Below are 53,917 nucleotides of genomic sequence, written 5' to 3'. Positions count from 1 at the left end.
CCGGCTGCAAATGGGACGAGCAGGGAGCGACAACCCGCGCGCAGTACATCGCAGACCGTGTTGTAACCCGCCTGCGAGACTGACAGGCGGGCGCCGGTCAGCAGGCTGGCGAAATCCTCGCGGAACCGGAAGATGGACAGGCCCGGCGTGGCATCGCGTGCGATTGCGTCAAACTCGTCTTTCGGCAGGTTCGGGCCGGTGATCAAACACCATTTCCAAGCGTTGTTGGCATTCCGCGCCGCTGCGATGGTGGAGCTGACAAGGCTCTTTCCGGCAGCCCCGCCGCCAACCGACACCAGAACGTCGAAGCGCTCGGAGGCTGCGGGCGATGGCGGCGCGGCAACGAGCCCTGTGTAGGTGACCTCGGCCCTGATCGCCCCAGCCAATGGAAATGTCTTGTCGATGGTTGCGAAAGCCGGATCGCCGTGGACCATAACAAGGTCGAAATGCCTGTTGATGAGATCGACCGTTTCCTCGTTTCGGCCCGGCTTGACGCGCTCCTGGAGGATATCGCGGACGGACGTCACCAGCGGCGGTCTGGGCGACGTCGCGTCGATGACCTCGATCAGCGGCAAGAGTTCGAAACGCATCTGCCGGCGTCCAAATGGAAACGCCTCGACAATGACGATATCAGGCCTGCAATCCCGGAATGCCTGCAGCAGCATCTCTGAACGCCATTTCTTGAAATCATCGTCGATCGGGTTGCCTTGCAGGTCGACAAGTCCCGAAAATCCTTCATCACCGGAGGTGACAGGTGGCAGGGTTACAGATTTTACCCCCAGTCCTGGAAACCCGGCGATCGGCGCTCCACCGGTCACGACGGTTACGTCAAACCCGTCATCGACCAGAGCCGCCGCAATGCGGCTGGCGCGCGCGAGATGGCCGATGCCGAGCAGGTGCTGGACATAGAAGAAAGCGCGCAGCCGCTTCATTCGGCGGCCCGCCACTCCCGCTCGAACAGTTCCTTGAGCTGTCCAATGCTTGCCATATGATCGAAATTGCCGCGCACGCGCCGCTCTGCGGCGTCGCCGAGGCGGACGCGCAGCACGGGATCGCGGATCAGGCGCTCCAGCGCCTGTGCCAGGGCAATCGGGTTTTCCGTCGGAACCAGCAAGCCGGTTTCATCCGGCGATAAAAGCTCCGGCACGCCGGAAGTATCGGTCGACACGCAGGCAAGGCGCTGGCTAGCCGCCTCCACCAGAACATTCGGCAGACCGTCGCGGTCGCCATTTGCGGTGATCCTGCAGGCCAGGGCGAAGATGTCGGCACGGCGGTAGTGCTCAAGCACCTCCTCCTGCGCAAGCGCGCCTTTCCAAGAGACGCGACCATCCACGCCGAGCTTTTGCGCCAGCGCCTTGAACCGTTCCAGTTCTTCGCCGCCGCCGATATGCTCGAAACGCCACGCCAAATCGCCGGGCAACAGGGCAAGGGCCTCCAGCAACGTGTCGTAACCTTTCTTTTCAACGGCGCGCCCGACACTCAGAACGACAACCGGTTCGTCCGGCGCCGAGCCGTCATGCTGCTTTCGCGCCTCGCCGAAACTGCCGAAGCGATCAAGGTCGAGCCCATGATAGCTCAGATGCACAGACGAGTTGCCGTTAGCGAGTTTTTTCAGACGGTCGAAGCCGGTTTTCGTGCAAGTGACCGTCCAGCGCGCCGAGGAAAGCTTGCCGGCCAGATCCCAGTCCGCCGAAGTCCAGATGTCCTTGGCATGGGCCGAGCAGGTCCAGGGCAGGCCACGAAGCTGGCTGGCATAGCGCGTCACCGATGCAGGCGTGTGCGCGAAATGGGCATGCAGCCAGCCCGCGTTTTCCGGCCATTCGGCCGCCAGCACGAGCGCTTGCCCGAAGCGGCGCGCGCGATTGCGCGTAAAGTCGCGGGGCATATCGGCAGCCAGCGATCCGAGCGCGCGCCAGAAGCCCGGACGCAGCAGATAGGCAAACAGCGAGCGAAGCACGCGCAGCGGCTCTTCATGCAGATATTCCGGCAGATAATGGACGGGCGCTTTGATCTCGTCATGCACGGGGTGGCGTTTTTCGTCGGTCGGCCGCCTGAGCGCGACAAGTATCAGGTCGAACCCCGCACGCTCAAGACCGAGCAATTCCTGCGCGATGAAGGTTTCGGACAGCCGCGGATAACCCTTCAGAACCACGACGATCTTGCGATGTTGCAACTCAGGTCATTCCTTCAATGACTGAAAGGTGATGGCCGGCCCGCCGGTCGAGCAGTTCCGCGACGATTTCGGAAATATGAGGCAGCCCTTCCAGCGTCAGATGCGGATTGCTCTGCGATGGGCGGGGCCGGTCCGGCAGCACCTTCAGTGCATCGGCAAACCGCCGGGAATCCTCGGCTTCTTCCGGCAAAAACATCTCGATGAGGCCGAGTTCGGCCGCGCGCCGTGCGCGGATCAGTTGTTCCTTGCGGGGCTCGACGCGCGGCACGATCAGCGCCGGCTTGTCGAAAGACAGTATCTCGCAATAGGTGTTGTAGCCGCCCATCGCCACTACCGCCTTGGCGCCGGCAATCAGGTCTTCCATGCGGTTGTCGAACTCGATGATCCTGATATAGGGGATCTTGGACCCCTTCTTGAGCAGCTTGTTGCGCTTGCGCGCCGGCATGTAAGGCCCAAGCACGATCAGGGCCCTATGCTGCAATTGCGGATCCTGCTGATAGGCATCGATGACGTCGTGAATCAGATCGGCGCCGTCACCGCCGCCACCGGTGGTAACGAGGATATAGTCGCCCTCGGGCCGATGGCCGGGCAACTCGTTCCGCTGCAGGCTCCGTTGCAGGAAACCGACGAACCTCATCTTTGCCCTGACAGCCGGCGGCACATCCAAGCCGGTCAACGGATCGTAGAAATCCGGCGGGCCATAGGCCCAGACCTTGTCGTAGAACAGGCCTATCTTGCGCATCACGTCCCGGCGTGCCCACTCTGCTTCGAGCAGATGCGGCGCATCCATCACCTCGCGCAGGCCAAGCACCAGCGTGGTGCCCCGCGTCTTGAGGTAGGACAGCGTGTCCTCAATCTCACCGCGCAGGCCGAGCGGTTCCTTGTCGACGATGAAGATATCCGGCCGGAAGGTCTCGGCCGTGTGGCGGATGATCGACTGGCGCATCCTTAGCGTCTCATGCAGATCGATGTCCTTTTCCAGCGAGGTGTATTCGCCGTTGCGCAGCTTGATGACGCTGGGGATCTTCACGAAGTCGACACGGGCACGGTAGTCGAAGGCGCCAGCGATAGTCGCACCCGAAATGATAAGCACCTGAAGTCCGCGGAAATCCTCGACCAGCGAATGCGCGATAGTTCGGCAGCGCTGCAAGTGGCCGAGCCCGAACGTGTCGTGGCTGTACATGAGAATTCGAGCGTTTTCTGCGTGCTGGGTCATTGTTGAACGTCTCTTAGAATTCTCGCTTTGAGGACCGTGAGCGACCCGCCGGCTTCGAAACCATCCTGGTTTTGAAACATGAGGCCGCGATTTTGAATTTGCATTACTTCTGTGGAATGCCTGTCAGATAGGGCTTTCTGATTGCCTGAGTCCGAAACTGGATGGAGGGGCGAATATCGCCTCGGCGGGAGCGGGCCGAGACTCCCCGTTGTTGTTTTGGGATGAATCGAAGGGGAAAGCGGTGTCCAAAAGATCGGCAGAAGTCATCCCTCTTGATTCCAAAGCTGCGGTCTCTCCGAACTCGACGGTTTCGGAGCGGTGAAAGCGAATTCCGCGATCCTGCCCATATAGTCAATTGCTTGATCGGTATACGAAAGGACAGGGTCGCCGGGCGTCGCACGGCACATGTTGTTGCAGAACTCGTTTCGCGCGCCATCGCTCTCGGTCTTGGGAGACCAAAGGTGCTGCCCGTCAATCTCTTGACGGGCGGTCTGATTATGATTCACCGACCAGAACTGAGCCATCTATCGCCCAAGCTAGCCTGAATTTCGCCAGGAATCGAGTGGATGCCAGCGCTCACAACACACCGCCCGCAGCGGGTGTGTGCAGCACCGGTTGCTTGTCGATCGCTATGGCCTCTGGCTAATGCCTTAGCTGGGGCGGTGACGGTACTTTTTGAGACGACCTGAGCGGGCCATCGAACGTCGCGAGGTGCAAAAACCGCTCGATTGGTCCCGACAGTTGGCGAAACCTCAAAATATTTTTGCGACGACTTTAACCTTTAGAATCAAGAGCGTAATTTTTTGACGGCGTTGAAGTCGCCGCGATCGGGGAAAAAATGCGGCATTTCTCTCCTCCCAGTCCGCCCATTGCTGCAAGCCGACGGCATCAATCGCGTCCTGCTCGGCTTAGGCAGGCTGCGAAAGCGAGCGAGGTCTTCGGGCTCCATGGTGTAGACGGCAAGAAAGCGGGGTATGCGGCGGTTTTTCCTTCGTGCTGTCAGAAGCATGCTGGCTGCTTAGACTCTTGGAGGGCCCAAGTCACTGCGCAGTACCACTCTCTAAATGCCCGCCCGCTATCGGGGACGCCGCGCTCCTCAAGGTCCCGCAGTCCGCTGGTCAGTACCTTCGCCGAAGGTTATTGATTTTCTCGGCCGGGTTCTCCTTTCGTGGTGCCGAGGCGGTTAAGCAGATTGAGCGTGATCCTGCCGACATCGTTCATGGCGCCTGCGGCTGGCAGCGCGCCGCACCAGGCAACCGAGCTTGCCGAAAAGATCAAGCCGCCTGCTGCGAGCTTTCGCAGGGTCATTTCGGCGCAGCGGCGGGCGATGCGTTGCGTATCGCCGCCCTCATACCAGCGCGTCGGATCCTGGAAGAAGCTGTCCGGAAATCCCGTCGCCCGCGCGATCACGACGGTGTCAGCGGAAGTGCCGAGGGCTGGATCTGTCGCATCCACTTCGTAGCCCGCGGCACCACCCAGCACGATGCCGTCCGTGCCGAAGGTCGCATTTTCAACGCCTTCGAACAGCCATGCGAATCCTGCTTCACGGCTTTCCTCAGTGCGCGTGAAGGGGCGCGCGCCTTCGAATCCCATCAGTGAGATCGCGCCACCGATCAGCGAGAATTCGCCTCGGCCGCGCGAGCGGAGATAGCCGCCTGGTTCGTTGGTGATCGACAGCGCCTGTTCGGCGACCGGGCCCTCCCAGGTGCGGCCTGCCTCCAGCGGCGAGCGCCGCAGCTCCATCAGGTCGTCCTTGAAAGCCACAGTGGCAGCGAAGCCGTTTCCGCCGAGATAGGCGATGCTGCCGCCTTCGGCCACAAACTGCCGCAGCGCCTGCTCCATCTCGATCGACATATATTCGGGGTGACTGCCGGTGACGACGGCTTGATGTCGACGCAGACCGTCTATGCCGCATTCGTGCAAGTCGTGATCGGTCAGGACGTCAAACATGATTCCATTTCCGTGGCAGAATCGGAGGAAGTGCAGATCGACCGGCAAATTGTGTGGGCAGCCGCAGAGCGGATAGTCGTAATCGTCCCTGAGCGTCACTTTCGGCTTTTTGTAGGAACAGATGGAAACACCGCTAAGGTCGGAATGGTAGTCGTAAAGAGATTTCAGATTGTTGGCGATCGCGAAGCGATGTCCCCGGTCGTCGCCTTTCCATTCATAAAGATGATCCGGGAGATATTCGTCGGCATAAGCGAGATAGGTGGCCGTCGGCACGAGATACAACAGCGGCGACGAGACCTGTGACGAGGTGACGAAGAACACCACGCGTTCGTCGCCACCCTCCCATTCGACCTGGAACGCGTAGACGCCTGGGTGTGCGTTTTCAGGGATCGTCACGCGGTGTGATGCCGGCCACTCAAGCGGGCCGATGTCGTCGTCGTGGCAATGGATAGCGTCGTAGTGCGACGGCACCAAGCGAGGCTCGAAGCTCGATCCGTCCCAGCGTGCCGAAGTCACGCAGAAGGCTGGCTGATTGATCACATCTAGGAGCAGCGGATCTGCTCCGCCCGACGACAGGATCGGTTGCGTTGGTAACAGCGTCGGGAAATCCCAGGCAACAGTCCCCTGTGGGGTGTCGAGCCGGATCGCAGCAAATTTCGCGTTGAGGGTAGGTTCGTGGTTGGTGGCACTTGCGCCGAAATGGATGCCGTGCCCTTGGAGGTTCCACGCCGGGCTGCCAAAACCTTCACGGAGTTCGTAAGGCGCGAGAAGATCATGGGATTTGATGCGCAGACGCGATTGTTCCTGCCGCAGATCCAACTCGACAGTGAGCCACACACCGGTTGGCGCCTTCTTCTCGACAAGGGTTTCGTCACCGATTTCCACGACTAATGCGCCGTCGCGGAGGCGCAGCCCGACGGCGCCTGCCTCCAGGATCGTGCGCGCACCTTCGTTGCGCGTGAGGAACAGCTCAAAACGTATACCGTGGAGGGCTTGTACTTTGGCCAGTTCGCCGGGCCGCACGAACAGGAACGACCCCTGGTCGAAATGCCGACGCCGTGCTTCACCTATTGTTTCGATGGCCCAGGTGAGAAATTCCGGAGCCGGCTTGTCGAGCCGGCAAATTCGTGTGGCCTTTATCGGCCGATCGCATGACAGGCTGAGCTTGATCCGCTGGCCTGCTTTGGCACTCCAGGGGGTGGTATAGCCAACCACGCTCATCGCGTCGTGGTCTACTGCGCGCTTCATATATCCCTCCCGATGAACTCCAGATGGGCTGGGGCGAACCGCGTAGACCGGTCCGATGTCGGCCAATGCGCTGCCGCTCTGACAAGCAGAGTTTCGCATGGCGCACTACAGCCATGATGTACATGCTTGTATAGATAAGCTGCATTCGGATAGTCTCGACGTGATCGGTCCAAGCGCGACATTACCAAGGAGGATGACATGCGCAACGCATCTCTCTTCGATCTGTCAGGCAGGAAGGCGCTTGTAACCGGCGCAAGCCGTGGCATCGGGCGCAGCATCGCCGAGGCGCTCAGCGCGGCCGGCGCCGACGTCGCCGTCACGGCGCGCAGCGTGACCTCGCTCGAGAAGACGATGGCCGCTATCCGCACCGCCGGCGGGGTCGCGCACGCCGTCGCCCTGGACGTCACTGACGTCGACCGGTGCCGGGCGGCGACAGCCGAGGCCGGCAGCCTGCTCGGAGGTCTCGATATTCTCGTCAACAATGCAGGTACGGAAGAGGTCCGGCCTTCACTCGATGTCGACGAGGCCTTGTGGGACAGGATTGTCGATACGAATCTCAAAGGCGCCTTCTTCTGCGCCCAGGCCGCTGCGCGGCAGATGAGAGACGCCGGACGGCCCGGCGTCATTATCAATCTCTGTTCGTTAACTTCCGAGGTTGGGGTTCCCACGGCGGTGCCGTACGGCTCGTCGAAATCAGGCCTCCTCGGCATGACGCGGGCGCTTGCGGCGGAGTGGGCCGATCTTGGGATCCGGGTCAACGCCATTGCGCCTGGCTATTTCAGGACAGCGATGACAGACGTGTTCTACAGCAACCAGGCATGGCAGCAATCGATGCTCGCCAAGATTCCGCAGCGCCGTTTTGGTGATCTCCCGGACCTGCACGGAATCGCGGTGTTCCTCGCTTCGGATGCGGCAGCCTACATAACCGGCCAGTCCATTCCCGTGGATGGAGGCTTTCTCGCATCGATTTGAAGGCTTCAGGGGCTGGAGATGTGTCCCAGAAGTGATCGACAAGCGCTAACCGTAATTGCGTCCTAGAAAAGGAGCCGCCATGTCTGACGTCAGCTTCCACCGCCTGTCATCCCTCAGTGTCGATCAGCGGTCCAGTTTACTGAAACGCGCAGAAGGAGATCTGTCTTCCTTCATCGAAAAGGTCCGTCCAATCATCAAGGCCGTCAAGGATGAAGGTGACACGGCCTTGCTCCGGTTTGCGCGCGAACTCGACAAAGCCGATGTTGCCGACGGTGGGCTGAAAGTTTCGGAAGCGGAGTTCGACGCGGCATTCGACAAGGTCGACAAGGATGTCGTGGAGAGTATCCGGTTCGGCATTGAGAACATAAGGCATTTCCACGAGGAGCAGCGCCCGGAAACGATGTGGCTCAAGGAAGTTCGGCCGGGCGCCTATGCGGGTGACCGATACACACCGATTGCTTCCGTTGCGCTTTATGTTCCGCGCGGCAAAGGCGCCTTCCCCTCGGTGACGATGATGACCTCGGTTCCGGCGGTGATTGCCGGGGTTCCCCAGATCGCGATCGTGACGCCTGCGACTTCGGATGGTTCCGTCGACGCCGCGACGCTGGTTGCTGCCCGCATTGCCGGCGTGGAGACCGTGTACAAGTGCGGCGGCGCCCATGCGGTCGCCGCCGTCGCCTATGGAACCGAGACCGTGAAGCCTGCCGTGAAGATCGTCGGGCCGGGGAGCCCGTGGGTGGTGGCGGCAAAGAGCGTGTTGTCCCCGATCATCAACACAGGCCTGCCTGCCGGCCCGTCCGAAGCGATCATCTTTGCCGATGACAGCGTCGACGGCGGCCTGGCCGCTCTTGACCTGTTGATAGAGGCCGAGCACGGCCCGGATTCGTCGGCCTATCTGGTGACGCATAGCCGCAAGGTCGCCGAAGCCGCGTTGATTGCGATACCGGAACACTGGTCCCGAATGAGCGAACAGCGTGTGGAGTTCTCGCGCGCGGTGCTGACTGGAAAGCGCGGCGGCATCGTGCTGACCGAGTCGCTGGAGGACAGCTACCGTTTCATCAACGATTATGTCCCGGAGCACCTCGAGATTCTGTCAACGGAGCCATTTGCGCACCTTGGACGTATCACAGAAGCCGCCGAGATCCTCATGGGACCGCACACGCCGGTGACCCTCGCTAACTTCGTCCTGGGACCCAATGCGGTGCTGCCGACCAGCCGGTGGGCGCGAACCTTTGGACCGCTTTCGGTGACGGATTTCGTCAAGAGATCGTCGGTCGGCTATGTGACCTCGGCGGCCTATCCGGAACTCGCGTTGCATGCCCGCAGGCTCGCCCGCTACGAAGGGTTCAGCTCGCATGAGAACGCGGTTTCGGAGATCCGCGATCGCTATCTCGCCGGCTGAGCGGAAACGATGACGATGAGGGCGGCGCGACTCCATGGACCCGGCGACCTGCGCGTCGAGGATATCGCCGCGCCAGCCGCTCCCGAGCCAGGCTGGGTGAAGCTGAGGGTCGATGCCGCAGGCGTTTGCGGTTCCGATCTTCACAACTTTCGCACGGGCCAATGGATAAGCCGGGCGCCCTCGACGGCTGGCCATGAGCTGACAGGCACGGTGATCGCTATCGGCGAGGGCGTGGACATCGTCGCTGTTGGCGACCGCGTGGTCGCCGATTCCCGTTTCTGGTGTGGAGAATGCGCGCAATGCCATGCAGGCAGGCGGCACCTTTGCACGTCGCTGGGCTTTGTCGGCGAGATATGCGACGGCGGATTTGCCGAACAGGCGGTCCTGCCCGCACGCCTGCTGCACGTCGTCGATGCCGCGCTTGACGAACGGGTCGCTGCGATGGCCGAGCCGCTGGCTGTAGCGTTGCACGCAGTGCGGCGTCTGCCGAAAACGGCCGGCTCCGTTCTTGTGGTCGGCTGCGGGACTATTGGCGGGCTTGCCGCACTGCTGCTTTCCCGGACATTCGCAGGTACCGTGCTCGTCGCCGATCGCAACCCTGGCCGATGCGCCCGGGTGGCGCGGGTGACCGGCGCCAGCATCGTCGACTTGAACCGGGACGCCATTGCCGCCGCCACCGCGGATGCCCCCCTGCTTGCTGCCGTCGAAGCGACCGGCAGCATCGCAGCACTCAGCCAGTTGCTCGGCGTTCTCGATGCCGGTGGCACCGTTGCGATGGTCGGCATATTCCATGGGCGCCTCGACATCGATCCCAACATCCTGGTTGAACGCGAAATCGCATTGCTGGGATGCCACGCCTTTGCCGATGAGCTTCCCGACGCCATTCGGATGCTCGGCGAATTGACCGAGCCCATGGTCGAACTGATCGACCGCGAGATCGGCCTGGATGATGTTCCCGCAGCCTATGAGCGGCTGTTGGCGGGGCAGGGCGATGGTTTGAAAACAATCATCCGGATGCGGTCTTCCGGGCGCGTGTGATTTCCGAACGTTGCCGGAAAGGATTTTGAAATGATCACTTTGCCCGATACCGCCAGCCCTCTTTACGAGAAGGTCAAGGACTACATCCTGACGAACATCGGAATGGGCCAATGGAGCAAGGACCGGAAGCTGCCGTCCGAAAATGAATTCGTGGCGACACTCGGCGTGTCCCGGATGACGGTTCATCGTGCCTTGCGGGAGTTGACCTCTGCGGGTTTTCTGATCCGGCTCCAGGGCGTCGGCACATTCATCGCGCCACCTCGACCACAATCAGCACTGATCGAGATCAACAACATCGCGGCGGAAATTGTCGCGCGGGGAAACAGGCATCGCTCCGAGGTTATCGTGCTCGAAAAGATCACGCCGACAAAGGAGCTCGCGCTTTCCTTCGAGTTCGCAAAACGCGCGCCGGTCTATCATTCCATCGTCGTCAACTTCGAGAACGACCTGCCTGTGCAACTGGAAGAGCGTTTCGTGAACCCGGGCCTGATACCCGACTATGACAAGCAGGACTTTTCCAAGACAGCAACCTACGACTACCTCATGCAGAAAACCCCGGTGACGGAGGTCGAGCACATCATCTCGGCGACCCCTGCCGATGCCGAGACGGCGCGGCATCTGGGCATCGATGTCGGCAGCTGCTGCCTGTTTCTGCATCGCCGGACATGGACGGGCGCCATCGTTGCCACGATCAGCAAGCTGACTTACGTTGGCAGCCGCTACTCGCTTGGCAGCCGGTATTCTCCGTCTAAAAAAATTTGATCGCAGTGAAGCGAATCAGACTCGGAAGGAGGGGTCTAACTTGTATATGCATGTATGTATTTAGCCTTGACATCCGCTATTGCTAACGTTGAAGTGTCGTCGCACTTTCGTTGAACGGGCAGCTAAGATGCCGAGGCACGGTGCCGCAAGAGCAGACGCCGGCATTCTCACCAGGCCGGAGTTTGGTTCAAAAAAGCGGCGTGATCATCAAGGGGAACAAGATGATGCGTAATCTAGCAGGACAATTTCGGGCGCTCGTTATGGCTGCTGCTGTCGGGTTTGCCCCGGCGGCCTACGCGGCCGACACGACAATTCCGGCGACGCCTGAGGCAGGAACGTTCAAGATCGGCATCGAGCCATGGCTGGGCTACGGCCAGTGGCACGTCGCCGAGGCCAAGGGCCTGTTCAAGGCAAGCGGGCTGTCCGACGTGCAGATCGTGAACTTCGCGGAGGACAAGGATATCAACGCCGCCCTGGCGAGCGGCCAGCTCGATGCCGCCAACATCGCGACGCACACGGCTATGGGAATGGTTGCGGCCGGCCTGCCGGTGAAGATCGTGCTTCTGCTCGACGTCAGCATGACGGCAGACGCCATGATCGCCGGCAAGGACATCGCCACCGTCGCCGACCTCAAGGGCAAACAGGTTGCTTTTGAGGAAGGCACGACGAGCGACATCCTGCTCAAATACGCGCTCGCCAAGAACGGCATGTCCATCGCCGATGTCCAGCCCGTTCCAATGCCGGCTGCGGATGCCGGCAGCGCCTTGATCGCCGGCCAGGTTCCAGTCGCAGTCACCTATGAGCCTTATCTCACCGCGGCAAGAGCGCAGAACAAGGACCTCAAGCTGCTCTTCACCGCGGGCGAAGATCCCGGCCTGATCAGTGACGTATTCGTGGTGCGCGATGAGGTGATCAAGTCGCGTCCCGGCCAGGTGCTTGCCATGATCAAGACCTGGGATGCGGCCCTGAAGGCCTACAACGACGACACGCCCGACGGCCGGGCGATCATCTCCAAGGCGGTCGGGTCGAGCGTCGAAGACCTCAACACCGCCTTTGATGGCGTGCGTTACTATACTCTCGCCGAAAACAAGGATGCCCTGACCGGGGAATTCTCCACCAAGACATTTGCGGATGTAGAGGCGGCCGCCAAGAACGCCGGGCTGCTGCAGGCGGACGTGACGCCGGAACAGATGATCGACCCGTCATTCGTCAAGGCCGCGAAATGACGAGGGCCGGCTCGCGGTGGTGACGCAAATGTCCGAGCAGCGTGCGACCAAGCCAAGCCCGTCTCACGCAGCGCCGGGGCCGGTGATCAAACAGCCGATGCGCCGTCGCCTATCCTCGGGGATCGGCGCGCCCATCGCACGCTCACGCTTCCTGATGATAGCAGTGGCCGTCTTTGCCGGCCTCGGCCTCGCCTGGTGGGCGGCAACGGGGCTGGGATTGGTAAAGCCAATTTTCCTGCCGTCGCCGGGAAGCGTGGTGACCCAGCTCGGCAAGCTCTCGGGTGACGGCACGCTATGGCTGGATCTCAGGGCCTCGATATACCGTATTTCTGTTGGCTTCCTCATCGCCTCGGCATTGGCGATTCCGATTGGCGTGCTGATCGGCAGCTTCAGGACCTGGGAAGCGGCGATCGAGCCGCTTGTGGATTTCATCCGCTACATGCCGGTGGTTGCTTTCGTGCCTCTCTCCATCCTGTGGTCGGGGACTGGCGATGCCCAGAAATTCTTGATTATCTTCATAGGCACCTTCTTCCAGCAGGTGCTGATGATCATGGACAATGTGAAGCGGGTTCCCGCTGATTTCATCGGCCTTGGCAGGACGCTCGGCCTGCCGGATCGCAAGATCCTGACGCGCATCGTCGTTCCCAGCGCCTTGCCAGGCATTTGGGATACGCTGCGCATCAGTCTCGGCTGGGCATGGACCTGGCTGGTGTTGGCAGAACTTGTCGCGGCGACATCAGGCCTCGGCTACCGCATCACCGTGTCCCAGCGCTATTTCCAGACAAACACCATCATCGGCTACATCCTGCTGCTGGGCGTGCTTGGCCTCATTACCGACCAGGTCATGAAGGCACTGGGAAAAGTGCTGTTCCGGCAGGAGGGCCACGTGCAATGAGGCCGGGCCGATGAGTTTGCCCAAATTGCGGATCGAAGGCCTCCACAAAAGCTTCGGCACGGGCGCGCGGCGCACGGAAGTACTGCGCGATATCAATCTCGATCTTGCCGACAACGAGTTCGTCTCGCTGGTGGGCACGTCGGGTTGCGGCAAGAGCACGCTGCTGTCGATCGTTGCCGGACTGCAGGATTTCGAGGCGGGAGATCTTGCTATCGATGGTGCGCCGATCCTGCGGCCGGGCCTCGACCGCGGCGTCGTCTTTCAGTCCTACACCCTGCTTCCCTGGCTGACGGCGCAGCAGAACATCGAGTTCGCGCTCAAGGCCGCGGGTCATGACCGCGCGACCTGCCGCAGGATAGCGCGCGAGCATCTCGATCTGGTCAAGCTCCCTCATAGCGCCAATCGCTATCCATCTGAGCTTTCTGGCGGCATGAAGCAGCGCGTGGCCATAGCGCGTGCCCTTTCCTATCGACCCAAAATGCTTCTGATGGACGAGCCCTTTGGCGCGCTCGATGCCTTGACCAGGCATCAGATGCAGGAACTCCTGACGCAGATCTGGGAGGAGCACAGGCTCACCGTGCTCTTCGTCACCCATGATGTGGAAGAAGCCGTCTACCTGTCGGACCGCATCGTCGTGATGGGGATCGGGCCGGGACGCATCATGCAGACCTTCAATGTCGATATCGAGCGCCCGCGCCGGGAAGAGGTCATGGAAACTCCGGCCTTCATGGATTTGCAGCGCCGCGTGCACAAGGCGATCCGCGAGGCTTCTAAACGTCCCGAAATGGTTTAGGCAGGCCACTCATGCGTGTCGGGTCCAAGAGCGGAACCAACGCGGCTGGACGCGGAGGACTTTAGCGTAGAATTACTTACAATCCGCGACCAGCGTAGCGCCCAATCTCGATATCGCGCCATCGCGACCCCTGACCAGGGGAGCAGCCATCGGCATCTTTCTCTTCAAGCTCGAAAAAAAATCTGCAGGACAATGTCGATTTCCTAAACTCCGTTCGTCGTTTCGCTGCCGGTCGGTGAGGCCGGCTCAAACAAGGAGACAGACGATGCGTGTGATGGTGCTCGTGAAGGCTACCGAGGATAGCGAAAAGGGCTTTCTCCCGACGCCCGAGGCGAAAGAGGCGATGGAGGCGATGGGCAGATTTAACGACGAGCTGCGCAATGCCGGCATCTTGCTCGACGCCGACGGCCTCAAGCCCTCCTCGCAGGGCAAGCGCGTTGCGTTCGATGGTCCCCGCCGGACGGTCATCGACGGGCCTTTCGCCGAGACCCGCGAACTGGTCGCCGGTTTTTGGCTCTGGGAAGTCAAGGACATGGACGAGGCGGTCGCCTGGGTGAAGCGCTGCCCCAATCCCATGCCGGGACCGAGCGAGATCGAAATCCGGCCGCTGTACGAGATGGCTGATTGGCAATGGGAATCTGACGCCGGAGGTCACGGAAATCCGTGACCGGACGCGCGAGAAGCGCAGCGGCAACTGAACCTGTCGGCCGCAACCTGCTTGCCTCCATTGTGGCTTTGGCCGACAAGGCGGCATGACCGCAGGCGAGACGCACCAGGCGATCGAGGCGATTTTTCGCATTGAACGGGCCCGGCTCATTGCGGGCCTGGCCCGCCTCGTGCGCAATGTCGACCTTGCAGAGGAACTGGTGCAGGACGCCCTGGTCATAGCCCTCTCCGAATGGTCCAGGACCGGCGTTCCGGCCAATCCCGGCGCTTGGCTGATGACGGTCGCCAAACGCCGCGCCATCGACGCGATCCGTCGCGACAAGATGCGCGAGCGCAAGCATGAGGAGATCGCCCGGGAGCTGGACGGCGAGTGCGACCGTACGGCCGAGGGAAACGAAATGGCCATGAACGACGATCTTGGCGACGAGCTGCTGGGCCTCATCTTCACAGCCTGCCACCCGATACTTTCGGCCGACGCTCGCGCAGCGCTCACGCTGCGTGTCATCGGCGGCCTGACGACGGACGAGATCGCCCGTGCTTTCCTGTCGAGCGAGGTGACGATCGCCCAGCGCATCGTCCGCGCGAAGAGGACGATCGGAAAGGCGGGGCTTAGCTTCGAGGTGCCGCGCGGTGCCGAGCGTGCAGTGCGTCTTTCCTCGGTGCTGGAGGTCATCTACCTCATCTTCAATGAAGGCTATGCTGCCACGGCCGGCGACGACCTTGTCCGGCCGGGCCTGTGCCTGGAGGCACAACGGCTGGGCCGCATGCTGGCGGGTCTGATGGCCGAGGATGCCGAGGTGTTCGGTCTGCTGGCTCTGATGGAAATCCAGGCATCGCGCCTGCCCGCACGCATCGGGCCGGACGGCGCCCTCTCGACCCTGACCGAGCAAAACCGCGCACGCTGGGACCAACTGCTGATCCGCCGGGGCCTTGACGCGCTGGCCCGTGCCGAAGCTCTCGGGGGCGATGGCCCCTATGTGTTGCAGGCCGCGCTTGCAGCCTGTCACGCGCGGGCGCGCAGTCCGGCCGATACCGACTGGCCCCGCATCGCAGCGCTCTACGACCGGCTACGAGCAGTGATGCCCTCGCCGGTGGTCGATCTCAATCGAGCGGTCGCCCACAGCATGGCCTTCGGGCCCGAAGCGGGCCTGCGGCTGGTGGACGAGATTGCCGACGCCGCCGCCTTGCGCAATTATGCGCCATTGCCGGCGGCGAGGGCCGATTTTCTGTTTCGGGCCGGCCGGCTGGCCGAGGCCCGCGCCGAATTCGAGGCTGCGGCCAAGCTCACCCGCAACGCGCGCGAAGCGGCCTTTCTCCTCGCCCGTGCAGACGCTTGTGGTTGACAGCATCGCTCTGCGTGCCCGACGCGCCGCTAGGGCAACATCGAAAGCCGTCAGTTCGCTCCCGGCCAGCTCCCTTCAATGAGCGTGAGCAACTCGCAACGCAGCTTGGGTATATTCATTTTGGAGGAGAGGCCTTGATCATGCCAGCAACTGCGTCGGTACGCCGAGAATCGGTCCTGCCTCGACGAGCCGCTGGTCGAGGGTCCACACTGTGGCGCCATGCTCCGATGCCGTCGCGAGGTGCAGGGCGTCGCCAGCACGAAGCCCGAGCATATGCTGATCGGCGAATTTCGCGGCGACCTGAAAATGCCCGCCCGTCACCGGCAGCACGGTGAAGCTCTCAGCGACCAGCTTATTGAACATCGCGAGCGCAGCCGCGCGCTGCTCCAAGTCGATCTGTCCGGTCCGAAGCTTGATCGCCATGGCGGAGGACATCTCGGTGATGGTCCAGTCGCTGATCACAAGTTGCGCTGGGTCCTGCTCCGCCAGCCAGCCCTGAACGCGCGCGGTCATGGCTTCGTTGGATAGCGCCGCGACGATCAGCGAAGTATCGAGATAGGACATCAATAGCGATCGCCATCTCGCATCGATCGCACCAGATCGGCGGCAGCCTGAGCCTGCAGAGGCATGGTTGCGGTCAGGGATTGGAGCAGGACGGCGTCGATCCGTTTGCGAGGGCGGGCCACGGCCGTGAGCCTGGCGACCAGCTTGCCACGCCGGGTTATGTCGATCGAGTCTCCAGCCTCGACCCGGTCGATGAGCTCACTCAGATGTGCCTTGGCGTCCGCCAGATTGACCGCGTCCATGTCAGCTCCTGACCATGTAGATGGTCATATAGCGCATCACGTGTGACAATTCCAGTGCACGGCGAATGAGCAACTGGCTGCGTGAGCGAAGCAGGTGACCGCTCCTGCAACGAGAAATATGCCGCTTCCCGCTTGACTCACACATATCCCGGTGGTTATGCATTGATCAATAGCCGACGGGTTATCTATCCCAATGCCAAACGCTCACGATGTGCTCTTCAGAACGCTTGCCGATCCGACTCGGCGCGCTATTTTTGAGCGACTGTGTCGCGAGGGAGAGCAGACAGTCGGCGCTCTGACGGCTCAGGCCGGGATATCGCAACCGGCCGTGTCGAAACATCTCGGGATTTTGCGGCAGGCGGGGCTGGTGCGCGACCGCCATGCGGGACGGCAGACCCATTATAGCGCGCAGCTCGCCGCGCTTGCCCCCCTGATCGACTGGACAAGCCAGATGACCGGGTTCTGGCAGGGCCGGTTCGACGACCTCGAGGACCTGCTCAAAAGGATGGACCAGTGAACGAAATAGCGAGCGAAACGCTCTCCGTCATTGTCGAACGGGAAATCGCTTATCCGCCGGAGAAGATCTGGCGCGCGCTCACGCAACCACACTTGATCGAGGAGTGGCTTATGAAAAACGACTTCAAACCTGTCGCGGATCACCGTTTCAACCTTCACGCGGCCTGGGGCTCTGTCGAATGTCAGGTCCAGACGGTCGAGCCGAACAGAACGCTGACTTACACGTGGAATACCAAGGATCTCAAGAGTGTCGTCTCCTGGACGATCACCCCCACGAGCACCGGCGCCCGCTTGCGCATGGAACAGTCCGGCTTCCGGCCGGATCAGCAGCCTTACTTCCGAGGTGCCAAAGTCGGCTGGCCAAGGTTCTTTGACGATCTGGAGCAGGTTCTGGCGCGAACGGACTGAGATCCGCCAGCGCTATTCAAGCAAGGGCTCTGTTACAGGGCGGCAGATGGCGGAGGATAATGGAGGCAAGCCAATGAAGATCAAGTTGACCAAAGTATACGTGGATGACCAGGAAAAGGCTCTGGGTTTCTACACCGAAACGCTCGGCTTTACCAAGAAGGCCGATTTCAGCAATGGGCCGTTTCGCTGGCTGACCGTCGCATCACCCGACGAGCCGGACGGTGCCGAGCTGCAACTCGCGCTCAATGACAACCCCGCTGCAAAGACCTACCAGCAAGCTATTTTCCAGCAGGGCCAGCCCGCGGTCATGTTCTTCACCGATAACGTCAAGGGGGGACTACGAGCGCATCAAAGCGCGCGGCGCCAAGTTCACCATGCCGCCGACCGAAGTAACCGGCTCGATCATAGCCCAGCTGAACGACAACTGCGGCAATCTCATTCAAATCACACAGCTGGCGCGCTGGTAAGGCACGCATTCAGTGGCGTGGCTGCCCGGCGGGAGCCGCCAAACGGGCCGCCCGATCCGCTCGGTTCGTCTTCAGAGGAGGTCTCAATGGATTGGAACAAATGGGTTCGGCAGATCCACCGCTGGCTGTCGATCATCTTTGCGGCGGTCGTCGCCGCCATCTTCATCAGCCTGGGAGTAGGCAAGGAACCCTCCTACTGGGTATACCTCATGCCGCTGTTTCCACTCGGCTTGCTCCTGCTTACCGGACTGTACATGTTCGTGCTGCCTTACGCGCCCAAGCGGCGCGGCGCGGGGGGCACTGGCGCATTGGAGTGAATGCATGGCCAACAAGACGCCCATCAAGTCATCGGCGGTCGCGAAGAAGTCCGCCGCCAAGCCTGCAGCCGCCAAGCCGGTCCTCCTCGCAGGCGGCAACCCGCAGATCCCGAAGGGTGATGGTGACGCTCCTGTGCAGGCCTACATCGCGGCCATGCCGGGCTGGAAACGCGACGTCGGGCGTCGCCTCGACGCGCTCATCGTGCGCAACGTCCCTGACGTGCGCAAGGCCGTCAAATGGAACTCGCCCTTCTACGGCGTAGAGGGTCAGGGGTGGTTCCTCAACTTCCATTGCTTCACAAAGTACATCAAGCTGGCTTTCTTCCGCGGCGCGTCGCTGCGTCCCGTCCCACCCGGTGAGTCCAAGCACAAGGACGTGCGCTACCTCGATATCTACGAGGACGACCTGCTCGACGAAGCTCAACTCGCCGACTGGATAAAGCAAGCCAGCCAATTGCCAGGCGAGCGAATGTGAGTGGAATGCCAGTCATCCCGGCAAATCCGGTGCCGACTAGCGGTATTCATGTGACGGGCGAGCGGCAACAACCAAGGGAAAGCGACAATGATGATGAAGAGTGACTCAATGGAAAGAAATGCAGGCAACTCTCCCTCTCAGCTGATCGATGCGAGGATCAGCGAGCTGGGCGATTGGCGAGGCAAGACGCTTTCCCATGTCCGCGCCCTCATCCAGCAGGCCGACCCGGAAGTGGTCGAGGAGTGGAAGTGGCGAGGCGTTCCGGTGTGGTCGCACGCCGGAATAATCTGCACTGGCGAGACCTACAAGAACGTCGTGAAAGTGACCTTCGCAAAGGGCGCCTCGCTGCAGGACCCTTCCGGCCTGTTCAACTCCAGCCTCGAAGGCAACACCAGGCGCGCCATCGATATCCGTGAGGGCGAAGACATAGATGAGAATGCGTTCAAGGCGCTGATACGCGCTGCTGCCGCCTTGAACACGGCCCGATAGTCAGCTCCGGCCGATATGGTCGGCTAGCGGGCCGAGAGCGGCGAGCACGGCTTCGCCGGTGGCTTGCGTCGCGTTCTCATGCGGCGCGCGCAGATTCAGCCAGCGTCTGTCGCCGGACCGTACCGCCAGCACTGCCTTCATCGCAGTGATGAGGCCGGCGTCCTGGATGATTTTGCGGAACGCCCTGATGGCGGCATCCGCGTCCGTAGTGTCCTCTCCCGCCAGCACTGCGTCGTAGAGGGCCCGGATCGCTGCGGCATTCAGATTGACTGTCGCCGAGATGCAGCCGGCAGCACCGTTGGCGAGGCCTTTCGTCAGCTGTGCTTCCGAACTCGGGAACACCGCGACCCTTGGGGCTGCCGCAATGACCGCCGCGGTGTTGTTCCAGTCGCCGGCGCTGTCCTTGTAAGCCACCACGACATCGGGAAACGCTTCGCTCAATCGGGCGGTCAGCGCCGGGCTCACCGCTACGCCGGAATTTTGCGGGATGTGGTAGAGGATCATCCTCATCGCCGGGTTCGCCACCCGATCGATCAGCTCGCCATAATAACGGGCCTGTCCGTTGTCACCGGCGGCCGTATAGAAGAACGACGGCAGCACCATCACCGCAGCACAGCCGAGCCCGACGGCGTGCGCGGTCAGCTCGACAGTCTCGGCAAGTGCTGTGACACCGGTGCCGGGCATAAGCCGGCTTGGCGAAATGCCGGCCTCGACCAGCCACTCCAGCGCCTGCATGCGCACGCGCAACGAGACGGACAACGCCTCGCCCGTGGTGCCGAACGGCGACAGGAAATGCGCTCCCTGATCCAGCACCCAGTTGGCGTGTGATATCCAGAGGTCGCGGGCAATGCAGCCGTCGTTTTCGAACGGCGTCAGGATCGGTGCGATGGTTCCTTGTGGGCGGATCATGTGCGTCCTTCTACGGGTGAAAATCTGTGCTGTGCTCAAAGCCGGCATCAAAATGTCGAGCAAGCTACAGGAAGCAGTGTTGCTGAGTACCGGCCGTTCGACCTCGAAAGCAAGCGGCTCGCGCATAAGCGCGCGATTGTGATCGGGCGGCGGTTCTGAGGCTCTCGAGGTAAGCACTTGTCACGGGACAACCGCGTCCGGCCGAAAGGGGGGTGACAAACGAGTTCTGCTGTTTCATCAATGCCGCCTTTTGAGGAGAAGCCCATGCGGAGGATCGGTGTCGGCATTATCGGCTGCGGCAACATTTCGGATGCCTATCTGAAGGCATCGCCGCAATTCCCGGTGCTCGACATTATCGGCGTCGCCGACATCAACCGGGCGGCAGCCGAGGCCAAGGCAGCGGCCTACGGCCTGGCTGCGATGCCGGTCGACGCGCTGTTGGCCGATCCGCGCGTCGAGATCGTGCTCAATCTGACAACGCCGCAGCATCATGTGCCGGTCGGCCTGCAGGCTGTCGGGCAAGGCAAGCACGTCTATTCCGAGAAGCCGCTGGCAATGACGCTCAGCGACGCCGAGCGGCTCGTCGCGGCCGCGCGCGAAAAGGGCGTGCGTGTCGGCTGCGCACCCGACACCTTTCTTGGCGGCTCCCACCAGACGGCGCGGCGGCTGGTCGATGAGGATACGGTTGGGACCATTGTCGCCGGCTCTGCCTTCATGCAGGTGCCCGGCCACGAGCTCTGGCATCCCAATCCGGATTTCTACTATCAGCCCGGCGGTGGGCCAATGCTCGACATGGGACCGTACTATCTGACCTGCCTGGTCAATCTCCTGGGTCCAGTAAAATCCGTGACCGGACAGGCGAAGTCATCCTATCCCACCCGCACCATCGGTTCCGGACCGCGCCAGGGCGAAACCATCCGGGTCGAGGTGCCGACCCATATTTCCGGCCTGCTCGCATTCGAGAACGGCGCGGCGGTTTCGATCACCACCAGCTTCGACGTCTGGAAGCATGAACACAATCACATCGAACTTTACGGGACCACCGGCTCGATGATCGTCTCCGATCCCAATCAGTTCCAGGGCGACATCAGGACCAGCCAGCGCAAGGGCGACTGGACGGTGGCCGATCAGATCCATTCCTATGGCGACGGCAATTACCGGGGCCTCGGCCTCGCCGACATGGCGCAGGCGATCGTCTCAGGCAGGCAACACCGCGCCAGCCTCGATCTTTCCCTCCATGTCCTGGAAATCATGGAATCGATCATCTCTTCAGCAGAGACAGGGCGGCGTATCGACCTGAGATATGGCTGCGCGCGGCCGGCGCCAATGCACGCCGATCTGCCTTTCGGAATTCTGGAATAGGGGATGACACGATGAGCAAGACGGCACTGATTTTCTGGGGCGGCTGGGAAGGCCACACGCCGGCCCGTAGCGCCCACATCGTCAAGGAGATGCTGGCCGGCAACGGCTTCGACGTGCAGCTGGAGCAGGGGACTTCGGCGCTTGCCGATCCGCAACTGGGCAAGCTCGATCTCATTGTCCCGGTGATCACCATGTCGACGATCGAAAAGCCGGAACTGCAAAACCTGACCAACGCCGTCGGGGCCGGCACCGGCCTTGCGGGCTTTCACGGCACGATGTGCGACAGCTTCCGCAACGAGCCGGAATACCAGTTCATGACCGGCGGCCAGTGGGTCGCCCATCCCGGCAACATCATCGACTATCACGTCGATATCACCATGCCAGACGATCCGGTCATGCAGGGCATCGACGGCTTCGCGTACCGTTCAGAGCAGTATTACATGCATGTCGATCCGACCAACGAGGTGCTGGCGACGACTACTTTCACCGGCGAGCATCTCGATTTCATCGCCGGCGTCGTCATGCCGGTTGTCTGGAAGCGCCGCTACGGCAAGGGCCGCGTCTTCTACAGCGCACTCGGCCACACCGCCGACGAGTTCGCAGTGCCGCAAATGCGTACGATGTTCGAGCGCGGCATGCTTTGGGCCAGCCGAAACCCGGATCTTGCGTAGCCGTTCAATCTGAACGCCACGTATCGTTGTAATCTCTCATAGGGCGGCCGCCCGAACGCGGACACAGCACTGGGCTGCGGCAAGCAATTGACTGCCATGGTAGCATCCAATAGACAGCAGTCTCGTCGGGGAGCCGTAGCTGGAGGTCGAATGGAGCAGACGTGGCGATGGTTTGGCCCGAGCGACGCGGCAACGCTTGCCCATGCCAGGCAGGCCGGCGCGACCGGCATCGTGACGGCATTGCACGACATTCCTTACGGCGAAGTCTGGCCGATCCACGCCATCAGGCAGCGCCAGGCGCTTATCGAGGCGGATCAGGCGATGGGCCTCAAATGGAGCGTCGTCGAGAGCGTGCCCGTGCACGAGGACATCAAGCTCGGCCGCGGCGATCTCGACCGGCTCTACGACAATTTCAGGCAGACCTTACGCAATCTCGGCGCCTGCGGTGTGCGCACGGTCTGCTACAACTTCATGCTGATCCTCGACTGGACCCGGACCGACCTGGCTGCGCCGCTGCCGGGCGGCGGACGGGCGCTCCGCATGAACATGCACGAGCTTGCCGCGTTCGATTGTTACATGCTGCAGCGCAAGGGATCTGAGCGCGACTATGCGTCCGATGTTCTCCAGCGGGCAAGCGAATGGTTCGAGGCGACGCCGGATGCGTCAAAAGAGCGTCTGCTTGCCAACATCATGGCCGGCCTGCCGGGCGCCTTCAAGCGCTATGACATAGCGGAATTGCGCGAAGTGGTGGCCGAGCAGTCTAGCCTGTCGCACGACCGGCTGCGCGAGAATCTCGTCCGTTTTCTCGAACACGTGCTGCCGGCGGCCGAAGAGGCGGGCGTCACGTTGGCGATCCACCCGGACGATCCGCCGCGCGATCTCGTCGGCCTGTGCCGGATCGTCAAGAACGCCGACGACATCGCCTTTATCCTGGATGCGGTGCCATCGGCCCATAGCGGCCTTACCTTGTGCACGGGGTCGCTGGGCGCCAATCCGGCCAATGACGTGCCCGCCATCGCCAGGCGCTTTGCGCACAAGATCAACTTCGTGCACCTGCGCAACGTCAGCAAGGATCCGGACGGGTCGTTCATGGAGTCCGAGCATCTGAACGGGGATGTCGACATGGTTTCGGTGGTCTCGATCTTGCTCGACGAGCAGCAACGCCGCCGCGACGCCGGGCAACCGGCGCTGCTGCCGTTTCGCCCGGATCACGGCCACGAGCTGATCGATGACGCCACGCGGCACACCCATCCCGGCTACCCCGTGATCGGCCGTCTTCGCGGCCTTGCCGAACTGAGAGGCGTAATGACGGCGATTGCCCATCAGCGCGGTTATAGGCTGCAATGAGGGCGCCCCGCCTGCTCTGCGTCGGCGCGCTCACCTACGACACGATCTTGCGCCTCGATGTCCTGCCGTCCGGCGCCGGCAAGTTCCTGCCGAGCGAGGCCGTGCAGATCGCCGCCGGCATGGCGGCAAGTGCCGCCGCGTCGGCAAGCCGCCAGGGCGGGCAGGTCTGGCTATGGGCAAGCGTCGGCAACGATGCCGTCGGCCGCGATGTCATCGCCCAGATGGAGGCGGAGCGGGTCGACTGTTCGTTGGTGCGCAGGGTTGAAGATGGCCGCTCGGCCATTGCCACGATCCTGGTCGATGCCGCCGGCGAGCGCATGATTGTGCCCTTCTACGATTCCGTCACGCAAGCCGATCCGGACCGTCTTCCGCCCGTGGATTTTTCCCGCTTCGACGCCGTCCTGGTCGACGTTCGTTGGCCCGGAGCCGCCGCGATGGCGCTGGCGAAGGCCCGCGAATGCTGCATTCCGGCGATCCTCGACGCCGATATTGCGTCGCGACCGGTGCTCGACCGATTGCTGCCGCTCGCATCGCATGTCGTTGCTTCGCTGCCCGCGGCGCGTATCCTTTGCGGTCCAGAGATCTCCGCCGGTTCCGCCGTCGCTATTCTGGGCGAACGGACCGGCGCCTTCGTCGCGATCACCGATGGGGCGAACGGCACCGCGTTCCAGCACCCGAGCAGCAATGATGTCCGTCATCTGCCGTCGCCGCGAGTCGAAGCCGTCGACACGCTGGCGGCGGGCGACGTGTTTCACGGCACCTTCGCTCTCGGCCTGGCCGAAGGTTGGGACGAAGAGCGGGCGATAGCAGTGGCAAGTGCTGCCGCCGCGCTGAAGTGCCTGCGTTTTGGCGGACGGCTCGGCGCGCCGACGCGCGCGGAAACACTGGCCTTCATGCAAGGATCGACATGACGCCGAATACGCTCGGGCCGGCTCAGCGAAAAGGGTACGTCATGCGTCGCTGATCGACTACCATGGCAGCCGCTACAACTGTTCGTGGGAGGAGAAATGCCTGAGTTCAAAAAACGCGCACTGGTCACCGGGGCGGCCATGGGCATCGGCCGTGCTGTCGCCGAAAGGCTGGCCGAGCAAGGTGTCGACCTGATCCTCTTCGACCGTGTGGGCGATCAGCTGGACGAGGTCGCGGCGCAGCTTGCGGCGCGCGGCGTGACCGTGCACACCGTGCTCGGCTCGACCGCCGACACTGAAGCCTGCTGCCGCGCCGTCGAGCTTGCCCGGTCCGCGTTCGGCGGGCTCGACATGCTTTCCCACAATGCCGGCATCCAGCGTTACGGAACGGTGGAGACCACGGACGAGGCGCTTTGGGACGAGGTGATGAACGTCAACCTCAAGGCTGCCTATCTGCTCTCCCGCGCGGCGATGCCGCTGCTGCGGCAAAGCCGCGGCGCCATCGTCCATATGAGCTCGGTGCAAGGCTTGGCCAGCCAGGAAGGGGTTCTGGCCTACAGCACGGCCAAGCACGGCTTGATCGGGCTGGTCAAATCCATGGCCGTCGACTATGCGCCGCTCGGCGTGCGCGTCAATGCCGTGGCTCCGGGCGCGGTCGACACGCCGATGCTGCGGGATGCGGTCAAGCTCAACGATAAGCCAGACGAGATCCTGCGCATCCTTGACAACATGCATCCGCTCGGCCGCACCGCCCAGCCGCAAGAGATTGCGGCCGTCGTTGCCTTCCTGCTGTCCGACGATGCCTCCTTCGTCACCGGCGAGGTCGTGCGCGTCGATGGCGGCCTGCTGGCGCGCATCGGCGGTTCCCCGCGCAAGGAATAACGTCGGCGCTGCTGCTTGCGCAGCCATTTCATGAGCGGCTTGAAGCTGCCGAGCCTTTAAGGGAATTTGCCGATGGCAGGGCTTTTGGGAATGCGGACCATCACCGAGGGGCGGCTTGGCGAAACCGGCCCCAGCGCTTCAGTCGCGGCGAAGACGTTCGAGGTCCTGCTCGACCAGATCCTGACCTTCCGCCTGAAGCCGCACGAGCTGATTTCCGAAAAGGCGATGTCGGAAGCCCTCGGCGTGAGCCGCACGCCGGTCAGGGAGGCGCTCGCCCGGCTGGCCGGACTTGGCCTGATCGACATCTATCCGCAGCGCGGCAGCATGGTGGCGCCGCTGCGGATCGCCGATCTCGAGAAATCGCAGTTCCTGCGCGAGTCGCTTGAAGTCGGCCTGGTCAAGCGTGCGGTCGAGAGCCCGCGCCGCGCCGAACTGCTCGCCATGCTCAAAGGCGAACTGGCGGTCCAGGAGACGTTCGCCTCCATCTCGGACGACAGGCGCTTCTTCAAGTCGGACGAGCTGTTCCACCAGCACATCGCCAGCGATGCCGGCTTCCCCGGAATCTGGGCCGACATCAGCGCGGCGAAGCTGCACATGGACCGCTTCCGCTTCCTGTCTTTCCCGCGCCTCGACAGCATGTCGGTGGTTCTCGGCCAACATCGGCGGATCGTCGAGGCGCTCGAGCAGGCCGACGCCCTTGCGGCGGAAGAGGCGATGCGAACGCATCTTCGCCGCATCTTCGAGGTGCTCGCAATCGTCCGGGAACGCTATCCCCATTATTTCAAGGCACCGGGCTCGGCTGGAAAGAGGACAGAAGCGGCTGCCGCCGATCTGCCCGAATGACAACCATTCGCGCGACGGAGCGAGGAGGAATGACGACGTGGAAACGTGAAACCAGCCGCTCAGTCCGGGCCTGAGCCTTTCTTCGGCGCTTCCGAAGGCAACTTGGCCTTGCTGCCGGATTTGTCGGAAGTTGGCTTGGCTTCACGATTTTGCGCCTCGCCGCCTTGCTCCTTGCGGAGCTGCTTTTCTATCGTCGATCGCGATCCTTCCGCAGGGTCCTGTTCGGGATGGCTCTCCCTAGCCGTCATGTCAGCTCCTATCCATTCTGGTCTATTGCATGTGGCGAGGGCTGAGTTTCGCCACCAGTGCTGGTCCTGTCGCGCCCAAGCATCAGCCATGCGGCGAAGAGCACGACCAGTACGACCACGATCCAGGCGACGAGACGAGGCATGGGGCCTCACTTCCCCCGCCGCTTGCTGCCGCGCACCTCGGGATCGGAGCCGGTCCCAACCGTTGGATCGGGCACGACCGGACCGCGTTCGGCTTCGGAGCCCTCAGCTTCGATCTCCTGCACGGCCTGGTCCCAATGCTCGCGCTCGCGTCCTTGCGGACGGCCTTCGCGCTCCCATATCTCATGGGCCCGCTGCCTGATACGCTCTTCCTTGTCCATGACCTTTGCCTCCTGATATCCCTAATCCGGCGATCGAAGGTTTGTTCCGCGTTGCCAGGCAGTTCCGACGGTTCAGTTGACGTGACCACCGGGCGCCCTAGATGAAATTGCACGCCGAAGTCGCCTGGTGCCGGGGAGAACAATCGTGTGGCAGCAACGCTACAAGCACGTGTTGTAGATGCCATTGCAGCTATCGGTCTTCGACCAGACCGGCTGTGCCTGCTGCTGACAACGTTTGTGCTGACGGCATGCTCGCCTTCCGACCAGATCGAGCAGCAGTCGAAAACCGCGGCTTCGGCCGCACAGACCGCATCGCTGGTCCTGGGTGCCTGGGCCGCCGGGGCAGCCCCTTCGACATATACGTCGCGCACGTTGCAATCGGTCGGCAAGGCCCTCGTCGATGCCAGTGCGCAAATCCAGTCCGCCAAGTCGCCTGAGCCCAGCGAGCAAGCCGGTCTGACGGCGGTAGTCGGACAGCTGTCGGCGGCGGTGACACGCGCCGCGACGGCGGTGCAGGACGGCAACCGATCGGAGGCGGAACAGGTGCAGCAGGATCTCCGGGCTGCCACCGCCGCCCTGAATGCATCCTACGCCAAACATTTCGCGCCGAAACCATGAAGAAGCTGCTCGAAATATCGCTGGGCATCGTCACCAGCGTTGGTGGCTTTCTCGAGGTCGGATCGATGGCAACCGCCGCACAGGCGGGTGCAGCGTTCAGGTTCCAGCTGATCTGGGCCGTCCTCCTGGGCACGATCTGCATCATCTTCCTGGTCGAGATGGCCGGCCGCTTCGCCGCTGTAAGCCATCACACCATCGCCGACGGGATCCGGGAACGGTTTGGCTTCACCGCCTTTCTGTGGCCGTTGCTTGCGACTTTGCTGGTCAACTTCCTGGTCATGGCAGCCGAGATCGGCGGTGTCGCCATTGCGCTCGAGCTCGCCACCGGCATCAGCTTTCAGTGGTGGGCCCTGCCGGTCGCTTTTCTGGCATGGCTGTTCCTCTGGAAAGGCACGTTCGGCTTCATTGAAAAGGGCGTCTCGATCCTCGGCCTGGTCACGCTGTGCTTCGTGGTTGGCGCCGTCATGCTGAAGCCCGATTGGGGGCAGGTCGCGGCCGGTGCCGTGCCCAGTCTGCCCGAGCACGACGCGGCCAATTACTGGTTCATGGCGGTCAGTATTCTTGGTGCGTCGGTCTCGCCCTACCTGTTCATGTTCTATTCGTCGGGAGCCATCGAGGACCAGTGGGACAAGAGCTATCTCGGGACCAATCGGGCCATTGCCGGATTGGGAATGAGTTTTGGCGGCACAATCTCGATCGGCGTGCTGATCGTGGCGGCGCTCGTGCTGGCGGCGCACGGCATAGAGCAGGTCGACGACTACCATCAATTGCCGCTGATGCTGATCCAGATCTTCGGTTTCTGGGGGTTCGTCCTGTTCGTTGCTTCACTAGGCATAGCCTGCTTCGGCGCTGCGCTCGAAATCGGGCTGCAGCAAGCGTACTTGGTGGCGCAGGGTTTCGGCTGGACCTGGGGCGAGGACCTGAAACCGCGCGACGATCCCGGCTTCAGCACCGTCTACACGGTCTCGCTGTTTCTCGCCGCCATTCCGATCGCCCTGGGTCTCGATCCGCTGAAGCTAACCATCTTTTCCATGGCGCTGACGGCCGCCAGCCTGCCGCTGACCGTGGTGCCGTTCCTTTTCCTGCTGAATGACGAGCGTTATGTCGGCGAGCACCGCAATGGCATGATCGCGAATGCCGCGGTCATCTTCATCATTGCGCTCGGTTTCGTGCTCGCGATCGTGACCATTCCTTTGCAGATATTCGGAGGCACGTGATGGATTTGCTGCGCGACATCCTGGACAAGCAAGTGGTTGACCGTGAGCAGGTCAAGATCGGCAAGGTAGACGGGCTGGTAGCCGAGGTCAGGCCGGGCAAGCCACCCAAAATCGTTACGGTCGAGCTCGGCTCGATCACGCTGGCGCGTCGGCTTGGCGAGCGATCCGGGCGCTGGATGGCGCGCCTTGTGGCAAGGCTCGGCGGCAAGCGCCATGCCGAACCGCACCGCATCGCCTGGAACAAGGTGCGCGACATCGGCGTCGACATCGAATTCGACATCGACGTGCGTGAAACGGCGATTTTCGACTGGCAGGATTGGCTGCGCGACCATGTCATAAGGCGTATCCCGGGAGCCGGATGATGGCCACCGTCAACCTTGAGCAATTGGCAGGCAGAAATGTGCTTTCGCAGCGCGGCAAAAGCATCGGCCATATCGAGGAGATACGCGCCGAACCGGATGGCGACGACCTCGTGGTTACCGAGTACCATGTCGGCATCTACGCGGCGTTCGAGCGTCTTTCCGCTTCGGCCATCGGCACGGCGGTCCTCGAAGTCTTTCGACTGCGCAGTCGCGGCAGCATGTACCGCATTCCCTGGGACAAGCTCGACATCTCCGACCCGACGCAGCCGCGACTGATGTGCACGATGGAAGAACTTTCCGCTATGAAGGGCAGTATCGAGGGCGATAAACCGGAATGAACGACACTTTCCCGCCGTCGGAGAATGGGGTTCAGTGAAAGTCCTGGTTACCGGCGCCACCGGCCTGATCGGTGCCTCCGTCGTGGCACGCCTTCTTTCCGAAGGGCATGAGGTAATCGGATTGGTCCGCAGCCCCGGTGCAAACCGGGCCGGCAATTACCAATTGCTGGTGCTGGACATGGCGGTGGCGCTGCAGCCCGAAGACTGGCTACCGCATCTCAGGGGTGTCGACGCCGTCGTGAATTGTGCCGGCGTTCTCCAGGACAGCCCCCGTGAAAAGACGCGCGAAGTCCATCGCGATGCGGCGGTCGCACTCTTTCGCGCCTGTGCGCGGGCAGGGGTTGCCCGGGTGATCCACTTTTCGGCGATCGGCGTCGATCGGGCGCAGCCTTCGGCGTTCTCGGCGACGAAACTGGCCGGGGACCAGGCGCTTATGATGCTTGATCTGGATTGGGTGGTCCTGCGCCCGTCCGTGGTGCTCGGCCGGCCGGTGTTTGGGGCCAGCGCATTGTTTCGGGGTCTCGCTTCGCTGCCAGTGCTGCCGTCCATGCCCGGCACCGGCCGGCTCCAGGTGGTACTACTCGACGATGTGGTCTCAACGGTCGTTTTCCTTCTCGATCCCGCCAGTCCGTCTCGCGTCGTGCTGGAACTTGTCGGTCCCGAACAACTGAGCATGGACGAGGTCGTCGGCAGTTATCGCCGATGGCTCGGTTGGGCTCCGGCAGCCAGGTTTGTCTTGCCGGCGCCTGTTGCAAGGCTTCTCTACGGCCTAGGCGACCTTGCCGCGATGTTCGGCTGGCGTCCGCCGATGCGCACCAACACGGCCAGGGAGATCGCCCGAGGAGCGGTTGGAGATCCCTCGGACTGGACCGCCGCGACCGGCATACGCCCGCAAACCCTGACGGGCTTCCTCGCGCTCAATCCGGCAACGGTGCAGGAGAAATGGTTTGCCCGGCTGTATTTCATCAAGCCGGCGATCTTCGTCGTCCTGCCCGTCTTCTGGATCATGACGGGAATTGTGTCGCTGACAACCGGCTACGGCAGCGGCGTCGATCTGATGCAAGGCACGGGGGCCGGCATCTTGTCGGCACCGATCGTGATCGCCGGCGCTCTTGCCGACATCGCCATCGGCGTGCTCATAGCCTGGCGGCCGGCGGCGCGAAAAGGCCTCTATGGCGGCATCGCGCTCTCGCTCTTCTATCTGGTCGTGGGAAGCTTCCTGAGCCCCGATCTGTGGAACGACCCGCTTGGGCCGTTCCTCAAAGTGTTGCCGATCCTGGTGCTGCACTTTGTGGCCTTGGCAGTGCTGGAGGAGCGTTGATGCTCTATTTCCTGCTGAAATTTCTGCATGTCATCGGCGCATCCGTGCTGCTTGGCACCGGCGCCGGCATCGCTTTCTTCATGCTGCTCGCCCACAGGACCGGCAATGCCGCGACGGTTGCGGCGGTGGCGCGTATCGTCGTCGTCGCCGACTTCCTTTTCACAGCGACGGCCGTGGTCGCGCAACCTTTGACCGGAGCCGCGCTTGCCTGGCAGGCTGGCTACTCGCTGTCGGAGGGCTGGATCGCACTTTCGATCGCGCTCTATATCGTCACCGGAATGTTCTGGCTCCCGGTCGTCTGGATGCAAATGGAGATGCGCAAGCTGGCATCGCAAGCCGCCGCTGGCGGTGCGCCGTTGCCGCCGCGATACCATCGGCTCTTCTGGTTGTGGTTCGCCTTCGGCTTCCCCGCCTTCGCTGCCGTGCTCGGGATTTTCTGGCTGATGATCGCGCGGCCTGCGATCGAGTGGTAGGTCGCAGGCAGGTCCCACTGCGATAATGCCCAGTCAAAGCACTGCGGAAAATTCCGGCCCCTGCACCGCGAATATCTGCCGGAGCGCACGTGCGTCTCGACCTATAAGTCGCACCGGAGTCCGGTCTCGTATCATTTCCAACCGCGCGCTCACGCCCATCGGCACAGGACAAGATCCCGTCTTGAGGCTGGTTAGGCTTCGCTTACAAAAAGATGACGCCTGAGGGGAACACGGGAAGCACATGCAAGTTCGGTGCGCAGTGGAGGAGATTGCGCCATGAACAGTGTTATTTATCTCATCGGCCTTGTCGTCGTCGTGCTTGCGATCCTCTCCTTCCTCGGATTCCACTAGGAGACACCATGCAGGACAAAGACGATCAAGGCCGTCAGACGGCCGATTTCGAGACAGCCAGAAGCGAGCTTTCGGAAAGACTGCAACGGGAAAAGCAGACCGCGACGGAAGCGCTCCACGATGCGCGTGACGAGATCACCAGGAAAGCCGGAGATTACGCATCGGAAGCAAAGCAAGCATTGTTCAACAAGGCGGAGGGAACGCAGCGCGACATGAGCGCCAGTCTCAAGGCCTTCAGCGGCGCTTTGCGCGCGGCAAGCGAGCATCTTGCCAACAATGATCAACGGACCGCTTCGAAATTCGCCCTTGACGCCGCAGGCGGGCTCGAGCGGCTTTCCTCGTCCCTGAAGGATAAACCGTTCGACGAGGTGCTTGGCGAAATTCAGTCGTTCGGCCGCGAAAACTCGGGGGCGCTGATCGCCGGCTCGGTATTGGCAGGCCTGGCTTTGGGGCGGTTCATCAAGAGCTCGCCACCCTCTGCCCAAACCGGAGCACCGGGCCAGTCGGGAACAGGCCGGGCGCCCGAGACGGGTCCTAGCTCGAATGAGTCGGGATGGCGATCGGCAGAGCCAGTTGAACCAGCCCCGTTAGGATCCGATCAGTCCGGCGATGACTGGGCCAATGCAAGCCTGGAGCGAAACCCATGACTGACAACCAGGACACTCGCAGCCTGACAACCCTTGTCAGCGATCTGGTACAGCAGGTCACAACACTGCTTCAAACCGAAAGCAGGCTGTTGCGGGCTGAAATGTCAGAAAAGTTAAGCAAGGCCGGCGCCGGCGCCGTGGAGGTAATGGGAGGCGTCATTTGCCTGCTTGCCGCCCTGATGGTGCTTTTGCAGGCGCTGGTGATTGCCTTGGCGAGCGCCGGCCTGGGAGCCGGATGGTCCTCGCTGCTCGTCGGCGTCGTGGTGGCAGTACTGGGCGTCATACTCCTGCGCTCCGGCAAGGCAAGCATGGTTCCCTCAGAGTTGACCCCCGACCGGACACAAGACCAACTTAAACGCGACGCACGCGTGATCAAGGACCAGATAAGATGACCGACAAATCCGCAGCCGAACTCGAACGCGATGCCGACATTGCCCGTGCCAAGATAACGGACACGGCAGACTCGATCCGGAGCAAGATGACACCAGGTCAGCTGATCGACGAATTCACCGGGATGTTCAGCGGCGAGGGATCCGCCATGCTCAGCAATCTTAAGACTCAGGTCAGGGACAATCCGTTGCCGCTTACATTGGTCGGCGCGGGCCTGGCCTGGCTGATGCTAGGCAAGGGCACGTCGGTAGACAGTTCAGCACTTGGTGCCTATTCGACCGGCAGGGAACCTGACGGCACCCGAAACTTCTCTGACCAGAGGGGCTTGGGCGGGGCCTGGCAGGACTCACGCGGCGATGAGTACGGTGCCGAGGGCGAAGGTTCCGCCGGCTCCATGCTCTCCGATGCCGCCCGTTCGGTTGCGTCCGTGGCAGGCGGTGCGACTGAGGCTGTGGCAGACGTTGCGAGCGGCGCCAAAGAAAGGTTAGGAAGCACGGTCGGGCAGTTCGGCTCGGCGGCCACCGATATATCGGGGCGGGTACGGCAGTCGGCGCAGGACCTGTTCCAGCGCGAACCTCTGGCAATGGCCGCGGTGGGCCTTGCCGTGGGCACCGCCATCGGCGTGATGCTGCCTCACACAGCCGCGGAAGACGCGCAACTCGGCCCATACCGCGACAAGCTTCGTGACAGTGCCGAGGAAGTCTTTGAGGAAGGCGTCGAGCAAGCCAAGCAGGTCGCCGCCGAAGCATATGAGACTGTAAAGGAAGAGGCTGACCGACAGGGTTCCAGTGGCAACGCCGAGACGTTGGTCGACCGCGTCGATAAAGTCGTGAAAAAGACGGCAAGCAAAACCGAGGAAGCCATTCGCGATCGTTTGCCGGAGACCGACGAGGCTCCCAAATCGAACGAGTCTCCCGAAACGACGTGATTGCGCTACGGTCGTTCGTGGCGACTCCGACCGCGGTCGCCTCGCGGTTGGAACATCGAAGTCGGCTAGGAGCCCGCAACCTTCCGCTGACAAATGTGATTGCGGCGCTCAAGTCATTAGCCGAGGCGCTCCGGTCCGTTCCGATTCTTCGCTCTAAATCCGTTCGGTTCTTCGGCTCCATGAGGCGTGTCTGCCCACGGCGTGGCACGCAATTCTCAGCAGCACTGTCCAATTCTGAAAAAAACAACCACCCCGTCAATTCGACTGGGACGACGACGTCGAGATTGCACTCGGCCCACTCGCCAAAGAAGCTCATATCCGAGATGCCCGCGAAACAATCCGCACAGCAGATTACCGGGCATAGCGGCGCTCGGCGATGTCCGACTGATCGCGGGCAGCCTCGCCGATGCGGGCCGGTTCCGAAAGGTTCGTCGGCAACTAAGGCATCGAGCCGAAGGCGGTGACGATTGCCGGTCCCGGCAAACCGGCATCGGTAGACTGCCGGCAGGGTTTGATCTCGACTAGGCGAGCAACGATGTCATTTCAGCGAATAGAGATAGGCAGCGACGTCCCGCGCCTCCTGCTCGGAAATCCTTGTCGAAGGCATTGCCGCGTGCGGATTGATCTCCCTTGCGGCCCGTATCCAACGGACCATGTTTCGCGGGTTGTTGGACAATACGCCGCCGATATAGACCCGGGTGGCCAAGCTGGCGTCGAGGCGTGGACCGACCATTCCCTGCGCGCCGGGAACGCCGGTGATCGTGTGGCATCCAGCACAGCCATTGGCCATCATGATGGGTATAGCGCGGGCGCCAACACCGCCGGTTGCATTGTCGGCCTTCTGCTCCACTCGACGGCTTTGCTCGAAGTACAACGCGATCCCGGCCAGGACTGCAACGAGCAAGACAATTGCTGCGGCGCCGAGTATGGGTCCGGACGGAGTAAAGCGCGATGTGGCGCGCACACCGATGCTGCTGGTGGCATTGTCCGTTTTATGCGCGACCCTGATGAGGCGCTCCGGCCACAACGTCAGCGCCGTCCAAGCTGCGGCCAGCACGACAATTGCCGTCCCGGCACCAATGACCAGCTTAGACAGCTTGGAGCGCATGCGACGTCTCCCATCTTCTCTGTCCACTGGAGCGGATCCACAGGCCGGCCAGCAGCAAAGCCGCGCCGCCATAGATCAGGCCGGCCGGAACCCACATCACCAGACCGGCGAGCTGCTGGTCCTCGAGCGGACTAAGGTTCCACAATTTCGCACCGGCTGCGTTCACCGGATACCACAGCCTTGGCGAGACCAGCAGCAGCACCCCGAGCAGGCCGGTATGCAGCGAGGTGAAGAAGAGGTGCATGACTGCGCTGCCATAGGCTTGTTCGCGGCCTGAACGCGGCAGCAGCACCCACCAGAACAGCAGCCCTGTGCCGAAGAAGCAGGCATGTTGCGCATAATGCAGGACACCCCGTGCAAGCGCCGCCTCGAACAGCGCCGGAACGTGCCACGCCCATATCGCGACGCCGTGCAGGAAGGTCGCGGCAACAGGGCGGCTGATGGCGGCCCAAACGGTTCGAAGCATCTTCGCCTGCCCGGCTGCGCCAAATGCCAGCCGCAGCTTGATCGGCAATGCCCACATCATCGCCGCCGCCGGACGGGAGGCGACCAGCAGGGGTGCCACCACCGCCATCAACAGCTCATGCTCGATCATGTGGGCGGTGAAGACGCGCTCACCCAATGCATGGAGCGGACTGACCAGTGCTGCCGCCAAAATGGCCCAGCCGGTCGCAAACAGCAGGGCTTGCCGCATCCGCAACGGGCGGCTGCGGGCGCTCCGCCGCCACAGCCGAAAGGCGCCTGCTGCGTAAAGCAGTGCGACCATGGTTAGCGGCAGCGTGATCGGCAACGCCAGCGTCCAGCCGGCCTGCGGGGCACCGGCACCGTAGCAGATCGAGGTCGAGAAAAGCGCGTCGAAGTTCATCGCAGACAGCCGTCGAGAATGAGCGAGGCGGCGCCTTGCATGACGATTACCAGCGCAAACAGCAACGCGCTGAGAATGCCGATATTGGCGACGAAACCTTCAGTGCCGCGCGCACGGTCCGGTTTAAAGGCGGCGCCACCTTGCTGTCGCGCCCGCCACGACAGCGCCCCGCCGAGCAAGGCCAGCACTGTCAGCATCAGCGCAACGACCGGTATGACAGGAATGCCGTGGGCGCACTGCCACTCCACGACCGCGTAATTCAGCTGCGTCGACACCGCCCAGGCCAAAGGCCCGGACAACAGCCCGCCCCATGATGTGCCCAAGCGAAGCGCACGCATCTCAGTCAAGCCTCGGCATCCAATAGATCAACAGATAGATCGGGATCCAGGTCGCGACCACGAAATCCCAGTAGAAGACGTTGTCGCCAACATCCCCGAAACGCCGCCCGCTATAGCCATGTCGCGTGAACATCAGGACCGTCAGCACCAGCGTGTCGCCGACGTCGGTGATCAGGTGTGTGGTGTGGAGGCCGAGCAGGACCCACAGCATTGAGCCGTACGCATTGGTATCCCAATAGATGTTGAGGGCCGGAAATTCGAACCACCGCACGACAAGCGGTGCGATACCGAGCAGCGTCATGACGATCAGGCCGATGCGCACGGGCACCATGGCACACGCTTCGGCGTAGCGGTTCAGTATGTGATTGGGCACCACGCTGGCGAGCAGCAACAGCGTGACGATGGTGCCCGGCCAATGGTTGGGCGGCGGCACGCCCAATGGCCATTCGGGCGACAGATAGGCGAGGTAAAGATAGGCGCCTGCGGCGAGCGCGAAGCCGGTGCCCTCCAGCGCCATGAAGGCGAGAGTGCCCCACCAGGTCGGGCTGCGCGGTCCGATCCCGAAGGTCGGGAGTTTGGAAAGATCGGCGGCAGGACGCTGTTTCATTCCTCATCCTCCGGATCGCCTTTCGGCCAGAACCAACCGATCAAAGTGATGGCGATTGGCCCGGCTCCCCAGACCACCGCCCACGGGCTGAAGATCGAATAAAGAAAGGTGGCGCCGACGGCGAGCGCGGCGAACAATGGCCAGATCGACGGCGTCGCCGACTTCTGGCGCACATCTGGATGCGCCTCTGCCACCGTCGAAATGACAAGTTCGCGTGCGTCGACGCGAAGCCCGGTCGCGACAGGCAGCGTGTCACGTTCGGCCCAGAGCGGCTCGGAGTGGGTAACCACCGGAATCCGAGCGAAATTATAGCTCGGCGGCGGAGAGCTTGTCGCCCATTCAAGCGTGCCCGCATTCCAGGGATTGTCCCCGGCCGGGGCGCCCCTCGAGGCGCTGTACACCAGGTTTATGGTGAACAGAACGAAGCTTAGGAACAGGACAACCGCGCCGGCTGTGATGAACAGGTTGATGTTGCCCCAGCCGAGCTCCACCGGATAGGTGTAGACCCGGCGCGGCATGCCCCACAGGCCGACAATGTGCATCGGAAAGAACGCCGCATTGAAGCCTATGAAGGCAAGCCAGAAGTGCCAGCGTCCAAGACGCTCGCTCATCATCCGGCCGGTGATCTTGGGGAACCAGAAATAGGTCGCGCCGAGCAGCGGGAACACCGACCCGCCGATCAGCACGTAGTGGAAATGCGCGGTAACGAAATAGGTGTCGTGTACTTGCAGGTCCAATGGCACCGACGCCAGCATCACGCCGGTCAGGCCGCCCGCGACGAACGTGAAGAAGAAGCCGAACACGAACAGCAGCGGCGTCCTGATTATCGGGCGTTCGTCCCACAATGTCGCCAGCCAGCAGAAGATCTGCAGCCCGTTCGGGATGGCGATCAGCATGCTTGAGGCGGTGAAGAAGCTCGCGCCGAGCTTGGGCAGGCCGGTTGCGAACATGTGGTGAACCCACAGGCCGAACGACAGGAAGCCGACCGAAATCAGCGACAGAACCATGCCCAGATAGCCGAATACCGGACGCCGGGCGAAAGCGGCGATGATCGAGGACACCATGCCGGTGGCCGGCAGGAAAATGATGTAGACTTCGGGGTGGCCGAAGAACCAGAACAGGTGCTGGAACAGCAGTACGTCGCCACCCTCGGCGGGATTGAAGATATGGGTGCCGACCAGTCGGTCGAGGATCAGGAAGGTCGACGTGATCATGACTGCCGGCATGGCGAACACGATGACGAAGGAGGTGACCAGCATCGCCCAGACATAGAGCGGAATCTTGTCCAGCGACATGCCCGGCGCGCGTTGCTTCAGCACGGTGACGATGGTGGCAACCGCAACCGCCAATGACGATACTTCGGTATAGGTGATCATCTGCGCCCACACATCGGAACGTTTGCCTGGCCCGAATTCAGGACCGGACAGCGGCACGTAGGAAAACCAGCCGACGTCGGGCGCCATGTCGAGTGCAAACGACACCCAGGCGAAGAGGCCACCGGAGAGATAAATCCAGAAGCTGAATGCATTGAGGCGCGGAAAGGCGATGTTGCGGGTGCCGACCATCAGCGGCACGAGATAGATGCCGGTCGCCTGAACGATTGGCACTGCAAACAGGAACATCATGGTCACGCCATGCATGGTGAATAGCTGGTTGTAGCGGTCCGGCCCGATCAGCCCGCGCTCCGGCCCCGACAGTTGGATGCGCATGGCAACGGCGCTGAGGCCACCGAGGCACAGGAAGACGAAAGCGGTGATCAGGTACCGCCGCGCGACAATTTTGTGGTCGACGCTCGAGAGCGCACCGATGATGCCCGGCACGGTCTGCCATGTCCGCGCCAGCCTGCGCTCGAGGCTGGCGTCGTCGAGGCCGGTATCGCGAGGGCCGTCGCGCTCGGGAACCAGGTCACCCTTTTGTGCTGCGGCGCGTTGCTGGGCGAGGTCTCGCCCATGGGCTAGGTCGGCGCTACTCATTTCAAGCCCTCGAGATAGGCTACTATCGCATTCAGCTCGTCCCCGTTCAGTCCCACCACGGGCATGCGGGCACCTGGCTTGATCCCTTGCGGATCGGCTATCCAGGCTGCGAGATTGCCGCGGCTCATCGCCAGCGTTCCGGCAGCGAGCGTCCGCCGGCTTGCGATATGTGTAAGGTCGGGAGCGACCGTGCCGCCGGCAATGGTGCCGCCGATCTTGTGGCACATCACGCATGGCCGTTTGAGGAACAGGTCGTGGCCGGTTTTGGCCTCGGTCGACACGGGGGCAGCTGCCGGCCGCAGCTGATCGTTCAGCCATGCGTCGAAGACGGGCCGAGGTTCGGCGATGATGAAGGTGCTCATATTGGCGTGCTGCGCGCCGCAGAACTCGGCGCACTGGCCGCGATAGACGCCGGGCTTGTCAGCCTTCAGATCGAGAACGTTCTCGTGGCCTGGAATGAGGTCCAGCTTGCCCGAGAGGTTCGGCACCCAGAAGGAATGGATGACGTCGGTCGAGGTCACTACAAGCCGCACCGGCTCGCCCGCCGGGATGTGGATTTCATTGGCGGTCGTCAGGATGCGGTTCGGCTGATCGTTTTCGTAGCGCACCTCCCACCACCATTGATGCCCGGTCACCCGGATCGTCAGCGCCGCATCCGAGCCGATGGCGGCAAGCGTCCGGTTAGCGAAGTAGCTCAGCAGCGTCAGGCCGACCAGGATCAGGGCGGTAGCGGCGAGTGCGGCGACGACAATTCGCATCTTGCCGCGCTCGGCGGCAGCGTCGAGGACAAGCGGATCGCCGACCGGCGCGGGGCGTCGGGCCAATGGCAGGATCAGCACGGCCATCACCAAAAGCCAGACCACCGTGCACAGCGCTGTGAAGAACCAGATCAGCCATGCAAGCTCGCCCGCGGCCGGGCCTTTTGGGTCAAGCGCGGATTGCCAGCCGCTGCATCCTGCAAGGAGCAGCATGCAGGCTGCGCCGCAGCACACGCTGCAAACAAGGCGGTTCACGGCGACTTCCCCAGAGTCGCGGCATCCGGCAGGCGATTTTCGGACGGATGGGGCATCATGTCGTCGTCGCGGCTCGGCGCAGCCGATTTTGGCGCGTTGCCGCTCAACGCGCGGACGAAGGCGGCAAGCTCCCAGATCTGGTCGTCCGGGATCTTGTCCCGAAAGCTCGGCATGCCGTTTGGCCGCCCGTCCCTGATCGTGGCGTGGATGCTTTCGATCGAGCTGCCATAGAGCCACTTCTGATCCATGAGCGCCGGGCCCATGCCGCCACCGCCATTGGCATGGCAGCCGGAACAGTTGAACCAGTTGAACAGACGCTTGCCCTCGCTGAGGTGGAACGCGTTGGCCTCGAACACTCCGGCCTTGTTGTTGGACGAGGCTGGCCGCTGCCCGCCCGGCTCGAGGGCCGTGACGGCTGCCGGTTGGTCGCCCGAGCCGAGCGCCGACTGTGGACGCGTGTCGCGTTCCTCACGCTGGCAAGCGGCAAGAACGAGCATCGCCGACAGCACGCATGGAAGGCCGCGGTTCATCGCGCTGCCGCCCCGGCGACGTCGAGGCGAGGCACGTCATATGCCGCCAGGATTGCATCGATCTCGGCGCGGTGTTTGGCGAGCGCTGCGTCTACCTCGCTGCGCAGCGCATCGTCGTCGTGGCGCACGCCCATCGAAATGTCGTAGATCATCGGCAGCAGCGGACCGTCGATTCGCGGTGTAACCGGCGTAATCCGCAACGGTACTTTTTGCCTGGCACCGAAGTAGCCGGCCAACGGCCCCCAGACGACGGCCATATCGATGTCGCCATTCGCGACCGCCTCAATGATGCGCGCTGGCGGGTTTGGCGCCGAATAGTCGCCATAGACGGGGAAACCGACGAGATGGCCGACGATGCCGCGACTGCCGAGCGCCTGGACGGGTGGCGAGTTGGCGCCGTCGTCGCCGATCAGCTGGACGCCGATGTGCAGATCGCGCAGGCGAGGATCGTTGAAGGACGCGATTTCCGGCGCATCTCTGCGTGTCACGAAGACGTAGGAAGACCGGTAGTAGGGCGCGGTGGTGCGCAGCATCTCGAGATTGGTGGGCGTGCCGGGCACCAGATCGCACAGGCCGGCTTTCAGCGTGTTGCGGACGAAGCCGCGCCGCTGTGCCCACCACGTGTAGGAAACAGTCGCACCCAGCTCCCGGGCGACGAGTTCGGCAATCTTGTTTTCAAAGCCTTCCCGGGCGGCATTGGAGAACGGCATGTTGTTGGGATCTGCGCAGATCCTCAACTCGCGCGCATCGGCAACGGCGGCCACAAGCGAGAGCGCCAGTGCGCCAACCGCGGCGGCAAGCCGCCGCGAACGCGTTTTCCGTGAGCACATAACGCGGCCGATCGTCTCAAGGCAGCCGGAACACATACAGCGTACCTCCCGCCGTGGTTACATCCTTCAGATCCTTCATGACGTTGACGAAGCCGAGCGCAGCGGTGGCGTCGCGCGGGTCGAGATCGCCGGATACGATCGCACCGGCCCAGCCGCCGACGCCCGAAAGAACCGCAACATATTGGTGCCCGTCCGGGCCGCGATAGGTGATCGGCTGGCCGATGATGCCGGACGACGTCTTGAACTGCCAAAGCAGTTCGCCGGTCCTGGCGCTGACCGCCTTGAACCAGCCTTCCATCGTGCCATAGAATACGACGTTGCCGGCGGTGGCGACCGCGCCGCTCCACACCGGAAAGTTCTCCTTCAGGCTCCACGCCGGCTTGGCGGCGGCGACATCCCAGGCAGTAAATGCACCGCGATTGCCGCCCGGCCCGGGAATCATGCGCACGTTCATGCCGACATAGGGCGTGCCGGCGATGTAATTCACCTCGACGCCTTCTTCGTCCATGCACATGTTATTATGCGGGATGTAGAGCAGGCCGGTCTTGGGCGAGAACGCCGAAGGTTGCCAGTCCTTGAGACCCGATGCGGTGGGACAGATGTCGCGGACGACCTTGCCGGTGCCGGTCTTCTTGTCCGGATTTACAATCAGCCGGCCGGTCTTCAGGTCGACGCCCTTGCTGGAATTGACAGGCCCGAACGGCACTGCCGACAGTACTTCGCCCGTAGTGCGGTCCAACAGATAGACGTAGCCGTTGCGTTCCGGTCGGACCAGCACCTTGCGGGGCTTGCCCTGCCAGGTCATGTCGAGCAGCACCTGTTCGTTGATGCCGTCGTAGTCGTGCAAATCGTGCGGGGTCCATTGATAAAACCATTTTGCTGCGCCGGTGTCGGGATCGCGGGCAAAGATGCCGGCGGTCCATTTGTTGTCGCCGGGCCGCAGATCCGGATTCCACGGACCGGGATTTCCGGTGCCGTGGAAGATCAGGTTGAGGTCCGGGTCATAGGAAATCCAGCCCCACACATTGCCGCCGCCGATCTTCCAGGCGTCGGGCGGCCACGATGTCACCCCGAGATCCTTGCCCTTGTCCATGTCGTAATGCGGCTTGAAATCGGGGCCGATCAGCACGTCGGCGTCCGGGCCGGTATTGTAGGCCGTCCAGACGACGTGCCCGTCGCCGGCGTCGAGCGCCTTGATCCAGCCGCGTACGCCCATTTCGCCGCCGGAATTGCCGACCAGTACCTTCCCCTTCACCACCAGCGGCGCCATGGTGATGGTCTCGCCGATATTGATGTTGCCGATATGGGTGTTCCAGACCGGTTTGCCGGTGGCCGCATCGACGGCGATGGCATGACCATCGAGCGTGTTGAAATAGATGTGCCCGTCGAAGAAGGCCGCACCACGGTTGACCACGTCGCAACAGGCAACGCCCTGCGCGGCGGGCTCGGGATTGGGCTCGAATTTCCACTTCATCGGCGCGCCGGGCTTGGTAAGGTCAAGCGCATAGAGGATGTTGGGAAACGGCGTCACGATGTACATCGTGTTGCCGACGACCAGAGGCGCAGCCTCCTGGCCCTTGTTGACGCCGGTCGAGAAGGTGAAGGCCACCTGCAGGTTTTTGATGTTGTCTTCGGTGATCTCCGCAAGTTCGCTGTAGCGGGTCGAGGCGTAGTTCTTTGCCGGCATCGCCCACTGGCCGTCGTCGGGCGGAGCAGCCGCGGCCGGCGGATTTATCGCAGGGCCTGATAAAGACTGAGCAACCGCCGCCGTCATCAGTGCAAACCCCGCCAGCAGCGTCCATCCCAGCCTCGCAGCCATTGGCCTGTTTCCGCCTTTGGCTGACACACGAGTTTTCGCCGCCACTTGTCGCCCTTTCCTCATTTGCGTATCGAGCCGCCGACCCCGGCGCCAAGCTCCGCCGCCACGTCCGCCTCGCTTCCGGCACACAATGGATGGCCCCAGCCGGAGGCGCTCTTGCCGCCGGGATCGAGGTCGAAAATGATAGCGTCCTTGCGGTTTGGGTTGACGCCTGCCGGTACCTTGTCCAGCCCGAGCGCGGCGCGCACACGCCAGGCGACATTGTGGTCGGCACAGGGGGAATCGCCGCTTATCCCGAGGGCCCCGACGATCCCCTTGCCGTCGTAGAGAGCCAGGCCGCCGCCAAACACGACGACACCGCCGATAGGCTTTCCCAGCAATGGATCGCTGGAGCTTCCAAACGTCGAAGGATCGCCGGCATAGGCCACCGCTGGATTGACCGGATTGGTGGCCTGCAGGCCGAATAGAGGACCGCCGGGCTGCACCGGCGCATAGAGGTTCGCGGTGGACAACGCCATGTGGGCGAGGCTGAGCCCGTTGGCGGTATTGGCTTTTTCGGCGGCGATCAGCCGGCTGCCAGGCCACTGGGCGTCGGCGGTAGGCCCACTGAAGGCGACGGCGCAGACAGTTCCGTCGCGAGCCACGACTGCCGCCCATTCATTAGTGTCGAAGCCGCCATTGCCGGGACCGCCGCTGGATTTGACGTTGGCCTTGAGGGCGGCCAGCAACTTGTCATGGTCGGCCGGGCAAGGTGCTTGAGCCCAAGCCTTTTGCTGGACGGCGCCGATCGTAAGCAGGAACAGACATAATGCTACCGAGACAATCCGATGGCGATCCATTAGCTGCGCCGTCTTTGTTGAACACTCTCCAACGCGTAGGAGGCGCAGAAGTGCCAAAGGGAACGAAATAAATATCGGATTCGGTCGGACAAACTCGGGCGACCGGAACTCGGGACAGCCGATCTGGGTGTTGGCACTCAACCGGAAATCGGAGTTATTCTTGCGATGGTCCAGGCGCCGTCGGAACAGAGCAGCACTTCTGGCAGTTGTGTCGAATGCTGTCCGCAGTCGAGCAACTGGCTCAATCGGTGAAAGAGCGACGAGCTATCTTGTTCGTTGGAGCCGGGGTGTCGATGAGCGTCGGCTTGCCGTCTTGGCAAAAGCTCATCGAACACATGCAAAACGAGCTCGGCCTTGACGAGGACATGATCGGCGCACCGGAGGCCAGCTATCAGGCGCTTGCCGAATATTACCGGCTGAAGCAGGGGAGCCTCGGCCCTTTGCGCAGTTGGATGGATCGTGAATGGAGCGTCTCGCGGGAAGAAGTGCAGCGGTCGGCAATCCACAAGCTCATCGTATCGCTCGATTTTCCGATCATCTACACCACCAATTATGATCGCAACCTCGAGGTTGCCTTCGAGATTCATGGCCGGCCCTTTGTGAAGGTGGCCAACGCAAAGGACTTGCCCAAGACGACCGGCGAGGTGACGCAGATTATCAAATTCCACGGCGATTTCGACGACGACAAATCGCTGGTCCTGGCGGAGACCGACTATTTCGACCGGCTTTCGTTCGATTCGCCGCTCGACGTGAAGTTTCGCGCCGACGCACTGGGGCGCACCCTCCTGTTCATCGGCTACAGCATGTCTGATATGAACATCCGTCTGCTGTTGCACAGGCTTTGGCAGACCTGGCGGCGGTCGGGCTACGAGAAGAGCCGCCCGAAATCCTTCATCTTCATGTCGCAGCCGAGCATCGTCCAGGAGGCTGTTCTTGGCCACTGGGGCATCGATATGCTGACCGAAGAGGCCGACGATCCTGAGGACGCGCTGCTCGCGTTCCTGAACGAACTCAAGGATAGGGTGGGCCGGCCAGACAGCGCGTGAGAAAACCTGCGGAAAGCGGATTGGTCCGGCAGTGGAACCGACTGATCCGATGTGAGTTCGGGAGGACTAGCGTATCCGGGACCGAGCCTGAATGGGCGCACGCAAACACAAGCGAAGAATGCATGCCAAACACGACCTGTCGGCCGAGTTGGCCTATGAGATCGATTTTTTTGCCCGCAGGTGCGGCCTGACGAGGGACGAAGCACTCAAGACGATGCGAGATGCCGGCCGGTTGAAGGACAGCGCGAAGGCATCTTGCGAAACCGGGGCGAAGTAGCGGCGTGGATTCCGCTTCGTGGACGGCTTTTGTCGGAACGGTCATCCTGATGCAGATGCCGCCGGGGCCCGACAGTCTGCTGGTGATTGCGCGCGGCATCGGGCAGGGCCGTGATATTGCCCTGTTCACCGTCCTCGGAATGACCCTCGGCGCCGGTATGGTCCAGCTGCCGCTCCTTGCCCTCGGCATATCGTCGCTGCTTCAGGCATCGCCGTTTGCCTTTGCCATGCTTCGCTGGGCGGGTGCAGCCTATCTCGTTTGGCTTGGATCGCGTCTGGTGCTGTTGCCGTCAGCCAGCGCCGCCGTCGAGGAGCCGCGCAATGTCGGACCGCTTGTGGCCGCACGCGAAGGAATGATCGCCAATCTGATAAATCCTTGGCCGATAACCTTTATGGTGGCATTCCTTCCGCAGTTCGTCGATCCTGCTCGCGGATCGGTCACGCTGCAATTGCTGCTGCTCGGTGGCACCCAGAAAATGACCGGTGTGCTGGTGCTGGGCACATATGCACTCGCATCCGGCACGCTCGGGGCCTGGATTATGAAACGACCGAAGGTAAGGCTCTGGCAGCAGCGGGTGGCAGGCTGTTTCGTCGTCGGTCTCGGTATCCGCATGGCGGTCGGTGGTGGCGCGCACCGCTGAGGATCGAGCGATGCAGCGGCCGCCGATGGAACATCCGCCGACAATTTTCGTTGACTTGCTCCACAAGGCGAAGAGGTCGAGCATGTCGAAGTTCCAAGCCGCTACCCCGGAGCGTTTGCAGCAGCTCAGGCTTGAGGCAACGGCGCACTTTGCGCCACTCATACTGCGCGAGGCGCTGGTGCGTCTCTGCCGGGCTTGCGGAAGCGATAGCCTCGAACGTTTCGAGAAGACCATGGTCGACCAAATCGAGGCATTGCGTGACGAAAAGGCCGATTTCGACACGATGAAGGAATTTGCCATCGAACAGCTCTATGGCTGGATTCGAGAAGTCAGGTCTTCACCGGACATGACACAGCCCCTGGAGAGCGTAGATACCCGAAGGACCCCCGGCCGCTCTGAAGAGCCGCAAACGCTGGAAGACCAGTTGCAGGCAGGCCTGGAAGATTCCTTCCCGGCAAGCGACCCGCCGGCGGTCGTCTCCACCGCGATCCCGGGCGGATCGAAGAAGCTCGTCGGAACCGACGAAATCCTCAGGCAGCAGCGCGAGAAAAAGGCCGAGAACGCCAATCACTCGAGATAAAGCCGGGCTTTGGACGGAACTGCGGGAGACACCTACAGGTTTACCCGCTGTGCTGTCGGGGCATGCCCGTCATGCGACTCGCCTTCGACAAGAATGTTTGCCTCCCACGCGGCGTCGACAAACGCTTGCCGCGCTTTGCCGGCCGTAATTTCACCGGTTCGGGCGCGATTCAATACATCAGCGGCCGCCAGCGCCAGTGGGGCATTGCGCGCCGGCCATTTCTCGCTTTTCAGGCAATGTACTGCTTCGAAAACGGAACTGACCAATCGCGATCGCCCAGGCTTGCCGAAATAGATGCAAACAGGTGTATCGAACTCTATTCTCTGCACCGGATTCCTCCCGGTTCAAGCAAGGTGTCGCTTCAAGCAAGCTGCGTGTCTTCAGGGTCTACACGACTGTCCGACGGGCGTTTCAGCCAAACGTCGTAGGCCTTCGCAGCTGTTTTGGCGCGTGCTGGTGTTTCGGCTGCGATATCGTAGGCCAGAATGCCCGCCTTGCGGGCGAATTTATCGAACGCCGCACGCACCGTCTCGACGTCGACCTCGTCAGCCAGCCCGGCGCGACAGGCGTCGAACGCCGCCTTGTGCGCCGGACCGCGGCTCGGCCATTCATTTAAGACGTCATAGGCCTGCCAGATATTTTCGACATAGCGAGGGAAACCAAGGCCGACGAGAATTGGAACCGGGCGGCCAAACAATTTTTTTGTCATCTGTGTCTCCGCGAAAGAGCCTGTCGCATCAACGCCCGGGGCGGACCCGAGGCTCATGCTCTTTAACGCGGGATTGCTGCACGGGTTGCAGCAGGTTTGTTCGATCGTGCGCGGCCGGTCACTTGTTGGTCCGCATCTTTTGCCGAGGATTGATACCGCCTTGCGGCGTGGTGTCGTTCTCGACATCGCCTTCGAACGTATTGGTGCCCTGATCGAGCCGGTCGCCCTCCTTGATCGTGCCCCTGGAACTGCCGATGCCGGGATCGTTGGCAAGATCGCTATCGGCCGGCGTTTTGCCTTTGGCGTGCTTGTTTCCTGTCATGGACTCCTCCTGTTTCTTGAGGTGGCAGGCCGCCCTTGAGGTCGCGGCCAAGGCTCGCTGCGAATCGCATTTCGACGCGCCAAATGGCGGCGCCCGAATTGTCGGACGACCTTGATTTTGAACTCCGCGATCCCGATGGTTGTTCCGTCAAAAATATCGCCGTCGGCCGGGATTGCTCAGCCAAGCCCTCTCCGGTTTTCTGGAGCGGGGTGATTTTCGCAACCGGAACGATCTTTCGCCCAATGCATTTAACTGGTCTGCGCTCGCGAACTCATTCTGGACGGGAGCTGAACCATTGCCACCCACAGCCTACGCCTTGGCGACCCGCGAAGCCGAAGAAGTTTCCATCGTCGACCTCATACCCGCTTTGAGGGCTTTCGCCCGCACCTTCTGCCGCACTCCCGATGATGCCGACGACCTGGTCCAGGAGACGCTGACCAAGGGCCTGGCCAACATTGACAAGTTCGAAGCTGGAACGCGCATGAAGTCATGGCTCTTCACGATCATGCGCAACACCTACTACACGCGTGTCAGGGCCGCCGTGAGGGAAGCGCCCGGCCTGCTCGACTGCGCTTCGCTGCGGCCGATCTCGGAAGCGACGCAGGAATGGTCCGTACAGGGCAAGGAAGTCCACCAGGCCATCCAGAGCCTTCCCGAGCATCAGCGCGAGGTTCTGATGCTAATAGGCGTGCTGGGCGTCAGCTATGAGGAAACCGCCGAAATATGCGGTTGCGCGGTGGGAACCGTGAAGAGCCGGCTCAACAGGGCCCGCGCCGGCGTGCTTGAATACCTAGGCGAAAGTTCCTCGCAAACCCTGATGGAAAGGCGCAGCTATCTGTCCGAAGGACAACTGGACTTCGACGCCGAGAGGCGCCGCTAATATATGTCACGTTAGTTACTGGTTCCGCGCAAGCGTCTTTCGACAAGCGCATGCTGCAATTCGATCGCAAGTTTGGTCAGCCGGTCAGGAACCCTTTCCTGCTCGATTGCCGCAAGCAAGGAAGCGATTTCCCGGTCTATCGTCAGATCGGCGCGCGTGCCGACGGAATCTTCCCTTGCGCGAGACATCGCGTTCTCTTGGCAAATGTTGGTCCCTTCATCTCACTCTGGTGGCAACAGTGCGAGTTTGCAAGAATTTGCAGGCCATCCATGCGACCGGCTTCGGTCCTTGCACAGCTTCGTCAGCGGTTGGGCTCTCGCTGCGTTTCAATTGCTCACCGGCTGCAAGCCATATGCTGCCGCAACGATCAGTCTTCAGGCCGCCGATCCGCTGAATGATCCTGGTACTGCTCCGATTTAACCCGATTGCCGTCGAGCCCACGCTCCTTGGTGTGCTGCTTCTTGTCTCTGTTGGACAGAACGGCGTTCTCTCCGATCTTGTCCTTGGGAAGATCGGTCATCGCGCCAGCGCCGGCGCCTTTGCCGTGACTGCCGCGACCGATGTGCTTCTTGCTGCCGGACGCCATCTCGTCCTCCTTCCTGCTGTCGAATAGCGGCTTTTCTCGTTCGGCATCCGAACCTGCGTTGGGCCGCAATGTTCCGCCGGAAATCGTAAGCAGGAAGGCATCGCCATCCCAGTGCCGGAACGGCTTTTCGCCGTCGACGACAACTTGCATGCCATTTGCGTTGGCGAACTTATGGACATCGGCGCGATCCAGCGCCGGCGATCCGCGATATGAATAATTCAAAAGCACGGCCATGCCTGGCCTCTTCAGCACGCGTGCGATTTCCACAAAATGTCGTTCCGCGAGGCCGGCCAGCACCAGATAGGGAAAGCTGTCGACGGCCAGCACGCGGTCGAAGCTGGCATCGCGAAAATCGGCAAGGTCGAAACCGCGGGTAGGGCGGAATTCTACATTGCCGAGCCCGGCGCATCGCCGGCGGGCGATCGAGATCATCGCCGGGGATATATCGCTGCCGACGATCCGGTGCGATAGAGCAGAGAGCACCTGTTCGAACCGACCGATGCCACAGCCGATATCTAGTATGTCGCGGTCGGTACCGGTAAAGCCTCGCCTCTCCAGCCATGTAACGATCTCAGCCGTAGCGGCCGCGAGGTTTTCCTCATTGCCCAGCGATGACAGCTGGACGCTCGCCGCCGGGGAGATCGCCGCCGCCGCGTCAAACCCGGCCGCCAGCCGCTTGACGACCGCATCATCGGTCTCGCCACCGCCACGCTCGTGCCGAACGGCAGCACCTATTTTGCGCAGCGTGGCGAAGATCTCAGGCCTGCGCTGAAGCAGGTCCGCGATCCGTTGTAATTTTGCCGTCTTTCGCGGATCGGCCGAATGCGTGTTTTGTGCAATCTTCGCCAGTTCTGCGGGTTCGATTCCTGTCTCGAAACGGAGAGCCAGCCTGGCGATGACGGCTTCGACGCCGGCACCGTCTGCCATGCAGTCCTCCAGCACCCGCCTTGCTGATGTCGACCGCCGAGGTCCTGGCTGGGTCGCGCTCATCGCCCTTTGCTCCGCGTCCAGATCTTGCGCATCGTCCACCGGTCGACGGCGCCCCAGCTGTATTTGTAGGCCTCTTGTCCGCGCAGAAAATCGAACTCTTCCGCGCCTTCGCAGATCGCCTGCCTTATCGCCTGGCCGATGAGCAGCGCGCCGGGACTTTCATCGGCATAGGCCGGATCGAAGCCACCGAGATAAGCGTAAGCGCGGCCCCGATGATGGAACCCGTAATAGGCGCCCACGATCACGTCACCGATGGTGATGAGCCAGCATCGGGCAAGCACTTGTGCGACCAGTTTCGGCAGCGCCTGACGGTGGAATGCTTCCACGCGGGAATCGGACAGAACCCCGTCGCCGTGTCCGGCCCAGCGCGCGCGGTGAAGGCGGATCAGGTGATCGAGGAATGTCTGCGGATCGGACAAAGCGGGTTCGATGGAGACCCTGCCGCGTCTCGACGCGGCCCCGAGGGCGCGGCGCAATTGGCGCCTCCGCCGCGCCGGAACACAGCCTTGAAGCGTCTGGTCGCCGACGAGAGCGAGCACCGGGCAAGCGGCATGACTGACGGCTTGGCACGATTCGAGCGCGGCATGCCTGATGGCAAGGCCGGCGCCGCCGGGAGGCAGGTCCTGCAAGATCCACTGCGACCAGCCGAGGGAAAGAACCGTGTCGGCGATGGCGACGGCGACCGGTTCGGCGGTTTCGGGAATACAAAGGACGTCCAGATAGTCGCTCAACGAAATGCCGAGCGGAAGCAGCCGCGCGCCGGCGTCCTGGCGTTCCAGATAGAGTGGCGCCAGGCCGACCAGATCGTCGCCACTCCAAACGGCGACGGTCGCTAGCTCGCCGGGAGCGAATGTCCGCCACCATGGCAGTAACCATGCGGGAGACTGGAACGGCGTCGCCGAGGGACTGCGCGACCAGAGTTCCCACCAGTGTGGCTCAAGGGCTTCGAGGCCGGCCGGATCGTCGATGATCTCACCGCGGAGCATGTCCCGCTCACTTCGCCGTCGCGAGCTGCCTGCTGTCTGTGCCGAGCCGTGCCAGCGCCCGATAGGCGTCCATGTAGGAGGAAACCATGCGGTCGAGTGAAAAGCGCCGCCGCGCCTCGGCCCGGCAGGTCTCGGGATCCAGGCCGGCCGCGGCAAGGATGGCTTGCGCCATCTCGTCGACATCCCCGACCAGATACCCGGTCTTGCCGTGCTCAACCACATCCGGCAGTGCGCCATTCGGGAAGGCCACCACGGGTGTGCCGCAGGCGAGCGCCTCCATGGCCACGAGCGAACTGGTTTCCGCGGCGAGGCTCGGGATGACCAGGCATCGGGCTGTGTTCAGCAGGTGCCGCTTGGCGACAAAGCCGACCGGACCAAGGAAGCGGCGCCGGTCGTCCAGCCGAGGTTCGACCTCGTCGCCAAAATACGCGGTGTGGGTTTCGTAAGGGTAGACTTTGCCGCCGATGACCAACGGCACACCGGCCTTCTTGGCTGCGTCCAGCGCCAGATGGATGCCCTTTTCCGGGCAGACGCGGCTGAGCACGAGGGCAAAGTCGCGCTTGGCCTGCCGCTCGCTGAGCGCGTCGATGTCCACTCCGTTCGGGATCGGTTCGATGAGCCTGGCTCCCGGCGGCGCGGTTCTTTGCTGAGCCGCTGATACCGCATGCAGCCACAGATCCTCCCGTGTCGGATTGAGAGCGTCGGCCGGATACCAGTCGAGCGGCAAGTGCAGGGTCACCAATGTCGGCCCGTCGCCCGGCAGATAGGCGTCGAAATCGATGCCGTGCAAATGAACCACGTCGATTGGCCAGCGAGCGCGTGCGGTAGCGATTGCAGCGCGATGAGCACGCTGCGCCCGGCGCTTCGCCGCTTCATCGAGCACGCCCGGTTCGGCCGGCGTCTCGATGAGAGTGCCCGCAGCGCTCGAGCCCTGGCAACCGATCACGATCGAGCGGTGTCCGGCCTGTACGAGCGCCTGGTCGAGCATCGACAGCACCTGCTCGGCACCACCGACCGCATCCGGCCCGACCGGGGCGAGGGGATAGGCGACGTTGAGGACGGTGAGCGTCATGGCGGGAGAGCCGAAGCTCCTCACGCCGCGGAGGCGCGTAGCCTGCCGACGGAGGGGGCAGCGATGCTGCCGGCATAGCGGCGCGTCATTGCCGCGCAGAACTCGGCGAATTCCTCCGGCACCAGCGGCGGACTGCTGTGGTGCGGCATCATTCCGCGATGCTCCGGCGTGAAGCAGAAAGTAACGGTAACGTCGAAGTCGGCCAACGCCTCCATCTGCCGGTCGAACCAGTCAAGCGCGTTCGGCCTGAAGCTGTCGGCCCAGGAAAGTCCGGTACGCAGATTGGTGACGCCGAGGCGTTTCATCCAGGCAACGGCGTCATCAAGCCGGTGATCTTCGAAATGGAACCACTGCACCAGTCCTAATGCCGGCGTGTGGTGCAGGAACTCCTCGAGCGCGGGCTTTGGCGTGCCGTCCTGGCGAAGCAGGCCCATGTAGAAATGGCGATAGTAAGACGAGCCTTCCGCCTCGCGATGGCGCGTCGTCGCTTCCCACTCGCGCGGCAGGTCGTAGAGGCTGTACCATTGGATGCGCGGTGCGTTGCCGATCAGCAATTCCGCGGTCCGGCGCAGGCCCCAGACCTGTACCTCCTCGGCGCCGAAGGTCGACACGCCGACCTCGCTGACCCATACCGGAAGATCGGTGACAGCCGAGATCTCGCCGACCTTCTGCGGCCATTCGTGGATCTGCCAGAGGTTCCAGTCGAGCGGAAAGCCGTGTACGGCGACCGCGTCGACGTGATCGAGCACGCCGAATTCCTTCATCCGGGTCATGAAGCCGGCATCGATCGGCGAGATGCCGCCCAGCACCTTGGTCAAGGCGGGATTCTCCGCCGCGATCGCGTCGGCGGCCAGGATTGCCGTAGCGGCGAAGCGGCTCCAGTCGGGGTCGAGCTCGGGATCCCAGTGGGATTTGTTGTTGGGCTCGTTCCAGATCATCGCGGCTTCAATCATTTATCTGTCCTTTCGACGGGTAGACGGCGCCGCCGCCGGCCGGCACGTCGGCGGTGCGGCAGAAATAGACCTCCTGTTCCGGTTGCAGCACGATCTTGAAGCCGGCGCTGCGAAGCATGGCTTCGGTGCAGGCGCGATTGGGAATCCACCAGTTGGTCGGGTCGTCGGCGTAACGATGCTCGATGAAATGCAGCTTTGGGAATTCCGGCCGGTCGAAAAGGTCGTGGGTCCAGAAATGATAGTTCTGCTCGAGCGCCGGCACGTTGGTGCTGCCGCGTTGCATCGACTGGAAGATCATCAGGTCGTCGGCGACGTGCTCCCGGATCAGATCGAGTGCGAGCAGAGGATGGCGCAAATGGTAGAGCACGCCCATGAACAGCACGATGTCGAACCGCTCATGCAGGGCGCCAACGTCGTAGACCGAGAGCTGCCGGAATTCGATGTCGCAGTCTGCGACCTCGGCGGCAAAGCGCGCCTGCGCCAGGTAAGCTTCATCGAAGTCGATGCCTAGCACGCGGCCGGCGCCGCGACGTTTCATCTCGATCGAGTAGAAACCCGCATTGCAGCCTATGTCGAGCACCGCCTTACCGGAAAGATCGGCGGGAATCGCGCCGGCGAATTTGCGCCATTTGATCAGCGGATAATTGCCAAGGAAATGGTCGGGAGCGGTTTCGATGCCGGCCAGCTCCATATTGTGGAACCATGGGCCGAGCGCATCGATACGGCGGCGGATCTCGGCATCGGAATGCAGCATGGCTAGCCTCCTTCGCCTGCGAGGATAGGGACGTGCTGGTGGCCGGGCAGCGTAATGGCGGCTTGGTCGTCCTTGGTACCGGCGGCGCTTTCAAGCAGCCGCAATGCGGTGCGGTAACCGTTGAAGGTGCCGACGTCGACATAGGCGGTGCCAGCCTTGATGCCATAGGCTTGGCCACCGGCGGCGAGATAGGCGTTGACCAGCGTGCCGATATATTCGTCGCACCGGTCCCGTTCCCGCCACAGCGCGGCGAGCTGATGAAGGGTGCGGCCGGGCATCTTGAACGCACCCCAGATCCAGTTCGACGCGGCATTCTGTTGCTTGACCTGGATTTGCTTCACCCGGCCGTCCTCGTCGACAATGACGGCATCGAAGAACTCCGGCTGGTCCACCGGAAACAGCAGGAAGGACAGGCCGTCGTCCGGGAGGGCCAGGAACCCGTCTTCGGGAAACCAGATCGTGTCGGGCAACCCGACCAGAACGGTCTCGTCGGCTGCGACGAGCGGCGCGGCGCGGAAGATGGCGTCGCAAAGGCCGACCGGAGAGGGCTGCACCACAAACAGCGCGGCCGCATCGGCATAGCCGGCAGAATAATATTCCAGGATATCCGACTTACCCGAGCCGATGACGAAACAGATCTTGTCGGCCCCAGCGCGCACCATGCGGCGCACCAGGTATTCGCTGACCGCGCAAGGCCGCTCGGTGTTGCCGTCGATGCGGCTGCCGACCGGCAGAAGCTCCTTCGAAAAGCCGAGCGGCTGGATGCGGCTTCCCCGTCCGGCTGCGGGCACGATGCCCAACATCAAACTGCCTCCTTCAACGGCTCGCCATGCGTGGAGCCGTGCAGTGCATCGGACAGGA

General features: G+C 62.4%; 64 protein-coding genes and 2 pseudogenes (2 of these 66 cut by a window edge). 34 read left to right on the top strand and 32 right to left on the bottom strand.

What is annotated here, in order from left to right:
- The 4 genes from NKH78_RS10730 to NKH78_RS10715 all read right to left on the bottom strand — a co-directional run.
- Positions 1–932: the 5' portion of a glycosyltransferase family protein gene (locus tag NKH78_RS10730; protein WP_352506839.1), read on the bottom strand. It extends 265 nt beyond the left edge of the window; 932 of the gene's 1,197 nt are visible here — the first part of the coding sequence; the start codon lies at positions 930–932; its stop codon lies off the left edge, out of view.
- The gene (locus NKH78_RS10725) at positions 929–2,173 is read right to left on the bottom strand and encodes a glycosyltransferase (RefSeq protein WP_352506838.1); all 1,245 of its coding nucleotides are present in this window, start codon (positions 2,171–2,173) and stop codon (positions 929–931) included. Before NKH78_RS10725 ends, NKH78_RS10730 begins: the two co-directional genes overlap by 4 nt.
- Before the next feature lies 1 nt (position 2,174).
- A complete protein-coding gene (locus tag NKH78_RS10720; protein ID WP_352475773.1) occupies positions 2,175–3,389 on the bottom strand; it encodes a glycosyltransferase family protein in 1,215 nt (404 codons plus the stop codon).
- A 1,137-nt stretch (positions 3,390–4,526) separates the two neighbouring features.
- Entirely contained in the window at positions 4,527–6,587 is a 2,061-nt protein-coding gene (locus NKH78_RS10715; protein ID WP_352506837.1) for a N,N-dimethylformamidase beta subunit family domain-containing protein, read from the bottom strand.
- 198 nt (positions 6,588–6,785) lie between these two features.
- On the opposite strand from NKH78_RS10715, the gene NKH78_RS10710 reads away from it, so the two are divergent.
- From NKH78_RS10710 to NKH78_RS10670, 9 genes are all read left to right on the top strand, one after another.
- Entirely contained in the window at positions 6,786–7,559 is a 774-nt protein-coding gene (locus tag NKH78_RS10710; RefSeq protein WP_352737277.1) for an SDR family NAD(P)-dependent oxidoreductase, read from the top strand.
- A gap of 79 nt (positions 7,560–7,638) precedes the next feature.
- Positions 7,639–8,961: a histidinol dehydrogenase gene (gene hisD, locus NKH78_RS10705; protein WP_352737276.1), complete on the top strand. Its 1,323-nt coding sequence runs from the start codon at positions 7,639–7,641 to the stop codon at positions 8,959–8,961.
- Positions 8,962–8,976: 15 nt separating this feature from the next.
- The gene (locus tag NKH78_RS10700) at positions 8,977–9,999 is read left to right on the top strand and encodes a zinc-dependent alcohol dehydrogenase (RefSeq protein WP_352737309.1); all 1,023 of its coding nucleotides are present in this window, start codon (positions 8,977–8,979) and stop codon (positions 9,997–9,999) included.
- 30 nt (positions 10,000–10,029) lie between these two features.
- Entirely contained in the window at positions 10,030–10,761 is a 732-nt protein-coding gene (gene hutC / locus NKH78_RS10695) for a histidine utilization transcriptional repressor HutC (RefSeq protein WP_352737275.1), read from the top strand.
- Positions 10,762–10,985: 224 nt separating this feature from the next.
- Entirely contained in the window at positions 10,986–11,987 is a 1,002-nt protein-coding gene (locus tag NKH78_RS10690) for an ABC transporter substrate-binding protein (protein WP_502899799.1), read from the top strand.
- Between the two features lie 97 nt (positions 11,988–12,084).
- Positions 12,085–12,882 carry an ABC transporter permease gene (locus tag NKH78_RS10685; protein WP_352882864.1) on the top strand — a complete coding sequence of 266 codons (798 nt, stop codon included), beginning with the start codon at positions 12,085–12,087 and terminating at the stop codon, positions 12,880–12,882.
- A gap of 10 nt (positions 12,883–12,892) precedes the next feature.
- Positions 12,893–13,675, top strand: coding sequence for an ABC transporter ATP-binding protein (locus tag NKH78_RS10680; RefSeq protein WP_352737273.1), 783 nt, complete (start codon positions 12,893–12,895; stop codon positions 13,673–13,675).
- A 265-nt stretch (positions 13,676–13,940) separates the two neighbouring features.
- Positions 13,941–14,342: a YciI family protein gene (locus tag NKH78_RS10675; protein ID WP_352475767.1), complete on the top strand. Its 402-nt coding sequence runs from the start codon at positions 13,941–13,943 to the stop codon at positions 14,340–14,342.
- An 85-nt stretch (positions 14,343–14,427) separates the two neighbouring features.
- The gene (locus tag NKH78_RS10670) at positions 14,428–15,684 is read left to right on the top strand and encodes an RNA polymerase sigma factor (protein ID WP_352737272.1); all 1,257 of its coding nucleotides are present in this window, start codon (positions 14,428–14,430) and stop codon (positions 15,682–15,684) included.
- A 138-nt stretch (positions 15,685–15,822) separates the two neighbouring features.
- On the opposite strand, the gene NKH78_RS10665 is transcribed toward NKH78_RS10670, so the two are convergent.
- Positions 15,823–16,248 carry a type II toxin-antitoxin system VapC family toxin gene (locus NKH78_RS10665; RefSeq protein ID WP_352737271.1) on the bottom strand — a complete coding sequence of 142 codons (426 nt, stop codon included), beginning with the start codon at positions 16,246–16,248 and terminating at the stop codon, positions 15,823–15,825.
- Positions 16,248–16,490 (bottom strand): type II toxin-antitoxin system Phd/YefM family antitoxin, encoded by a 243-nt coding sequence (locus tag NKH78_RS10660; protein ID WP_352737270.1) that lies wholly within the window; start codon positions 16,488–16,490, stop codon positions 16,248–16,250. Before NKH78_RS10660 ends, NKH78_RS10665 begins: the two co-directional genes overlap by 1 nt.
- Positions 16,491–16,683: 193 nt before the next feature.
- Here NKH78_RS10660 and NKH78_RS10655 point away from each other — a divergent pair, with 193 nt between their 5' ends.
- From NKH78_RS10655 to NKH78_RS10630, 6 genes and pseudogenes are all read left to right on the top strand, one after another.
- Positions 16,684–17,007: an ArsR/SmtB family transcription factor gene (locus NKH78_RS10655; RefSeq protein ID WP_352737269.1), complete on the top strand. Its 324-nt coding sequence runs from the start codon at positions 16,684–16,686 to the stop codon at positions 17,005–17,007.
- On the top strand, positions 17,004–17,414 hold the full coding sequence (locus NKH78_RS10650) for an SRPBCC family protein (RefSeq protein WP_254818850.1): 411 nt from the start codon (positions 17,004–17,006) through the stop codon (positions 17,412–17,414). Before NKH78_RS10655 ends, NKH78_RS10650 begins: the two co-directional genes overlap by 4 nt.
- Positions 17,415–17,460: 46 nt before the next feature.
- Positions 17,461–17,685: pseudogene (locus NKH78_RS10645) on the top strand (VOC family protein); the annotation flags it as partial.
- 282 nt (positions 17,686–17,967) lie between these two features.
- A complete protein-coding gene (locus NKH78_RS10640; protein ID WP_352737307.1) occupies positions 17,968–18,198 on the top strand; it encodes a hypothetical protein in 231 nt (76 codons plus the stop codon).
- 4 nt (positions 18,199–18,202) lie between these two features.
- Positions 18,203–18,673, top strand: a complete 471-nt coding sequence (locus tag NKH78_RS10635; RefSeq protein ID WP_352737268.1) for a DUF1801 domain-containing protein — start codon at positions 18,203–18,205, stop codon at positions 18,671–18,673.
- Positions 18,674–18,781: 108 nt separating this feature from the next.
- On the top strand, positions 18,782–19,162 hold the full coding sequence (locus tag NKH78_RS10630; protein ID WP_352737267.1) for a DUF1801 domain-containing protein: 381 nt from the start codon (positions 18,782–18,784) through the stop codon (positions 19,160–19,162).
- On the opposite strand, the gene NKH78_RS10625 is transcribed toward NKH78_RS10630, so the two are convergent.
- Entirely contained in the window at positions 19,163–20,071 is a 909-nt protein-coding gene (locus NKH78_RS10625; RefSeq protein WP_352737266.1) for a dihydrodipicolinate synthase family protein, read from the bottom strand.
- Between the two features lie 264 nt (positions 20,072–20,335).
- On the opposite strand from NKH78_RS10625, the gene NKH78_RS10620 reads away from it, so the two are divergent.
- The 6 genes from NKH78_RS10620 to NKH78_RS10595 all read left to right on the top strand — a co-directional run bounded on the left by NKH78_RS10620 (position 20,336) and on the right by NKH78_RS10595 (position 26,084).
- Positions 20,336–21,433 carry a Gfo/Idh/MocA family protein gene (locus NKH78_RS10620; RefSeq protein ID WP_352737265.1) on the top strand — a complete coding sequence of 366 codons (1,098 nt, stop codon included), beginning with the start codon at positions 20,336–20,338 and terminating at the stop codon, positions 21,431–21,433.
- A gap of 11 nt (positions 21,434–21,444) precedes the next feature.
- On the top strand, positions 21,445–22,104 hold the full coding sequence (locus NKH78_RS10615; RefSeq protein WP_352475758.1) for a ThuA domain-containing protein: 660 nt from the start codon (positions 21,445–21,447) through the stop codon (positions 22,102–22,104).
- Positions 22,105–22,254: 150 nt separating this feature from the next.
- Positions 22,255–23,451, top strand: a complete 1,197-nt coding sequence (gene uxuA / locus NKH78_RS10610; protein ID WP_352506821.1) for a mannonate dehydratase — start codon at positions 22,255–22,257, stop codon at positions 23,449–23,451.
- A complete protein-coding gene (locus NKH78_RS10605) occupies positions 23,448–24,362 on the top strand; it encodes a PfkB family carbohydrate kinase (RefSeq protein WP_352737264.1) in 915 nt (304 codons plus the stop codon). The genes uxuA and NKH78_RS10605 overlap by 4 nt, the downstream gene beginning before the upstream one ends.
- Before the next feature lie 96 nt (positions 24,363–24,458).
- A complete protein-coding gene (locus NKH78_RS10600; protein ID WP_352737263.1) occupies positions 24,459–25,241 on the top strand; it encodes an SDR family NAD(P)-dependent oxidoreductase in 783 nt (260 codons plus the stop codon).
- Positions 25,242–25,313: 72 nt separating this feature from the next.
- Complete coding sequence (locus NKH78_RS10595) at positions 25,314–26,084, top strand: GntR family transcriptional regulator (RefSeq protein WP_352737262.1); 771 nt, start codon at positions 25,314–25,316, stop codon at positions 26,082–26,084.
- Between the two features lie 59 nt (positions 26,085–26,143).
- On the opposite strand, the gene NKH78_RS10590 is transcribed toward NKH78_RS10595, so the two are convergent.
- From NKH78_RS10590 to NKH78_RS10580, 3 genes are read right to left on the bottom strand one after another with little or no spacing between them, the layout of a single operon-like run.
- A complete protein-coding gene (locus NKH78_RS10590; protein ID WP_352737261.1) occupies positions 26,144–26,332 on the bottom strand; it encodes a hypothetical protein in 189 nt (62 codons plus the stop codon).
- A gap of 8 nt (positions 26,333–26,340) precedes the next feature.
- Complete coding sequence (locus NKH78_RS10585; protein ID WP_352688544.1) at positions 26,341–26,475, bottom strand: hypothetical protein; 135 nt, start codon at positions 26,473–26,475, stop codon at positions 26,341–26,343.
- Positions 26,476–26,481: 6 nt separating this feature from the next.
- Positions 26,482–26,694 (bottom strand): DUF2934 domain-containing protein, encoded by a 213-nt coding sequence (locus tag NKH78_RS10580; RefSeq protein WP_352737260.1) that lies wholly within the window; start codon positions 26,692–26,694, stop codon positions 26,482–26,484.
- A gap of 147 nt (positions 26,695–26,841) precedes the next feature.
- Here NKH78_RS10580 and NKH78_RS10575 point away from each other — a divergent pair, with 147 nt between their 5' ends.
- The 9 genes from NKH78_RS10575 to NKH78_RS10535 all read left to right on the top strand — a co-directional run bounded on the left by NKH78_RS10575 (position 26,842) and on the right by NKH78_RS10535 (position 33,339).
- Positions 26,842–27,312: a hypothetical protein gene (locus NKH78_RS10575; RefSeq protein WP_352737259.1), complete on the top strand. Its 471-nt coding sequence runs from the start codon at positions 26,842–26,844 to the stop codon at positions 27,310–27,312.
- Positions 27,309–28,529: an NRAMP family divalent metal transporter gene (locus NKH78_RS10570; RefSeq protein WP_352737258.1), complete on the top strand. Its 1,221-nt coding sequence runs from the start codon at positions 27,309–27,311 to the stop codon at positions 28,527–28,529. The genes NKH78_RS10575 and NKH78_RS10570 overlap by 4 nt, the downstream gene beginning before the upstream one ends.
- Positions 28,529–28,891, top strand: a complete 363-nt coding sequence (locus NKH78_RS10565; RefSeq protein ID WP_352737257.1) for a hypothetical protein — start codon at positions 28,529–28,531, stop codon at positions 28,889–28,891. Before NKH78_RS10570 ends, NKH78_RS10565 begins: the two co-directional genes overlap by 1 nt.
- Positions 28,891–29,229: a hypothetical protein gene (locus NKH78_RS10560; RefSeq protein WP_352752096.1), complete on the top strand. Its 339-nt coding sequence runs from the start codon at positions 28,891–28,893 to the stop codon at positions 29,227–29,229. The genes NKH78_RS10565 and NKH78_RS10560 overlap by 1 nt, the downstream gene beginning before the upstream one ends.
- 34 nt (positions 29,230–29,263) lie before the next feature.
- Positions 29,264–30,550 (top strand): SDR family oxidoreductase, encoded by a 1,287-nt coding sequence (locus NKH78_RS10555; protein ID WP_352737255.1) that lies wholly within the window; start codon positions 29,264–29,266, stop codon positions 30,548–30,550.
- On the top strand, positions 30,550–31,023 hold the full coding sequence (locus NKH78_RS10550) for a DUF2269 family protein (RefSeq protein ID WP_352737254.1): 474 nt from the start codon (positions 30,550–30,552) through the stop codon (positions 31,021–31,023). Before NKH78_RS10555 ends, NKH78_RS10550 begins: the two co-directional genes overlap by 1 nt.
- A 269-nt stretch (positions 31,024–31,292) precedes the next feature.
- On the top strand, positions 31,293–32,021 hold the full coding sequence (locus NKH78_RS10545) for a WXG100 family type VII secretion target (RefSeq protein ID WP_352737253.1): 729 nt from the start codon (positions 31,293–31,295) through the stop codon (positions 32,019–32,021).
- Positions 32,018–32,413 (top strand): phage holin family protein, encoded by a 396-nt coding sequence (locus NKH78_RS10540; protein WP_352737252.1) that lies wholly within the window; start codon positions 32,018–32,020, stop codon positions 32,411–32,413. Before NKH78_RS10545 ends, NKH78_RS10540 begins: the two co-directional genes overlap by 4 nt.
- Positions 32,410–33,339 carry a hypothetical protein gene (locus tag NKH78_RS10535; RefSeq protein WP_352737251.1) on the top strand — a complete coding sequence of 310 codons (930 nt, stop codon included), beginning with the start codon at positions 32,410–32,412 and terminating at the stop codon, positions 33,337–33,339. Before NKH78_RS10540 ends, NKH78_RS10535 begins: the two co-directional genes overlap by 4 nt.
- A gap of 538 nt (positions 33,340–33,877) precedes the next feature.
- Here NKH78_RS10535 and NKH78_RS10530 read toward each other — a convergent pair.
- The 10 genes from NKH78_RS10530 to NKH78_RS10485 all read right to left on the bottom strand — a co-directional run bounded on the left by NKH78_RS10530 (position 33,878) and on the right by NKH78_RS10485 (position 43,261).
- A complete protein-coding gene (locus NKH78_RS10530; protein WP_352476444.1) occupies positions 33,878–34,447 on the bottom strand; it encodes a c-type cytochrome in 570 nt (189 codons plus the stop codon).
- Positions 34,428–35,312 carry a cytochrome c oxidase assembly protein gene (locus NKH78_RS10525; protein WP_352476445.1) on the bottom strand — a complete coding sequence of 295 codons (885 nt, stop codon included), beginning with the start codon at positions 35,310–35,312 and terminating at the stop codon, positions 34,428–34,430. The genes NKH78_RS10530 and NKH78_RS10525 overlap by 20 nt, the downstream gene beginning before the upstream one ends.
- The gene (locus tag NKH78_RS10520) at positions 35,309–35,650 is read right to left on the bottom strand and encodes a hypothetical protein (RefSeq protein ID WP_352476765.1); all 342 of its coding nucleotides are present in this window, start codon (positions 35,648–35,650) and stop codon (positions 35,309–35,311) included. Before NKH78_RS10520 ends, NKH78_RS10525 begins: the two co-directional genes overlap by 4 nt.
- Before the next feature lies 1 nt (position 35,651).
- The gene (locus tag NKH78_RS10515; RefSeq protein ID WP_254818826.1) at positions 35,652–36,257 is read right to left on the bottom strand and encodes a cytochrome c oxidase subunit 3; all 606 of its coding nucleotides are present in this window, start codon (positions 36,255–36,257) and stop codon (positions 35,652–35,654) included.
- Positions 36,254–38,230: a cytochrome c oxidase subunit I gene (ctaD, locus tag NKH78_RS10510; RefSeq protein WP_352737250.1), complete on the bottom strand. Its 1,977-nt coding sequence runs from the start codon at positions 38,228–38,230 to the stop codon at positions 36,254–36,256. The genes NKH78_RS10515 and ctaD overlap by 4 nt, the downstream gene beginning before the upstream one ends.
- A complete protein-coding gene (gene coxB / locus NKH78_RS10505; RefSeq protein ID WP_352505441.1) occupies positions 38,227–39,201 on the bottom strand; it encodes a cytochrome c oxidase subunit II in 975 nt (324 codons plus the stop codon). The genes ctaD and coxB overlap by 4 nt, the downstream gene beginning before the upstream one ends.
- A gap of 38 nt (positions 39,202–39,239) precedes the next feature.
- Positions 39,240–39,773 carry a c-type cytochrome gene (locus NKH78_RS10500; protein ID WP_254818823.1) on the bottom strand — a complete coding sequence of 178 codons (534 nt, stop codon included), beginning with the start codon at positions 39,771–39,773 and terminating at the stop codon, positions 39,240–39,242.
- Positions 39,770–40,603 carry a substrate-binding domain-containing protein gene (locus NKH78_RS10495; protein ID WP_352737249.1) on the bottom strand — a complete coding sequence of 278 codons (834 nt, stop codon included), beginning with the start codon at positions 40,601–40,603 and terminating at the stop codon, positions 39,770–39,772. The genes NKH78_RS10500 and NKH78_RS10495 overlap by 4 nt, the downstream gene beginning before the upstream one ends.
- 16 nt (positions 40,604–40,619) lie before the next feature.
- A complete protein-coding gene (locus tag NKH78_RS10490; protein ID WP_352612696.1) occupies positions 40,620–42,377 on the bottom strand; it encodes a methanol/ethanol family PQQ-dependent dehydrogenase in 1,758 nt (585 codons plus the stop codon).
- Positions 42,378–42,481: 104 nt separating this feature from the next.
- Positions 42,482–43,261, bottom strand: a complete 780-nt coding sequence (locus NKH78_RS10485; protein WP_352612095.1) for a heme-binding protein — start codon at positions 43,259–43,261, stop codon at positions 42,482–42,484.
- Positions 43,262–43,476: 215 nt separating this feature from the next.
- On the opposite strand from NKH78_RS10485, the gene NKH78_RS10480 reads away from it, so the two are divergent.
- The 3 genes from NKH78_RS10480 to NKH78_RS10470 all read left to right on the top strand — a co-directional run bounded on the left by NKH78_RS10480 (position 43,477) and on the right by NKH78_RS10470 (position 45,804).
- Positions 43,477–44,307, top strand: a complete 831-nt coding sequence (locus tag NKH78_RS10480) for an SIR2 family NAD-dependent protein deacylase (RefSeq protein WP_352612097.1) — start codon at positions 43,477–43,479, stop codon at positions 44,305–44,307.
- A gap of 281 nt (positions 44,308–44,588) precedes the next feature.
- Positions 44,589–45,224: a LysE family translocator gene (locus NKH78_RS10475; protein WP_352505437.1), complete on the top strand. Its 636-nt coding sequence runs from the start codon at positions 44,589–44,591 to the stop codon at positions 45,222–45,224.
- A 10-nt stretch (positions 45,225–45,234) separates the two neighbouring features.
- Positions 45,235–45,804: a hypothetical protein gene (locus tag NKH78_RS10470; protein WP_352701939.1), complete on the top strand. Its 570-nt coding sequence runs from the start codon at positions 45,235–45,237 to the stop codon at positions 45,802–45,804.
- A gap of 32 nt (positions 45,805–45,836) precedes the next feature.
- On the opposite strand, the gene NKH78_RS10465 is transcribed toward NKH78_RS10470, so the two are convergent.
- From NKH78_RS10465 to NKH78_RS10455, 3 genes are all read right to left on the bottom strand, one after another.
- Positions 45,837–46,133 (bottom strand): DUF982 domain-containing protein, encoded by a 297-nt coding sequence (locus NKH78_RS10465; protein ID WP_352701937.1) that lies wholly within the window; start codon positions 46,131–46,133, stop codon positions 45,837–45,839.
- Between the two features lie 32 nt (positions 46,134–46,165).
- Positions 46,166–46,513: a DUF982 domain-containing protein gene (locus tag NKH78_RS10460; protein WP_254818815.1), complete on the bottom strand. Its 348-nt coding sequence runs from the start codon at positions 46,511–46,513 to the stop codon at positions 46,166–46,168.
- A 118-nt stretch (positions 46,514–46,631) separates the two neighbouring features.
- Entirely contained in the window at positions 46,632–46,835 is a 204-nt protein-coding gene (locus NKH78_RS10455; RefSeq protein WP_254818814.1) for a hypothetical protein, read from the bottom strand.
- Positions 46,836–47,130: 295 nt separating this feature from the next.
- Here NKH78_RS10455 and NKH78_RS10450 point away from each other — a divergent pair, with 295 nt between their 5' ends.
- Complete coding sequence (locus NKH78_RS10450; protein ID WP_502899790.1) at positions 47,131–47,715, top strand: sigma-70 family RNA polymerase sigma factor; 585 nt, start codon at positions 47,131–47,133, stop codon at positions 47,713–47,715.
- 11 nt (positions 47,716–47,726) lie between these two features.
- On the opposite strand, the gene NKH78_RS10445 is transcribed toward NKH78_RS10450, so the two are convergent.
- The 9 genes and pseudogenes from NKH78_RS10445 to NKH78_RS10405 all read right to left on the bottom strand — a co-directional run.
- Positions 47,727–47,903, bottom strand: coding sequence for a hypothetical protein (locus tag NKH78_RS10445; RefSeq protein WP_254818813.1), 177 nt, complete (start codon positions 47,901–47,903; stop codon positions 47,727–47,729).
- A 179-nt stretch (positions 47,904–48,082) separates the two neighbouring features.
- The gene (locus tag NKH78_RS10440) at positions 48,083–48,301 is read right to left on the bottom strand and encodes a hypothetical protein (RefSeq protein ID WP_023676213.1); all 219 of its coding nucleotides are present in this window, start codon (positions 48,299–48,301) and stop codon (positions 48,083–48,085) included.
- A gap of 222 nt (positions 48,302–48,523) precedes the next feature.
- Positions 48,524–49,228, bottom strand: a pseudogene (locus NKH78_RS10435) (class I SAM-dependent methyltransferase); the annotation flags it as partial.
- 59 nt (positions 49,229–49,287) lie between these two features.
- Complete coding sequence (locus tag NKH78_RS10430; protein ID WP_352505433.1) at positions 49,288–50,277, bottom strand: GNAT family N-acetyltransferase; 990 nt, start codon at positions 50,275–50,277, stop codon at positions 49,288–49,290.
- A 7-nt stretch (positions 50,278–50,284) separates the two neighbouring features.
- Positions 50,285–51,349, bottom strand: a complete 1,065-nt coding sequence (locus NKH78_RS10425) for a glycosyltransferase family 4 protein (protein ID WP_352882816.1) — start codon at positions 51,347–51,349, stop codon at positions 50,285–50,287.
- A gap of 20 nt (positions 51,350–51,369) precedes the next feature.
- A complete protein-coding gene (locus tag NKH78_RS10420; protein ID WP_352505431.1) occupies positions 51,370–52,302 on the bottom strand; it encodes a glycoside hydrolase 5 family protein in 933 nt (310 codons plus the stop codon).
- The gene (locus NKH78_RS10415) at positions 52,295–53,056 is read right to left on the bottom strand and encodes a TIGR04290 family methyltransferase (protein ID WP_352737248.1); all 762 of its coding nucleotides are present in this window, start codon (positions 53,054–53,056) and stop codon (positions 52,295–52,297) included. Before NKH78_RS10415 ends, NKH78_RS10420 begins: the two co-directional genes overlap by 8 nt.
- 2 nt (positions 53,057–53,058) lie before the next feature.
- Positions 53,059–53,859 carry a nucleotidyltransferase family protein gene (locus NKH78_RS10410; RefSeq protein WP_352737247.1) on the bottom strand — a complete coding sequence of 267 codons (801 nt, stop codon included), beginning with the start codon at positions 53,857–53,859 and terminating at the stop codon, positions 53,059–53,061.
- Positions 53,859–53,917: the 3' portion of a CgeB family protein gene (locus NKH78_RS10405; protein ID WP_352701929.1), read on the bottom strand. The gene runs 1,045 nt beyond the window's last position; only the last 59 of its 1,104 coding nucleotides appear in the window; the start codon falls outside the window, past its right edge; the stop codon is at positions 53,859–53,861. Before NKH78_RS10405 ends, NKH78_RS10410 begins: the two co-directional genes overlap by 1 nt.

It is taken from the genome of Mesorhizobium sp. M0910 (assembly GCF_040319465.1).
In the GTDB taxonomy this organism is placed as follows: domain Bacteria; phylum Pseudomonadota; class Alphaproteobacteria; order Rhizobiales; family Rhizobiaceae; genus Mesorhizobium.
Note: the sequence above shows the minus strand (reverse complement) of the source record. Positions and strands in the feature narration are given on the sequence as shown.

Excerpts from the sequence above, each read along its gene's own strand:
- NKH78_RS10445 (WP_254818813.1), bottom strand. The coding sequence starts at position 47,903 with ATGTCTCGCGCAAGGGAAGATTCCGTCGGCACGCGCGCCGATCTGACG.
- NKH78_RS10620 (WP_352737265.1), top strand. The coding sequence starts at position 20,336 with ATGCGGAGGATCGGTGTCGGCATTATCGGCTGCGGCAACATTTCGGAT.
- hisD (WP_352737276.1), top strand. The coding sequence starts at position 7,639 with ATGTCTGACGTCAGCTTCCACCGCCTGTCATCCCTCAGTGTCGATCAG.
- NKH78_RS10500 (WP_254818823.1), bottom strand. The coding sequence starts at position 39,773 with ATGAACCGCGGCCTTCCATGCGTGCTGTCGGCGATGCTCGTTCTTGCC.
- uxuA (WP_352506821.1), top strand. The coding sequence starts at position 22,255 with ATGGAGCAGACGTGGCGATGGTTTGGCCCGAGCGACGCGGCAACGCTT.
- NKH78_RS10635 (WP_352737268.1), top strand. The coding sequence starts at position 18,203 with ATGGCCAACAAGACGCCCATCAAGTCATCGGCGGTCGCGAAGAAGTCC.
- NKH78_RS10655 (WP_352737269.1), top strand. The coding sequence starts at position 16,684 with ATGCCAAACGCTCACGATGTGCTCTTCAGAACGCTTGCCGATCCGACT.
- NKH78_RS10595 (WP_352737262.1), top strand. The coding sequence starts at position 25,314 with ATGGCAGGGCTTTTGGGAATGCGGACCATCACCGAGGGGCGGCTTGGC.
- NKH78_RS10440 (WP_023676213.1), bottom strand. The coding sequence starts at position 48,301 with ATGGCGTCCGGCAGCAAGAAGCACATCGGTCGCGGCAGTCACGGCAAA.
- NKH78_RS10485 (WP_352612095.1), bottom strand. The coding sequence starts at position 43,261 with ATGGATCGCCATCGGATTGTCTCGGTAGCATTATGTCTGTTCCTGCTT.
- NKH78_RS10415 (WP_352737248.1), bottom strand. The coding sequence starts at position 53,056 with ATGCTGCATTCCGATGCCGAGATCCGCCGCCGTATCGATGCGCTCGGC.
- NKH78_RS10680 (WP_352737273.1), top strand. The coding sequence starts at position 12,893 with ATGAGTTTGCCCAAATTGCGGATCGAAGGCCTCCACAAAAGCTTCGGC.
- NKH78_RS10675 (WP_352475767.1), top strand. The coding sequence starts at position 13,941 with ATGCGTGTGATGGTGCTCGTGAAGGCTACCGAGGATAGCGAAAAGGGC.
- NKH78_RS10480 (WP_352612097.1), top strand. The coding sequence starts at position 43,477 with ATGCTGTCCGCAGTCGAGCAACTGGCTCAATCGGTGAAAGAGCGACGA.
- NKH78_RS10625 (WP_352737266.1), bottom strand. The coding sequence starts at position 20,071 with ATGATCCGCCCACAAGGAACCATCGCACCGATCCTGACGCCGTTCGAA.
- NKH78_RS10670 (WP_352737272.1), top strand. The coding sequence starts at position 14,428 with ATGACCGCAGGCGAGACGCACCAGGCGATCGAGGCGATTTTTCGCATT.
- NKH78_RS10550 (WP_352737254.1), top strand. The coding sequence starts at position 30,550 with ATGCTCTATTTCCTGCTGAAATTTCTGCATGTCATCGGCGCATCCGTG.
- hutC (WP_352737275.1), top strand. The coding sequence starts at position 10,030 with ATGATCACTTTGCCCGATACCGCCAGCCCTCTTTACGAGAAGGTCAAG.
- NKH78_RS10565 (WP_352737257.1), top strand. The coding sequence starts at position 28,529 with ATGGATTTGCTGCGCGACATCCTGGACAAGCAAGTGGTTGACCGTGAG.
- ctaD (WP_352737250.1), bottom strand. The coding sequence starts at position 38,230 with ATGAGTAGCGCCGACCTAGCCCATGGGCGAGACCTCGCCCAGCAACGC.
- NKH78_RS10605 (WP_352737264.1), top strand. The coding sequence starts at position 23,448 with ATGAGGGCGCCCCGCCTGCTCTGCGTCGGCGCGCTCACCTACGACACG.
- NKH78_RS10590 (WP_352737261.1), bottom strand. The coding sequence starts at position 26,332 with ATGACGGCTAGGGAGAGCCATCCCGAACAGGACCCTGCGGAAGGATCG.
- NKH78_RS10525 (WP_352476445.1), bottom strand. The coding sequence starts at position 35,312 with ATGAACTTCGACGCGCTTTTCTCGACCTCGATCTGCTACGGTGCCGGT.
- NKH78_RS10515 (WP_254818826.1), bottom strand. The coding sequence starts at position 36,257 with ATGAAACAGCGTCCTGCCGCCGATCTTTCCAAACTCCCGACCTTCGGG.
- NKH78_RS10710 (WP_352737277.1), top strand. The coding sequence starts at position 6,786 with ATGCGCAACGCATCTCTCTTCGATCTGTCAGGCAGGAAGGCGCTTGTA.
- NKH78_RS10470 (WP_352701939.1), top strand. The coding sequence starts at position 45,235 with ATGCAGCGGCCGCCGATGGAACATCCGCCGACAATTTTCGTTGACTTG.
- NKH78_RS10585 (WP_352688544.1), bottom strand. The coding sequence starts at position 26,475 with ATGCCTCGTCTCGTCGCCTGGATCGTGGTCGTACTGGTCGTGCTCTTC.
- NKH78_RS10665 (WP_352737271.1), bottom strand. The coding sequence starts at position 16,248 with ATGTCCTATCTCGATACTTCGCTGATCGTCGCGGCGCTATCCAACGAA.
- NKH78_RS10530 (WP_352476444.1), bottom strand. The coding sequence starts at position 34,447 with ATGCGCTCCAAGCTGTCTAAGCTGGTCATTGGTGCCGGGACGGCAATT.
- NKH78_RS10535 (WP_352737251.1), top strand. The coding sequence starts at position 32,410 with ATGACCGACAAATCCGCAGCCGAACTCGAACGCGATGCCGACATTGCC.
- NKH78_RS10410 (WP_352737247.1), bottom strand. The coding sequence starts at position 53,859 with ATGTTGGGCATCGTGCCCGCAGCCGGACGGGGAAGCCGCATCCAGCCG.
- NKH78_RS10580 (WP_352737260.1), bottom strand. The coding sequence starts at position 26,694 with ATGGACAAGGAAGAGCGTATCAGGCAGCGGGCCCATGAGATATGGGAG.
- NKH78_RS10630 (WP_352737267.1), top strand. The coding sequence starts at position 18,782 with ATGGAAAGAAATGCAGGCAACTCTCCCTCTCAGCTGATCGATGCGAGG.
- NKH78_RS10615 (WP_352475758.1), top strand. The coding sequence starts at position 21,445 with ATGAGCAAGACGGCACTGATTTTCTGGGGCGGCTGGGAAGGCCACACG.
- NKH78_RS10700 (WP_352737309.1), top strand. The coding sequence starts at position 8,977 with ATGAGGGCGGCGCGACTCCATGGACCCGGCGACCTGCGCGTCGAGGAT.
- NKH78_RS10715 (WP_352506837.1), bottom strand. The coding sequence starts at position 6,587 with ATGAAGCGCGCAGTAGACCACGACGCGATGAGCGTGGTTGGCTATACC.
- NKH78_RS10570 (WP_352737258.1), top strand. The coding sequence starts at position 27,309 with ATGAAGAAGCTGCTCGAAATATCGCTGGGCATCGTCACCAGCGTTGGT.
- NKH78_RS10560 (WP_352752096.1), top strand. The coding sequence starts at position 28,891 with ATGGCCACCGTCAACCTTGAGCAATTGGCAGGCAGAAATGTGCTTTCG.
- NKH78_RS10460 (WP_254818815.1), bottom strand. The coding sequence starts at position 46,513 with ATGACAAAAAAATTGTTTGGCCGCCCGGTTCCAATTCTCGTCGGCCTT.
- NKH78_RS10420 (WP_352505431.1), bottom strand. The coding sequence starts at position 52,302 with ATGATTGAAGCCGCGATGATCTGGAACGAGCCCAACAACAAATCCCAC.
- NKH78_RS10430 (WP_352505433.1), bottom strand. The coding sequence starts at position 50,277 with ATGCTCCGCGGTGAGATCATCGACGATCCGGCCGGCCTCGAAGCCCTT.
- NKH78_RS10495 (WP_352737249.1), bottom strand. The coding sequence starts at position 40,603 with ATGTGCTCACGGAAAACGCGTTCGCGGCGGCTTGCCGCCGCGGTTGGC.
- NKH78_RS10685 (WP_352882864.1), top strand. The coding sequence starts at position 12,085 with ATGCGCCGTCGCCTATCCTCGGGGATCGGCGCGCCCATCGCACGCTCA.
- NKH78_RS10640 (WP_352737307.1), top strand. The coding sequence starts at position 17,968 with ATGGATTGGAACAAATGGGTTCGGCAGATCCACCGCTGGCTGTCGATC.
- NKH78_RS10490 (WP_352612696.1), bottom strand. The coding sequence starts at position 42,377 with ATGACGGCGGCGGTTGCTCAGTCTTTATCAGGCCCTGCGATAAATCCG.
- NKH78_RS10720 (WP_352475773.1), bottom strand. The coding sequence starts at position 3,389 with ATGACCCAGCACGCAGAAAACGCTCGAATTCTCATGTACAGCCACGAC.
- NKH78_RS10660 (WP_352737270.1), bottom strand. The coding sequence starts at position 16,490 with ATGGACGCGGTCAATCTGGCGGACGCCAAGGCACATCTGAGTGAGCTC.
- NKH78_RS10600 (WP_352737263.1), top strand. The coding sequence starts at position 24,459 with ATGCCTGAGTTCAAAAAACGCGCACTGGTCACCGGGGCGGCCATGGGC.
- NKH78_RS10540 (WP_352737252.1), top strand. The coding sequence starts at position 32,018 with ATGACTGACAACCAGGACACTCGCAGCCTGACAACCCTTGTCAGCGAT.
- coxB (WP_352505441.1), bottom strand. The coding sequence starts at position 39,201 with ATGCTGCTCCTTGCAGGATGCAGCGGCTGGCAATCCGCGCTTGACCCA.
- NKH78_RS10425 (WP_352882816.1), bottom strand. The coding sequence starts at position 51,349 with ATGACGCTCACCGTCCTCAACGTCGCCTATCCCCTCGCCCCGGTCGGG.
- NKH78_RS10455 (WP_254818814.1), bottom strand. The coding sequence starts at position 46,835 with ATGACAGGAAACAAGCACGCCAAAGGCAAAACGCCGGCCGATAGCGAT.
- NKH78_RS10690 (WP_502899799.1), top strand. The coding sequence starts at position 10,986 with ATGCGTAATCTAGCAGGACAATTTCGGGCGCTCGTTATGGCTGCTGCT.
- NKH78_RS10520 (WP_352476765.1), bottom strand. The coding sequence starts at position 35,650 with ATGCGTGCGCTTCGCTTGGGCACATCATGGGGCGGGCTGTTGTCCGGG.